A 57671-nucleotide genomic window follows, 5' to 3' on the forward strand; every position below is an offset into this window, starting at 1 on the left:
TGACGGCTTTCGGGCAGGTCTGACATGGCCGCGACCGAGCCCGAAATCTCCGCCTTCCTGACCCGTTTCGGCTGGGCCGAGGCCGCGCGCCGCCCCCTCGCCGGGGATGCTTCGGCCCGCCGGTATGAGCGGCTGCATCGCAGCGACACCACCGCCGTTCTGATGATCGCCCCGCCGGGCGAGGAAATGCGGCGGTTTCAACGCATCGACGCCTGGCTGCTGGCGCAGGGCTATTCCGCACCGCGGATTTTCGGTCTCGACACTGATACCGGGCTGATGCTGCTTGAAGATTTCGGCGACGATCAGCTTGCCCGGCTGTTGCGGCAAGATCCCCAAGCCGAGCCCGGGCACTACGCCGCGATCACCGATTTCCTGCTCGATCTGCACCGCCTGCCGCCGCCAGACTTCGTTCCCCGCCTTGATGCGACGGGTCTTGGCGCGCTCGTGTCGCTGGCCCGTGACTGGTATCCGCTTGGCGACGCCGCCGCGGCCGAGGCGATCACGCCCCTTGTCACCCGCCTGTGCGAGGACCTTGCGCCGCTGCCGCCGGTTCTGTCGCTGCGCGATTTCCACGCCGAAAACGTGATCTGGTTGCCCGAACGCCGTGGCGCCGCGCGTCTGGGCCTGCTCGACTTTCAGGATGCCGTTGCCACCCATCCGGCTTACGACCTCGTCTCCGCGCTGCAAGACGCCCGCCGCGACGTCTCGCCCGCCATCATTGCCGCCGAACTGCACCGTTACGCCGCCGGGCGCGGGCTGGATGCGGCGGACCTCGGGCAGGCCTTCGCCGTGGTCGGGGCGCAACGGGCGCTGCGCATCCTTGGCATCTTCGCGCGGCTCTGTCTCGCGGGGGGCAAGCCCGGTTACGTCGATCTGATCCCGCGGGTCTGGGGCCAGTTGCAGCGCAATCTGGCCCACGACACCCTTGCGCCGCTGCGCGCGGTGGTGACACAAGCGCTGCTGCCGCCCGATGCGGCGCTTCTGGAAAGGATGAGACGGCAATGCGGTCAACACCCGATGCGTTGATGCTTTTCGCGGCCGGTCTTGGCACGCGGATGCGCGAATTGACCCTGCACCGGCCGAAACCGCTGCTGGAGGTGGCCGGCAGGCCGCTCCTGGACCATGCGCTCGATCTGGCGCGGGCGGCGGGGGTCGGACGCATCGTTGCCAATGCGCATTACCGCGCCGATCAGATCCTTGCGCATCTGGCCGGAACCGGGGTCCGTGTTTCGGACGAAACCGATCTTCTGCTGGAAACGGGCGGCGGGCTGCGCAAGGCCCTGCCGCTTCTTGGTCCCGGGCCGGTTTTCACCCTCAACACCGATGCGGTCTGGACCGGACCGAATGTGCTCGGCGCGCTGTCCCGGGCCTGGGACGGCGATCGGATGTCCGCCCTTCTGGCGCTTGTCCCGCGCGAGGCGGCGTTGGGATACACCGGCGCCGGGGATTTCGCGCTGGCGCCCGATGGCCGGATCAGCCGCGGCACGGGCTATGTCTATACCGGGGCGCAAATCATCGATCCGGCCGGAATAGAGACGATTCCGGACCCGGTCTTTTCGCTCAATCTGCTCTGGAACCGGATCCTGTCCGAGGGGCGCGCTTATGGCGTGGTGCATCCCGGCGGCTGGTGTGACGTCGGCCGCCCCGAGTGCATTTCGCTGGCCGAGGGGCTTTTGTCAGATGCCGCTCGCTGAACCGCATGTCTTCGCCCTGCCGCCCGGCGTCGATTTCGCGCGCGACCTGGTGCGGGGCCTTGTCCATCGGATGCGGGATGAACCGCCCGAGGCGATGGCCCGGGTGCGGCTGATCCTCAACGCCGGGCGGATGAGCCGACGTGTCCGCGAGGAATTCGACAGCCTTGGCACCCGCTTTCTGCCCCGGATCGAGCTGATTTCGGATCTGGCCCGGCTGCCGATGCCCGGGCTGCCCGCGCCGGTGCCCGCGCTGCGCCGCAAGCTGGAACTGGCCTGTCTGGTGGATCGGCTCGCCCGGGGGCTGCCCGGCTTCGAGACCGGATCCGGCGTCTTCAGCCTGACCGACAGCCTGCTGGCCCTGCTGGCCGAGATGCAAAGCGAAGGCGTGCATCCCGAGGTTTTCGAACGGCTCGACATTCAGGCCTCGCATGCGGAACATTGGCGGCAAAGCCTCGCCTTCATCCGTATCGTGGCACGCTATTTCGAGACCGAACTTGACACCGAGGGGCGGCAACGGCGTGTCGTCGAGACGATGGCGCGGATCTGGGCCGAAAATCCGACCGAGGACCGCGTCATCCTGGCCGGTTCCACCGGTTCACGCGGGGCGACGCGGCTTCTGATGCAGGCGGTCGCCGCTTTGCCGCGGGGCGTTCTCGTCTTGCCCGGCTTCGATTTCGACATGCCCGAGATGGCATGGAACAGTCTCTGTTCCGGCCCAATTCCGAGCGAGGATCACCCGCAATTTCGTTTTCGCGCCTTGCTGGACGGGCTTTCGCTTGCGCCCGCTCAGGTGGCCCGCTGGACCGAAACGCCGCCGGAGGCGCCCGGGCGCAATGCGCTGGTCTCGCTGGCGCTGCGGCCCGCGCCGGTCACCGATCAATGGATGCGCGAGGGGCAGGCCTTCTCGGATCTGCCCGCCGCCTGCGCACAGATGACGCTGATCGAGGCCGCCGATCCGCGGCAGGAGTCGCTGGCGATTGCGCTGGTTCTGCGTGAGGCGGTGTTCCGGGGGAAAAAGGCGGCTCTGATCAGCCCGGACCGCATGTTGACCCGTCGCGTCGCGGCCGCATTGGACCGCTGGTCGATTGTTCCCGACGATTCCGCCGGTCAACCGCTGCAGCTGACTGCGCCCGGCCGTCTGATCCGGCATCTTGCGCGGCTGCTCGGGCGCAAGATCTCTATGGAAAGCCTGCTTGTCATCCTCAAGCATCCTTTGGTGGCGACAGGGTCGGCGCTGCGCGGGGCGCATTTGCGGCTGACGCGGGAATTCGAACTGTCTTTGCGTCGCAAGGGCCCCGCCTTTCCGGATGCCGAAGCTGTGCGGAGCTGGGGCGGAACCGCAGATCCCGAGCGCCAGCAATGGTGCCACTGGCTGGCGGCCCTGATCGACGCGGTTCCTGGCGGTGGAAATCAACCGATTTCAGCATGGTCAGAGACGCTTTTTGGCCTTCTCGACGGCTTTGCCGCGGGGCCGGGCGGCACCGTCGCGGCAAGCGAACTCTGGTTGGGCGAGGCCGGTCAGGCGGCGTTTCGAACTCTCGCGGATCTTGCCGCACAAGACGAAACCGGCCTTTGCGTGAGTTCCGCGAATTTCGCCGATCTGATCGACACGCTTTTGCAAGAGGGTCAGGTGCGCTCGACCCTTGCGGCGCATCCGCTTGTGACTTTTCTGGGCACGCTCGAGGCGCGGGCGCATGGGGCCGAGGTGGTCATTCTTGCCGGTCTGAATGAAAAAAGCTGGCCCGAGGCGCCGTCGCCCGATCCCTGGCTCAGCCGGAAAATGCGGCTTGACGCGGGTCTTTTGTTGCCGGAACGTCAGATCGGCCTGTCCGCGCATGACTTCCAGCAGGCGATTGCGGCGCCCGAAGTCGTGCTGTCGCGCGCGCGTCGTGACAGCGAGGCGGAAACCGTGCCGTCGCGCTGGTTGAACCGGTTGCTCAATCTTGCGGGGGGGCTGACCGCGGCGCAAGGCCCCGAGGCGCTGGCGCAGATGCGGGCGCGGGGGCAGCGGTTTCTTGACCTGGCCTCCCAGCTTGATCTGCCCCTGGAACGCGTGGCGCCCGCAGCCCGGCCCGCGCCCTGTCCTCCGGCCGAAGCGCGTCCGCGCAAGCTTCCCGTGACCGCGATCAAGACGCTGATCCGCGATCCCTATGCGATCTATGCCGCGCGAATCCTGCGCCTGCGCCCGCTGGATCCGTTGAAACCCGGTCCGGATCCGCGTCTGCGCGGCGAGGCCCTGCATCGTGTCGTCGAGCTGTTCGTCGAGAGGTTCGATCCGGCAATCAGTCTCGAACAAAGCCAAATACACCTCTCCGACCTTGCCGAGACGGTGTTGCAGGAGATGATCCCCTGGCCTTCGACGCAACGGCTTTGGCTGCACCGGCTGCTGAGGATCGCCCCGCAGCTGGTCGCGCAGGAAGCGCAGCGGCGCGCGGAGGCGACGCCGGCGGTGATCGAGACCTCGGCCTCGATCGAGCTTGGTCCGCCGGGGTTCACCTTGACGGCGCGGCCGGATCGCATCGATCTGCACGATGACGGCACGGCGCATGTTTACGATTACAAATCCGGCTCCCCCCCGAAAGAGGCCGAGGTCCGGCATTTCGACAAGCAGCTGTTGCTGGAAGCGGCGATGATCGAACGCGGCGCCTTTGCCCAGATCGGGCCGCGGCAGGTTGCGGGGATGAGCTATGTGCATCTGGGCGGCAGCGGCGAATGTCGCATGCTGGCCCTTGGTCGCGACGATGTCGAGCAGACCTGGACCCGGCTGCAGGGGCTCATCGCGCGCTATCTTGAACGGTCGCAGGGCTTCGCCGCCCGGCGGGCGATGCAGATGAGCCGCGACATCGGGGATTATGACCACCTGTCCCGCTTCGGCGAATGGGATATCACCGATGTGCCGGTTCCGGAGGATGTGGGATGACCCAGCGTAACCCCGCCAGCGAACGGCAGGTTCAGGCCGCCGATCCTGCGGCTTCGACCTGGCTGGCCGCCAATGCCGGATCGGGCAAGACCAAGGTGCTGACCGATCGGGTCGCAAGGCTGCTTTTGGCCGGAACAGAGCCGCAAAAAGTTCTGTGCCTGACCTATACCAAGGCCGCCGCGGCCGAGATGCAGAACCGGCTTTTGAAGCGTCTTGGCGACTGGGCGATGCTGCCCGATGCCGATCTGCGGGCGCAACTTGCGGCTTTGGGCGAGTGTGGACCGCTGGACGGGGAAAGCCTTGCCCGGGCGCGGCGGCTTTTCGCGCAGGCGATCGAAACGCCGGGCGGGTTGAAAATCCAGACCATTCACGCCTTTTGCGGCGCCTTGTTGCGGCGGTTTCCGCTTGAAGCCGGGGTCTCGCACGGCTTTGCCGAAATTGATGACCGCACCGCCGCGCGGATGCGCGAGGAGGTTCTGGAAGAGATCGCCTCTGGCCCCGACAGGCCGGTTTTCGACCGTTTCCTGCAGGCTTTCACCGGCGCCGATCTGACCGGGATGGTCGCGGAAATCAGCCATGACAGAGACGCTTTTTCGCCGCGCGTGACCGAGACGGAGCTGCGCAGGGCGCTGGGGCTGGACCCGGATCTGCGCCTCGAGACCCTGCCCGATGCGGTCTTTCTGCCCGGCACCGATCGGGTGATTGCCGCGGCGATTCCGCTGCTGAAAACGCAATCGGCGACGATGAAAACACTGGCGGCGCAGCTGTCGCAGCTTGATCTGCTGGCGCCGGGGCCGCTGGATCTGGCGCGTCTTGCCGATCTCTGTCTCGTCAAGGATGGCAGTCGCGTGTCGTCCAAGCTTCTGACCAAAGGTGCGATCGAGGCCTTCGGTCCCGATCTTGCTGAGGACTTCCTTGAGATGGCCGAGCGGGTGCGTTGGGCGAAAGAGCAGCAAAATGCCCTTGCGGCGCTTTCCCGGACGCTGGCGCTGCAGGCCTTCGCCCGGGTTCTGCTGCCCGCATTGGCGCTGAAAAAGGCGCAGGGCGGCTGGCTCGATTTCGACGACCTGATCGACCGCGCCGGGGCGCTTTTGTCCGATCCCTCCGTGGCGCAATGGGTGCTGTTCCGGCTTGATGGCGGCATCGATCACATCCTGGTGGATGAGGCGCAGGACACCTCGCCCGGGCAATGGCGGGTGATCGAGCGGCTGGCCGACGAATTCACCTCGGGCGACGGGGCGCGGGACAGCCGCCGCACGATCTTTGTGGTGGGCGACCGCAAGCAGTCGATCTATTCCTTTCAGGGCGCCGATCTGACCCATTTCGAGGCGATGAAGAGCCTGTTTTCTGCCAAATTCGCGGCGATTTCGCGCCCGCTTCAGGATGCGGCGCTGCTGCATTCCTTCCGCTCGTCGCTGGCGATCCTGCGGCTGGTCGACCTGACCTTCCGCGGCGATCCCGCGCTGGCGCTGGGGGGGGCCCCCGAGCATCTGGCTTTTCGCGACAGCCTTCCTGGCCGGGTCGATCTTTGGCCCGTGGTGCCGAAGCCCGACAAGACCGAACCGGAGGAGTGGGACGATCCCGTCGACCGGCCCGGCGCCGATACCGCGCCTGTCGTGCTGGCCCGGGCGATTGCCGCCGAGATCCGCGCGATGGTGGATGCCGGGGTGCAGCTTCCGGGGCGCGACGGTCCGCGGCCGGTCACTGCGGGGGATTTCCTGATCCTGGTGCAACGCCGGTCCGGGCTGTTTTACGAAATCATCCTCGCCTGCAAGGCGCAGGGGCTGGAGGTTGCGGGGGCGGATCGGCTCAAGCTTGGCGGAGAGCTTGCGGTCAAGGATATCGTCTCTGTTCTGGCCTTTCTGGCCACGCCCGAGGACGATCTGTCGCTGGCCGAGGCGCTGCGATCGCCGCTGTTTGGCTGGAGCGAGGACCGGCTTTTCCGCCTGGCGCAGCCGCGCAAGGGCTATCTTTGGGCGGCGCTGCGCGAGGCGGGCGACGAGGCGACGCTGACCGTTCTGCGCGATCTTCTGGATCGGGCCGATTTCCTGCGGCCCTATGATCTGATCGAGCGGCTTCTGACCCGGCACGAGGGCCGCAAGCGGCTGGTGGCGCGGCTGGGCGCCGAGGCCGAGGAGGGGATCGACGCGCTGATCGCGCAGGCTTTGGCCTATGAACAGACCGAAGTGCCCAGCCTGACCGGCTTTCTGGTCTGGCTGGGCGCCGACGAGATCGAGATCAAGCGGCAGTCCGACAGTACCGGCACCGCGCTGCGGGTGATGACGGTGCATGGCTCGAAGGGGCTCGAGGCGCCGATCGTGATCCTGCCCGACACCGCGAAGCTGCGCAATTCGCAGCGCGGCGAGCTGCTGCTGGCCGAGGGCATCCCGTTCTGGAAATCCGCCGCGGCGACGTTGCCGCCCGTGCTGGCGCAGGCGCAGGCCGAGGTTCTGGAGCGGCAAAGGCATGAACGCTTGCGGCTGCTTTACGTGGCGATGACGCGGGCGGAGAAATGGTTGATCGTCGCCACCGCGGGCGACGAGGAGGACGGCGCCGAAAGCTGGCATCAGCTGGTGTCCGAAGGCATGAGATCGGCCGGAACAGAGACGGTTTCGGCGCTCTCGGAACCCTTGCAGGCGCTGGGCCCGGTCTTGCGGTTTGCGCATGGCGACTGGCCGGAAAATGGCACGCCGGTCGGGGCCGCCGAGGTGGTGCGGATCGATCTGCCCGATTGGGCACGGGACCGCGTTTCCGCCGTGCCGAAAGCGGCCAAGGCGCTCTCGGCGTCGGATCTGGGCGGGCCGAAGGCCTTGCCCGGGGAGACGGCGGAGCTTTCGACCGAAGCGGCGATGCTGCGCGGGCGGCAGTTGCACCTGCTGTTGGAACATCTGCCGCAAGCGCCGTCGGAAACCTGGCCGGATCTGGCGCAGTCGCTGCTTGGTTTCGGCAGTGACAGAGCCTTTCCCGACGAAATCGACGCGCTTCTGACCCGGGCGCGTCAGGTGCTGACGGCGGTCGAACAGGCCGGGTTCCTTGGCCCCGACACGCTTGCCGAAGTGGAGCTGACCGCCGAGCTGCCGGAGCTGGGCGGGCAGCGGCTGCACGGGATCATCGACCGGTTGCAGATCGGGCCCGACCGCATCCGGGTGCTGGATTACAAGTCGAACGCCGTCGTGCCGAACACCGCGGCCGAGGTGCCGCTGGGGCTGACGCGGCAGATGGCGGCCTATCGCGCGGCGCTGCGGCAGATCTATCCGGGGCGGACGGTCGAATGCTTCCTGCTTTGGACCGAGACCGGCGCGGTCATGCCGTTGGGTGACACCCTGTTGGAGGAAGCCCTGCTTTCCGCCACAGCATCTTGACGCGCGGCCGGGCCAGACCTAGCTTCCCTCAACCCTCAATCTGGAGAATCCCATGGCTACCGTCGCCGTCACCGATGCCACCTTTGACGCCGAAGTGCGCCAATCCGATCTGCCCGTCGTCGTCGATTTCTGGGCGGAATGGTGTGGCCCCTGCAAGATGATCGGCCCGTCGCTGGAAGACCTGTCGACCGAGCTGGCCGGCAAGGTGAAGATCGTCAAGGTCAATGTCGACGAAAACCCCGACAGCCCGGCGGCGCTGGGCGTGCGCGGGATCCCGGCGCTGTTCCTGTTCAAGGACGGTCAGGTCGTGTCGAACAAGGTCGGCGCCGCGCCGAAAGCCGCGCTGCAGGCCTGGATCGAAGCCTCGCTCTGATCGCTGCACCATCGACTTCGGGGCGCCTTCGGGCGCCCTTTTGCATGCGCGCATTCGGTCATCTTGCAAGCCGTGCGCTCCCCGCACATATCTGCGCAAACGGAGGGCAAGATGACCGACGAGAAATTTCCCGGCTGGCACGGCACGACGATCATCGGCGTGCGCAAGGGCGGGCGTGTGGTTGTGGCGGGCGACGGCCAGGTGAGCCTGGGTCAGACGGTGATCAAGGGCACCGCCCGCAAGGTGCGACGGCTTTCCCCCGGCGGGCGCGAGGTGGTGGCGGGCTTTGCCGGATCGACGGCGGATGCCTTTACCCTGCTGGAGCGGCTGGAGAAAAAGCTGGAAGCCGCGCCGGGGCAATTGGCCCGCGCCTGTGTCGAGCTGGCGAAAGACTGGCGCATGGACAAATACCTGCGCAATCTGGAAGCGATGCTGATCGTCACTGATGGCGCCGATCTTTACGTCATCACCGGGGCGGGCGACGTGCTGGAACCCGAACATGACGTGACGGCGATCGGCTCGGGCGGGAACTATGCCTTGGCGGCCGCGCGGGCGCTGATGGACAGCGACCTTGATGCGGAAGCGATTGCCCGCAAGGCGATGGCGATTGCCGCCGACATCTGCGTTTACACCAACGGCAATCTGACCGTGGAGAGCATCTCGAAATGACCAGCCTGACCCCGCGCGAGATCGTGTCGGAACTCGACCGCTTCATCATCGGCCAGGCCGAGGCGAAACGCGCCGTCGCCGTGGCTTTGCGCAACCGCTGGCGGCGGCACCGTCTCTCGCCCGAGATGCGCGAAGAGGTTTACCCGAAGAACATCCTGATGATCGGGCCGACCGGCGTCGGCAAGACCGAGATCAGCCGACGGCTTGCCAAGCTCGCAAAAGCCCCGTTCCTCAAGGTGGAAGCGACGAAATTCACCGAAGTCGGCTATGTCGGCCGCGACGTGGAACAGATCATCCGCGATCTTGTGGACGTGGCGATGGTCGAAACCCGCGAACGCATGCGCGAGGAGGTCAAGGCCCGCGCCCACAAGGCTGCCGAAGATCGGGTGATCGAGGTTCTGGCCGGGACCGATGCGCGCGAACAGACCCGCGAGATGTTCCGCCGCAAGCTGCGCGATGGCGAGCTGGACGACAAGCAGATCGAGATCGAAGTGGCCGAGACCGCCTCGGCGCCACAGATGATGACGGGCAATCCCGGCATGGAACTGCAGATGCAAGGTCTGCAGGATCTGTTCAAGGCCTTCGGCGGCGCCCGCAAGACCCGGCGCAAGATGAGCGTCTCGGAAAGCTACGAGGTGCTGATTTCCGAGGAAGCCGACAAGCTTCTGGATGACGAGGCGGTGAAGACCGCCGCGCTTGAGGCGGTCAGCCAGTCCGGCATCGTGTTTCTGGACGAGATCGACAAGGTCGCCGCCCGGGCCGAAACCCGCGGCGCCGATGTCAGCCGCGAGGGCGTGCAGCGAGATCTGCTGCCCTTGATCGAAGGCACCACCGTTTCGACGAAATACGGCCCGGTGAAGACCGATCACATCCTGTTCATCGCCTCGGGGGCGTTTCATATCGCCAAGCCCTCGGATCTTTTGCCGGAATTGCAGGGGCGTCTGCCGATCCGGGTCGAATTGCGGCCGCTGACCGAGGAAGATTTCGTCCGCATCCTGACCGAGACCGACAATGCGCTGACGCGCCAATACACCGCGCTGATGGCGACCGAGGAAGTCACCGTGAATTTCACCCCCGACGGCATCGCGGCCTTGGCCCGGATCGCCGCCGAGGTGAACCGCTCGGTCGAAAACATCGGCGCGCGGCGGCTTTATACGGTGATGGAGCGGGTGTTCGAGGAATTGTCCTTCACCGCGCCGGATCGTTCGGGCGATCAGGTCACGGTGGATGCGGGCTTTGTCGAACGCCATCTGGGCAGTCTGGCGCAATCGGCCGATCTGAGCCGCTACGTGCTCTGACCTCTGGTGATCGGGGAGGCTTGTGCTATCCTCCCCGACATGCAGATGCGTGTTCTTGTCATTGCCGCCCTCGTCGCCCTGGTCAGCTGCGCCCCGCGCGGAGAGCTTGCCTATACGCCGGAGCCAAGCGCCGATGTCCGGCCGGTGTTCGTCGGCTCGACCCGGGGACTGGATCCCGAAACCGGGGCGGAATTCGGCATCAGCCGCAGCGAGACCCTGCAACGGGCGCGGTTCCTCGTGTCGGTGCCGCCCGACCGCCGCACCGGCCAGTTGCACTATCCGCTCGAGGGCCGCAGGATCGACCCGCAAAAGGATTTCCTTCTGGCCGGGTCGAAGAACTACCCCGATCCGGCGGCGTTTCAGGCCGAGCTGCGACAAAGCCTGAAAGCCAGCGGCGGCGAGGCGGTGGTCTTCGTGCACGGGTTCAACAACACCTTTGCCGAGGGGCTGTATCGTCTGGCGCAGATGGGCGTCGATTTCGACTTGCCAAGGACGCTCGTCTATTACGCCTGGCCCTCGCGCGGGCATGTGCTGGGTTATGCCTATGACCGCGATTCCGCGATTTTCGCCCGCGACGGTCTGCGCCAGACCCTGCGCGAGCTGGAACGGGCCGGGGCGAAGCGGATTTTGCTTGTCGGCCATTCGATGGGCTCTTCGGTGACGATGGAAACCCTGCGCGACATCGCGCTTTCAGGCGAAACAGAGACGTTTTCGCATCTGGCCGGGGTTCTGCTGATCTCGCCCGACATCGATGTCGACATGTTCCGCGAACAGGCCCGCACCATCGGGGCTTTGCCGCAGCCCTTCGTCATCTTCACCTCGCGCAAGGACAAGGCGCTGCGGCTGTCCTCGAAGATCGCGGGGGAACGTGACCGGCTGGGCACGTTGCAAGATATCAGCCGGGTGGCCGATCTGAAGGTGACGATGATCGACACCGGGGCGTTTTCGACGGCGGACGGCCATTTCAACGTGGCCAACAACCCCGCGCTGATCCGCATGCTGGGCCGCACCGGGCAGCTGGCGCAGATGCTGGAAGGCGAACAGACCGGCAAGGGCAATCTGGCAACCGGGGTGGTGCTGACGGTGCAGGAGGCGACGCGGATCGTGCTGTCACCGATCACCGCGCTGGGCGGCGGGAATTAACGCATCCGCCGCAGATAGACGTAATAGGCGCCGGAGCCGCCGTGCTTCAGATGCGCCTCGGTCACCTGCATCACCACCGCGCCGAGCGGCGGCAGGCGCAGCCATTGCGGCACCTGATGGCGCAGCACGCCCTGCCGCTGCGGGATCGGCCCGTCATCAAGGCCCCGCTTGCCCTTGCCGGTGATCACCAGCACCAGACGGCAGCCGCGGTCCTGCGCGGAGAGCAGAAAGTGGCTCAGTTCGGGATGCGCCTGCGACAGGGTCATGCCGTGCAGGTCGATCCGCGCCTCGGGCTCCAGCTTGCCGCGGCTCATTTCCCGGTGGGTCTTGCGGTCCATCACGATCGTCTGGCGCTGCAGCTGGTCCGAGATCGAGGGCGCCAGATCCAGCCGCCAGGCCAATTCCGGCGCCTGCTGACCGACGCGGAAATCCTTCATCTCGAAGCGGGGCTTCTTCGGCGGGTGGTGGGGGGCATGCGCCGGATCAGGCTCTGTCCCGGCCGAAATAGGCGCGTGACGGTGCATCGCCTGCGTCGTTGCGGCAACCTTTTCCCAAAGATCGCGATCTTCCGCCGAAAGCAGCCGCCGCCGTCGCATCCTGGCTCAGCCGCCCGTGGCGACAAGCTGCCAGTTCGGATCGGAACTGCCCATGACGCGCGCAAAGGTCCAGCTGTCGCGCTGCTTGCGCGGGGTTTTCGGATCGCCCTCGACAATCTGGCCGGTCGCATCCCGCGCCACCGAGATCAGCTCGCCGCCGAACCGCACCGTCACTTCCGCCTCGCGCGAGGTTGCGTCGAAGGTCGCTTCGGTCAGCGTCAGCTCGCGCAGGCCAAGGAAATTCGCCTCGACCGTCAAGCCCTGCCGTTGCCGATCCGCCACCGCGGTCTCGAAGGCCTCCAGCACCTCGGGCGCGAGGAACCGCCGCACCGGCGAGAGATCGCCGCGTTCAAAGGCCATCAGGATCATCTCATAGGCCATCTTGGAGCCCTGCAGGAAGGCGCCGACATTGAACGACGGCTCGACCCGCTTCATCTGCGCCAGCGCCACCGCGGCATCCGAGCCCTCGGTCACATGGTCGATGATGTCATTATCCGGACCGCCCTCGATCACTTCGAAGCGGTCGGGACCGCGCGGCCCCGGAGCTTCGACGGGCATCGGCTCATCTTCATAGCCGTCGCGGGTGCCCAGAACGCTCTTTAGCTTCAAGATCAGGAAGATCGCGATAGCGGCAAGAACGATCAACTGGAACAGTGCTGGGCTCATGGGCTTTTCCGCGGCGATGTTGACGATTGGAACGTGTGCTTCTCCCACTTATGTAAGGGAGCGCTTTGTTCAAGTCCACCGACGCCCTTGTCCCACCTTTGGAGGTAACAATGTGGTTTTTGATCCTGCTGATCGCCTGGCCGCTGATCGAAATCGGTCTTTTCGTCGAGATCGGCGGACGGCTGGGGCTGTGGCCGACGCTGGGACTGGTTCTGGGCACGGCGGCGCTGGGCATCGCCGTGCTGCGTGCGCAGGGCGACCGGGCGCAGGCCGGGCTGCGGCAGGCGATGGCAGGGATCGGCGATCCGGCCGTGCCGCTGGCCGAGGAGGCGCTGATCCTCGTGGCCGGGGGCCTGCTGATTCTGCCCGGGCTGCTGACCGATGTTTTCGGGCTGCTGCTGCTCGTGCCGCCGGTGCGCAGGCTGCTGATCGCGCGGCTGTCGAAACGCGTGGTGGTGCAGGGCTTCGGCCAGGGCTTCGGCACGATGGCGCAACCGCCCCGGCCGGGCGCCGATCCGGGGCAGGTGATCGACGGCGACTTTCAGGAAGTCGATCCGAAAAACCCGTCGATCAAGGGGAACTCGGGCTGGACACGCCATTGAGACAGCGGTCCCGCGATGCTAGAAGATTGCAGATATCCTGGAGTGACCCATGACCGAAGTCCCGAACGAGGCGGCCCAGCCGCAGATGAAAATGAGCATCCTCGCGCAATTCGTGCGGGACATGTCGTTTGAGAATGCGGTGGCGCTGAACGGGCTGCAAAGCCCGGAAGTGCAGCCGGAAATGCAGGTGCAGGTCAGCCTCGACGCCCGCAAGCGCCCGGCAGAGCATCAGTATGAGGTGATCACCAAGTTCAAGATCACCTCGACCAACAAGGCGACGAATTCGGCGCTTTACCTGCTCGAGCTCGACTACGGCGGCATCTTCCACATCGAGGGCGTGCCCGAGGATCAGATGCATCCCTTCCTGCTGATCGAATGCCCGCGCCAGCTTTTCCCCTATGTGCGGCGCATTGTCTCGGATGTGACGCGCGATGGCGGCTTCCCGCCGTTCAACCTCGATCCGGTCGATTTCGTCGCGCTCTATCGGGCCGAGCTTGCCCGCCGCGCCGAGGCGCAAAAGGCAAGTGAAGCGTTGGTGAACTGATCAACCCAAGATTGAAACCGCCAACGCGTCAACCTGCCTCAGGGACAAGGTGACCCGCTGACACCGCAGGCCATCGCATTCAAAATGCGATGGCTTTTGCTTTCGGGTCGGTCACATGAGTGAGCTTATACCCGCCTGGGTTGGTGACAGACTGACTCCGGTGGACAAGTTGGAGGTGCATTTGAAAGGGCTCCGCCACAAGGCGGTGTCCGTTTTTGTCATGGATGGCGAAAACGTGCTGATCCAGCGCCGCTCCGAGGAGAAATATCACTCGCCGGGGCTTTGGGCGAACACCTGCTGCACCCATCCGGGCTGGACGGAACGCCCCGAGGAATGCGCCGTGCGGCGTCTGCGCGAGGAGCTGGGGATCACCGGGCTTTATCCCGCCCATGCCGACCGGCTGGAATATCGCGCCGATGTCGGCGGCGGCATGATCGAACATGAGGTGGTCGACATCTATCTGGCCTATGCCAAACCGCATATGCGGATCACCCCCGATCCCCGCGAAGTGGCCGAGGTGCGCTGGATCGGCCTTTACGATCTGGCGGCCGAGGCCGGTCGTCACCCCGAGCGGTTCTCGAAATGGCTGAACATCTATCTGTCGAGCCATCTTGACCGGATTTTCGGATCGATCCTGCGCGGCTGACGGGTGCGACCGCGGAAAACGGCAAAAACCGACCGCCCGGCAAAGCTGGCTCTGGCAATCCGCGCGCAAAGCTGCATCATTCACCCCGTATTGACCGGGGGGTGGTGGTGTCAGCGCGTCTGTCCGCAAGCGTGATCGTTCTTGTTGCCGCCTGCGCCGGCATGGCGTCGGCCGAGACGGAATTCCGGCTCGAGCTCTCGGCGCCCGATTCGGCGCTGTCGAAGGCGCTGGCCCAGGTGTCGCTGTCGCGCGAGGCGGCGGGCAACAAGGAGGCCGACGCGCAGGATCTGTTCGGCGCGGCGCGGGCCGATTACGCCCGGCTGATCGGGGCGCTTTACGACGAGGGCCGCTATGGCGGCACGGTCTCGATCCTGATCGACGGGCGCGAGGCGGCGAATATCGCGCCGATGGATGCGCCCGCCCGCATCGGCAAGGTCGAAATCCGGGTCGATCCCGGCCCGGTGTTCCGGTTTTCCCGCGCCGCGATCGGCCCGCTGGCCCCGGAGACGCGGGTGCCGCCCAGCTTTCGCGTGACCGAGGTGGCGCGGTCCTCGACCATCGTTGCCGCCGCCGGAAACGGTGTTTCGGCCTGGCGCGACGCGGGCCATGCCAAGGCCGCGGTGGCGCGGCAAACGATCACCGCCGATCACCGCAATCAGGAGCTGGCCGCCGAGATCGCGCTCGATCCCGGCCCGCAGACCTGGTTCGGCACGTTGCAGATGACCGGCAACGAGCGGCTGCGCAGCGCCCGTCTTGCAAAGATCGCCGGGTTTCCCTCGGGCGAGGTCTTCTCGCCCGAAGCGCTCGAAGAGGTCCGCAACCGGTTGCGCCGCACCGGCATCTTCAGCGCGGTGACGCTGACCGAAGCCGATACCCTGCGCGACGGTCGGTTGCTGGACGGCGAGCTGACCGTGGTCGAGGCGAAGCTGCGCCGTCTCGGCTTTGGCGCCGAGGTCTCGACTTCGGATGGCGGCAAGCTCTCGGGCTATTGGCTGCACCGCAATCTGATGGGCGGCGGCGAAAAGCTGCGGCTGGAGGCCGAGGTCTCGGGCGTCGGCGTCGGCAGCGGCGGCACCGATTACAGTTTCGGCGCCCGGCTGGACCGGCCCGCCACCTTCTCGCCCGACACCGCGGCCTTTCTGAAAACCGAAATCGCCCGCGCCCATGAAGATGATTACACCCTGAGCGGCTACGGACTCAGCTTCGGGCTCAGCCATATCTTCAGCGCGAAACTCTCGGCCGAGGCCGGGATCGGCTATGAATGGGCGAAGATCGAGGATGGCGCGGGCGAGCTGATCTATCGGCAGATCACCTTTCCGATGTCGGCGATCTGGGAAAACCGCAATATGCCCGCCGATGCGACGCGCGGCAGCTATGCGAAGCTGGATCTGATGCCCTTCTATGGCCTTGGCACTACCGGATCCGGGGCGCGGTTGCAGGGCGATTTCCGCGCCTATCGCGGCTTTGGCGCCAATGACCGCTTCGTGCTGGCCGGACGGGCGCAGATCGGCGGCGTTTTCGGCTCTGATCTGGCTGAAACGCCGCGGGATTACCTGTTCTATTCCGGTGGCGGCGGCACTGTGCGCGGGCAACCCTATCAGGCGCTGGGCGTCAAGGAACTGCAGGGCGGCACGCTGCACACCGGCGGCACCCGCTTTGTCGGGCTTTCGGCCGAATTGCGCGCGGGCGTCACCGAGAAGATCGGCGTCGTCGCCTTTTATGACGCGGGCTACATCAGCGCCTCGGATTTCTTCGGCCATGACGGCGACTGGCATTCCGGCGCGGGCCTTGGGCTGCGCTACAGAACGCCGATCGGTCCGATCCGGCTGGATGTCGCCGCGCCGGTCGATGGCAGCACGGGCGACGGCCCGCAACTCTATCTTGGCATAGGGCAGGCATTCTGATGCGGTGGCTGGTTGTCTTTCTGTTTCTGCTTCCGCTTCCCGCCCTGGCGCAGGAGGCGGACCCGGCCCAAACCGAACGGGACCGGTCCTATCTGACCGGGCTGATCGAGGACAATCTGTCCGGCACCGGCCGCGAGATCCGGCTGGAAGGGTTCCGCGGGGCGCTGTCCTCGCGGGCCAGTTTCGACACGCTGACGATCGCCGATGATCAGGGGGTCTGGCTGACGCTGCGCAATGGCGCCGTGACATGGGACAGGGCGGCGCTGCTTCTGGGCAAGATCTCGGTCGAGGAACTCTCGGCCGCCGAGATCGAGCTGCCGCGTCTGCCGGTGGCACCGCCGCAGGAAACCCCGCCCGAGGCGAAGCCGTTTTCCCTGCCGAAGCTGCCGGTCGCGGTCGAAATCGGCTCTGTCAAGGCGGAAAAGCTGATTCTGGGGGCGCCCGTTCTGGGGCAGGCGGCCGAATTTCAGCTGGAAGGATCGCTGCGGCTGTCGGGCGGGGATGGCGAAACCGAGCTGGCCGCGACCCGCACCGACGGGCCGAAGGGGCGCTTTGCACTGCGGGCAAGCTATGTCGAAGACAGCCGGGCGCTGCTTCTCGACATGCTTCTGACCGAGGCGCAGGACGGCATCGCCTCGGGGCTGATCGGCCTGCCGGGGCGGCCGTCGCTGACGCTGTCGATGAGCGGGCTTGGCAGTCTGGAGGATTTCAAGGCCGATGTGCTTTTGGGCACCGCGGGCGTGTCGCGGATCACCGGCACGGTGGCGCTGAGCGGCAAGAACGACGTCCGGACGGTCGCGGCCAGCCTTGGCGGCGATGTCGCGGCGCTGCTGCCCGAGGCCTATCGCGGCTTCTTCGGGCCCGAGACGCGGCTGGATTTTCTGGGCGAACGCAGCACCACCGGGATGTTGCGGCTGCGCCAGTTGGATCTGCGCGGGCAGGCGGTCAGCCTGTCGGGCGGGCTTGATCTGCGCCCCGACGGCCTGCCCGATCGCTTCGATCTGACGGCAAAGCTGGGGCTGGAGACCGGTGAACCCGTGGTGCTGCCGCTTTCCGGCGACCCGATCAGCCTGCGCGGCGGTGAGGTGAAGCTGCGCTACGACCGTGCGACGGGCGAGGGCTGGAGCCTGGTCTCCGACCTGACCGGGCTTGCGCGCGGCGCCGACCTGCTCGACCGGCTCAGCCTGTCCGGGTCGGGCCGGATCGGGCCGCAGACGGTAGGCGGGGCCTTGACCCTGATCGCGACCGGAATCGCCCCCGCAGACAAGGCCCTGGCCGAGGCGTTGGGCCCCTTTATCTCGGGCAAGCTGCAATTCTACTGGCAAAAGGGGCACCCCTTGACCGTGCCCGGCCTGACCCTGGGCAGCCGCGATTTCACCGCCCGCGGCCGTTTCGCGCTGGGCGAGGATCTGGCGGTTTCGGGTCACCTCGAGGCGGATCACCGCAAGCTGGCAAGCCTCTCCGCGCTGGCGGGCCGCGCCCTTTCCGGCACTGTTTCGGCAGATCTTCAGGGGCGCTATGTGCTTTCCAGCGGCGCGTTCGACGCCGAAGCCGATCTTGACGCGACCGATCTGCATCTGGATCAGGCGCAGGCCGATGCGCTTTTGGCGGGAAAGGCGAAGATCCTCCTCTCGGCGGCGCGCGATGACAAGGGCCTGACCCTGCGCCAGCTTGCGGCTGATGCCGGAGGGGCGTCGCTGCAAGCTTCGGGGAGGATCAGCAGCAGCGACAGCACGCTCTCGGCCCGGCTGCAGGCGCAAAATCTCGGGCGTCTTGGCGCCGGTTACGGCGGCGCGGTGGCCTTCGACGCGAAGCTGACCGGGCCGCTCAATGCGCGGCGGATCTCGGTCAGCGGGACGGGGCGGAACATGGCCCTGCCGCAGACCGATCTGAACCGGATTCTGGCGGGACAGAGCCAGTTCGCCCTGAACCTTCTGCAGGCGGACGGCGCGTTCCATCTGGCCGATCTGAGCCTCTCGACGCCACAGCTTTCGGCCTCGGCCAAGCCGCGCAAGGATCAGCCGAAGGTCTTCGATCTGTCGACCAGACTTTCGAATGTCGCGCTGCTGGCGCCCGGCTTTCCCGGGCCGCTGGCGATTTCGGGCAGTCTGACCGATCAGGGCGCCCGCTACGGGCTGGATCTGCGCGGCACCGGGCCGGGCGGCACGCAGGCGACGGTCAAGGGCACGATCGCCGCCGATGCCTCCAGCGTCGATCTGGCGATTTCCGGCCGGGCCGAGACGGCGCTGGCGAACAGTTTCCTTGAGCCGCAATCGGTGCAGGGGCCGCTGACCTTCGATCTGGCGCTGAAGGGCAAGCCGGGGCTTGCGGCGCTGTCCGGGCAGGTCATGGGCGCGAACCTGCGCGTGGCGGCCCCGACCCTGGGGCAGGCGCTGAGCGATGTCGATCTGCAGGCGAAACTGGCCAACGGCACGGCGCAGCTCTCGGGTCAGGGCAGTTTCGCGGGGGGCGGCGGGCTCTCGCTCTCGGGGCCGGTGGGCCTGACCGGACCCTTCCCGGCGAAGCTGGCGCTGGTGCTTGACCGCGCCCGGCTGCGCGACCCCGAGCTTTACGACACCCGCGTCAGTGGCAAGCTGGCGATCAATGGCGGGTTGACCGGCGCGCTGCGGATTTCCGGCGCGCTGACGCTGGAGGAAACCGAGCTGCGGATTCCCGCGGGCGGGCTGGGCGGCGCCGGGGCGATCCCGGCGATCACGCATCGGCATGAACCCGGCGCGGTGCATCAGACGCGGCTGCGCGCGGGCCTGGTCGAGACCGCCAAAGCGGCGAAGGGTGGCGGCAGGGCGATTGCGCTTGATGTGACGATCTCGGCGCCGCAACAGATCTTCGTGCGCGGTCGCGGGCTGGATGCGGAATTGGGCGGGCAGCTGCGGGTCACCGGCACGACGGCGCAGATCGTGCCGGTCGGTCAGTTCAGCCTGATCCGCGGCAGGCTGGACGTGCTGGGCAAGCGCTTCGATCTGACCGAAGGGCAGGTGGCGCTGCAAGGGGCGCTGGTGCCCTGGGTGATGTTCCAGGCGACCACCTCGCAGGAGGATCTGGACATTGCCCTGACGCTGGAGGGCGCGGCGACCGAGCCCAGGCTGACCATCACTTCCGCGCCCGATCTGCCCGAGGAAGAGGTTCTGGCCCGGCTTTTGTTCAACAAGGGGCTGACGACGCTTTCGCCGCTGCAGGCGGCGCAGCTGGCCTCGGCGGTGGCGACGCTGGCGGGCAAGGGCGGCGACGGGATCGTGTCGAAGCTGCGGCAGGGCTTTGGCCTCGATGATCTGGACGTCGGCACCGATGACAGCGGCAATGCCACGGTGAAAGCGGGCAAGTATCTGGCAAAGAACGTCTATTCCGACGTGTCGGTGGACAGTTCCGGTCAGGCCGAGGTGACGCTCAACCTCGACATCACCAAGCAGATCACCGCCAAGGCCTCGGTCGGTTCGGCGGGGGACAGTTCGCTCGGGGTGTTTTTCGAAAAGGATTACTGAGCCGCGGCGCGGCCGATCCAGTCGCGGAACGCCACCAGCGCGGGCGAGGGCGTGACCCCCGCGGGCCAGACCAGATAATAGGCGCCAACGCCCGAGACGGCTTCGCCCGGGGTGCGGATCAGCCGTCCCTCGGCGATTTCCGGCAGGGCAAGGAATTCGGGCAGAAGCGCGATGCCGACGCCATGCGCGGCGGCCTGCATCATCGGCGCGAACTGGTCGAACATGATCCCGCGCGTCGCGGGCGCCTGCAACCCGTGATGCGCGAACCAGGCCGTCCAGGCATTCGGACGCGATTCCAGCTGCAACAGAGACTGATCGAGCAGATCTTCGGGCCGCCGCATCGGATGGCTGCGGGCGAAGTCGTCGGAACAGGCGGCAAGGATGCGTTCTTCGAACAGCAGCATCTGCTCGGCATCGGGCCAGGGCCGGGTGCCGAAATGGATCGCGGCGTCAAAGGTCTCGGTGGCGAAATCGAAGGGGCGCAGCCGCGTGCCAAGGTTCAGCGTCACGCCGGGGTTTTCCGCCAGAAAACCGGCCAGCCGCGGCGCCAGCCAGCGCGTGCCGAAAGTGGGCAGAATCGCCAGGTTCAAGACACCCCCGCCCGGATTGGCGCGCAGCCCGAGCGAGGCCCGCGCGATCAGCTCGAGCGCCTTGCGCACGTCGCGGGCATAGGCCTGCGCCGCCTCGGTCGGCATCAACCGCCGTCCCTCGCGCCGAAAGAGCTGCACGCCCAATTGCCCCTCGAGGTTCTGCACCAGACGGCTGACCGCGCCCTGCGTCAGCGACAATTCCCGCGCCGCGGCGGCGGTCGAGCCCAGCCTGCAGACCGCCTCGAAGGCGGCGAGCAGCGAGACCGAGGGAATATAGCGTCTGGGCAGGGTCATGTATGCGCTCCATGCATCGACATAAGCCGGAATAGCGGTAGATTAGCGCATTTCGCTCGCGCATAAAGCATCGAACGCATGGAGGACCAGATGGCCCTGAAACCCAAGGATGCCCCCGATCTTGCCCGGTTCGACTGGGATGACCCGCTGCGCCTGAACGGCCAGCTGAGCGAAGAGGAACGGATGCTGCGCGATGCGGCCCGGGCCTATGCGCAGGAAAAGCTGCAACCCCGGGTGATCCGCGCCTTTGCCGAGGAAGAAACCGATCCGGCGATCTTCCGCGAGATGGGCGAGATGGGGCTTTTGGGCGTGACCATCCCCGAGGAATACGGCGGGCTGGGCGCGTCCTATGTCGCCTATGGTCTGGTGGCGCGGGAAATCGAACGGGTCGACAGCGGCTATCGCTCGATGATGTCGGTGCAGTCGAGCCTTGTCATGTATCCGATCCATGCCTATGGCACCGAGGCGCAGCGGCGGAAATATCTGCCCAAGCTCGCCAGTGGCGAATGGATCGGCTGTTTTGGCCTGACCGAACCCGATGCCGGTTCGGATCCGGCCAGCCTGAAGACCGTCGCGAAGAAGACGGCGCATGGCTATGTGCTGACCGGCTCGAAGATGTGGATCTCGAACGCGCCGATCGCCGATGTCTTCGTCGTCTGGGCGAAATCCGAGGCGCATGGCGGCAAGATCAAGGGTTTTGTGCTGGAAAAGGGTCTGAAAGGGCTCTCGGCGCCGAAGATCGCGGGCAAGCTTTCCCTGCGGGCCTCGATCACCGGCGAGATCGTAATGGACGGCGTCGAGGTCGGCGAAGATGCGCTTTTGCCGGGTGTCGAGGGGCTGAAGGGGCCCTTTGGCTGTCTGAACCGGGCGCGCTATGGCATCGCCTGGGGCGTGATGGGCGCGGCCGAATTCTGCTTTCATGCGGCGCGGCAATACGGGCTGGATCGCAAGCAATTCGACAAGCCGCTGGCGCAGACGCAGCTTTACCAGCTGAAACTGGCCAATATGCTGACCGATATCACGCTGGGTCTGCAGGCGGCTCTGCAGGTCGGTCGGTTGATGGACGAGGCCAATGCCGCGCCCGAGATGATCTCGCTGATCAAGCGCAACAACTGCGGCAAGGCGCTGGAGGCGGCGCGGAATGCCCGCGACATGCATGGCGGCAACGGCATCTCGGAATCGTTCCAGGTGATCCGGCACATGGTGAACCTGGAAACGGTGAACACCTACGAGGGCACGCATGATGTGCATGCGCTGATCCTTGGGCGGGCGGTGACCGGGTTGCAGGCGTTTTATTGACGCTGCCGGTCGGCCAGTTCGGCGTTCAGGGCCGCGCCGAACAGGACCGAAAAGGCGCCAAGATAGAGCCACATCAGCAGCGCGATGACGGCCCCCAGCGAGCCATAGACCTTGTTGTAGGTGCCGAAATTCGCCAGATAGGCGGTGAGGCCGATCGAGGCCCCGCCCCAGACCAGTGTCGCCACCACCGCGCCGAGCGAAAACATCGGATCGCGGCGGCGCGGGCGATAGGGCGCGAAGCGGTAAAGCACGCCCAGTACCGTCAGCATCAGCGCCACCATCGCGATCCAGGGCAGGCCCGAAAGCAGCACGGTGGTGACGGCATGAAAGGGCAGAAAATTCGCCACGATCGGGATCGCGACGATCGTGGCCATCGCCATCAGCATCACGCCGACCAATGCCACCGTCATCAGATAGCCGAAAATGAAGCCGAAGATGGTGTCGCGCGACTCTGACCCGTGAATCACGTTCAGACCCTGCACCAGCGCATCGACCCCCGCCCGCGCCGAAAACAGCGCGAAGACGACGGACACCAGCGTCCCCCAGCCGATCACCCCGCGCGGACCCGCCAGCAGCATGCTGACCTGCGCATCGAGGATCGCATAGGCCTCGGGCGGGATGAAATTCTGCGCCACCTCCAGATAGGTGCGGATGACGACCGGATCGGCCACCGTGCTCCAGATCGAGATCGTCGCGGTCAGGCCCGGAAAGACCGCCAGCATGGCGTAAAACGCCACCCCGGCCGAGATCAGGAAGATGTTGGTCTGGGACAACCGGTCCCGCAGTCGGAAAAGAAAATGCATGCCGCCCTCGCTGCGGCCAGCATCGCCGATTGCACGCCGGGGCACAACTTGCGTGACGGCGCGGCCTGTGGTCTTCTGACGCAGTCTGGAGGACATGATGACCTATACCCCCGCCGAAAACCGCTATTCCCGAATGATTTACCGCAAATGCGGGGCCTCGGGGCTGAAACTGCCCGCGATCTCGCTGGGCCTTTGGCACAACTTCGGCCATGACACGCCCCATGCGGTGAAACGGGCGATCTGCCGGACCGCCTTTGATCTGGGGATCACCCATTTCGATCTGGCGAACAACTACGGACCGCCGCCCGGCTCGGCCGAGGAAGCTTTCGGCGAGATCCTGAAGACCGATTTCGCGGGGCTGCGGGACGAGCTGATCATTTCCTCGAAGGCCGGCTATGACATGTGGCCCGGGCCCTATGGCGAATGGGGCAGCCGGAAATATCTGATCGCGTCTTGTGACCAGTCGTTGAAGCGGATGGGGCTTGAGTATGTCGACATCTTCTATTCGCATCGCTTCGACCCGGAAACGCCGCTCGAGGAAACCATGGGCGCGCTGGAGCAGATCTGGCGCTCGGGCAAGGCGCTTTACATCGGGATTTCGTCTTACAATTCCGAGCGCACGCGGGAAGCCGCGGCGATCCTGCGCGGCCTTGGCGTGCCGTTGCTGATCCATCAGCCGAGCTACAACATGCTCAACCGCTGGATCGAGCGTGACGGGCTGGTGGACACGCTGGCGGGTCTTGGCGTCGGCTCGATCGCCTTCACGCCGCTGGCGCAGGGTCTGCTGAGTGCGAAATACCTGAACGGCATTCCTTCGGGGGCACGGGCGGGGCAGGGCAAGTCGCTCGATCCCGGCACGCTGACGCCGCAGGCCCTCGAGAAAATCCGCGCGCTGAACGCGGTTGCGGAGCGGCGCGGGCAGACGCTGGCACAGATGGCGCTGGCCTGGGTGCTGCGGGGCGGCATCACCTCGGCGCTGATCGGGGCCTCGAAGCCCGAACAGGTGGTGGATTGCGTCGGCGCCCTGGGCAATCTGTCTTTCACCGCCGCAGAGCTGGCCGAAATCGACACCCACGCACAGGATGAGGCGATCAACCTATGGGCACGTTCGTCGGAAAACCGCTGAAACAGGCTCTGGTCTGGCTGCTTTCGGGGGGGACGGCGCTGGCCGCCGACCTTCCCGCGCCGATTACGGATGCCGATTTCGGCGCCTTGAGCATGGCCGAAGTGCGGCTGGGGCGGGATCTGTTCTATGATCCGATCCTGTCGGGCAATCGCAACATCTCTTGCGCCACCTGCCACCATCCGCGTTTCGGCACCGGCGACGGGTTGAGCCTGGGTCTGGGGGAAGGCGCGGTGGGGCTGGGCCCGGACCGGCATGTGACAGAGACAAACCTGCCCGAACAACGCATTCCCCGCAACGCCCCGGCGCTGTTCAATCTGGGGGCGACGTCGTTCAAGGTGCTGTTCCACGACGGCCGGATCGAGGTCGATCCGACCCGGCCCTCGGGTCTGCGCACGCCGATGGAAGAGGACATGGTGACCGGTTTCGCCTCGATCCTCTCGGCGCAGACGATGTTTCCGGTGCTTTCGCCCGACGAAATGGCCGGGCATTACAATGAAAACGAGATTTCCAAGGCCGTGCGCGAAGGCTTCATCACCGGCCCCGATGGCGCCTGGGCGCTGATCTCGGCGCGGGTGGCGGGGATTCCGGCCTATCAGGCGGCCTTCGAGCAAGCCTATCCCGAGATCGCCGCCGGGCGGCCCATTGCCTTCACCGACATCTCGAACGCGATCGCGCAATTCGTGGCTTTCGAATGGCGGTCCGATGACAGCGCCTTTGATGCCGTCTTACGAAAACAGGCTCTGTTTCAGCCCGAAGCGGCCAAGGGCGCGGATCTGTTTTATGGCGTGGCGGGCTGTGCCACCTGTCATTCCGGCCCGTTCCTGACCGATCATTCTTTCCATGCGATGGGCGAACCGCAGCTTGGCCCCGGCAAGGCGGAACGGTTCGAGCGTCATTCCCGCGACGAGGGCCGCTATCGGGTGACGAACACCCCCGCCGACATCTTCGCCTTCCGCACGCCCAGCCTGCGCAATGTCGCGCAGACCGGGCCCTGGGGGCATGCGGGCAGCCACAAGGATCTGGCCGCTTTCGTCGCCGATCACGCCCGCAGCGGCGCGCAACTGGCCGATTACGACCGGACGCAGGCCGTGCTGCCCGCCTTGCCGCAGACGAAGCCGGATTGGACCCTGCTCGACACGCCCGCGGAAGTGGCCGCGATCAGGGCAGCCGCGGTGGCCCCGGGGACGCTGACGCCGGATCAGGTGGCGCAGATCGTGGCTTTCCTGCAGACGCTCTCCGATCCGGTCGCGCTGAAGGGGCGGTTCGGTTTGCCCGACACCGTGCCCAGTGGCCTGGCCGTCGATCGTTAACGGCGAACCTCGGTCCGCCCGTTCAGCGTGACCGGCTGCCAATCGCCCACCCTGCCGTCGGGCCAGACCACCCGAGCCTCTGCCGAGGTCTCGGCCCCAAGCCCGAAATGCAGCGGACCGGCCTTGCCCCCGGCATGCCCGCCGCCCACGGTGATTTCCTGCGATTTGACGCCGGACGCGGTTTTCACCTCGACCCAGGCGCCGACAGAATGCTGGTTCGGCGCGGGCTGAATAGGCTCTATTTCTGCCCAATTCCCGGTCTGCGCCGTCGCATTGCGCCAAAGCTCCATCGGCGCGCGGCGGTTCATCACCACCAGATCCAGCAGCCCGTCGCCGTTCAGATCCGCCAGGGCAGCCCCGCGCGCGCGGTCCCGCGTCGCCATCCCGGCCTTGTCCGCCATCTCGTGGAACGTGCCATCCGGCCCCTGCATCAGCAGGTTGTTCGGATCATGCGCGGCATTCGAGGGCATCTGATCGACATTGCCCTTGGAGAGGAACAGATCATCGCGGCCATCGTTGTCGATATCGCCAAATTCCGGGTGCCAGCCGGTCGAGGGGCGGCCGTCATCGCCGATGAAAGGCCGTTGCGCGAAAGTGCCGATGGCATAGGGCGCATCCTCGAAATGGTCGCCCCTGTTGATCTGCAACAGCTGATCGCCCATCGAGGTCATCATCACCTCGGGCAATCCGTCGCCCGTGATGTCGCGGCTGGCGATCCCCATGCCCCAAAGCGAGACATGCTCCCAATCCATCCGCTCTTTCAGCGGATTCAAGCGGAACATCTGTTCATAGCCGCCGCGGACATAATAGTGCCGGTCGTTCGACAACCGCAACTCGGGCGTGCCCTTGCGTTGCCAGTCGGAGATCAGCGCGGACAGCGTGCAATAGCCGGGCGAAATCGTCTCTGTTTCGGCATAAACCCGGCCCTTTGGGCGAAAGAGCGCACTGTCATCGCAGGCCATGAACGGGCCATCGGGGTTCGTTCGGTCGACGTAATTGCCAAAGAACAGCGTGGGAAACTCCTGCCCCTGTTCCCAGGTCGCGGTGAAGGCGGTGGTCCAATCCTCGCGCGTGGGCAGGGCCCATGCCTTGGTTGCATCCTCGAACCGGCAATTGCCGAGGCCCCGCAACAGCAGGTTCGGCCCGGCCCGCAGCACCGCCAGATCCATCTGCCCATCCGAATCGATGTCGAGCGGATAGGCCCCCGTCACATGGCGCAGCTCGGTCAGAGCGCCTTCAGAAAAGCGCAAAGGCCCGCCCTGCTCCGAAGCATTGACGAAGAGCGCCGCCGGATTTTCCCCGCCCGCGGCGAACAGATCCGGCCGCCGGTCGCCGTTGCAATCAAAGACCGCAACCCCGCCGCCGACGAAATGCTCCCAGCCGCCCGCATAGATCTGGCGGTGCGGCAGGCCCGCGGCGTCATCGATAAAAAGCGGCTCTGCACTGGCTGGAAAGGCGATCAGGCACAGCAGGACCCGTTTCATTGCGCCGCCATCTCCCGGCTGGTGCCCAGCAGTTGCTCGGTCAATTCGTGCAGCGCCAGGGCCGCCGCGCCATGCGCCCAAAGCAGATCGCCCCAGGCGTGGGTCTCGATCCGCGGCCCGTCGCGGCCGGTGTCCAGCATCAATTCCCGCATCTCCGCCAGGGTCTCGCTGGCGTAAAGATAGTCGTAGCGCATCCGCTCGCCCGAGAGGATGATCAGCGCCGGATCGAAGAGATTGACGATATTCGACAGCCCCACCGCCAGATACCGCCCCGCCCGGCGAAAGATCGACCGCGCGGCGGCATTGCCCGCCTTGGCGTGATCGAACAGGCTTTCCAGCATCACGCCGACCGGCTGGGTTTCGCCAAGCGGCAGGTTCAGCGCCGTGCGGGCCTCGCGCACCAGCGCATAGTCCGCCACATAGGCCTCAAGGCAGCCGCGCTGGCCGCAGCGGCACAGCGCACCATCCAGTTGCACCTTGGTATGGCCCAGTTCCATCCCCATGCCGCGGGCGCCGCGATAGATGCGGTGGTTGATGACAAAGCCCATGCCCAGACCGTGTTCGATCGTCACCACGGCGAAATCCGAAAGTTTGCGACCGGCGCCGAACCACAATTCCGCCAGTGTCACCAGATTGGCGTCGTTGTCGATGAAGACGGTCAGGCCCAGCCGTTCCCGCAAGGCCGCCTGCAGCCCGACGTGACGCTCGGAGAGGACGGGGGACCAGTGCACCACGCCCGCTTCGGAATCGACGAAGCCCGGAACCCCCAGCCCGAGCGCCAGAATCGCCTCGCGGTCGACCCCGCCCTTGGCGCAGACGCGGTGCAAAAGCCGATCGGCCGCTTCCAGGATGCCGTCGATCCCCATCGCCCCGGGACTGCGCGGGATCGCCTCGCCCGCGATCATGTTACCGGCGAAATCGACCAGAACCGCGGTATGTTCGCGGTCCGACAGCTTGATGCCGACCACATGCCGGGTGTTCGGGCGGACCCGCAGCGCGACGGCCGGGCGACCGCGGCTGCCTTCGCCCTCGCGCAGGGTCTGCACCTCCTCCAGCAAGCCGGTCTCGATCAGCTCCGAGGTGATCGTGGTGACCGAGGCCGGGCTGATGCACAGCTCTTTTGCCAGTTGCACCCGGGCCATCTGCCCGGCGGCGCGCACGCGCTCGAAGATCTGCTGGCGCAGCGGGCGGGCGGTTTCCGACAGCGGCTGAATCAGCGGGCCGCAGCCGAGAGAGGCCTTTCCGATCTGGGAGATCTTCTTCATCACGGCATCTTTCATTCAATGGATTAACAAAACGGCGGTGCATCAACGCGCTGCAGCGATCATTCTTGCCGCGTTGCAGCTATTTTCCGCCGTTTCGTTGGTCAGTTTCATTCTTGCGCCCCATTTTTATTTTGACAACTAAAATTATTCGACTCATCCTCTTGCCATCCCGGCGAATCTGTCGGGCGGTCCGTCGGGCCACATCTCGGGAGGAGAACATGTATAAAACCCTTTTCGCCGCCGTCGCGCTGACGGCCGGCCTTGCCACCACGGCTTTTGCCGACATGACCGTGGGCGTGTCCTGGTCGAACTTCCAGGAGGAGCGCTGGAAGACCGATGAGGCCGCGATCAAGGCGGCGCTGGAAGCCGCCGGTGCGAAATATGTCTCGGCCGATGCGCAATCGTCCTCGGCCAAGCAGCTCTCGGACATCGAATCGCTGATGGCGCAGGGGGTGAATGCGCTGATCGTGCTGGCGCAGGACACCGAGGCGATCGGCCCCGCCGTGCAGGCCGCGGCCGACGAGGGCATTCCGGTCATCGCCTATGACCGTCTGATCGAGGATCCGCGGGCCTTTTACCTGACCTTCGATAATGCCGAAGTGGGCCGGATGCAGGCGCGGGCGGTTCTGGCCGCGGCGCCCAAGGGCAATTACGTGATGATCAAGGGCTCGCCCACCGATCCGAACGCCGATTTCCTGCGCGGCGGTCAGCAAGAGGTGCTGCAGGCCGCGATCGACGCGGGCGATGTGAAGATCGTCGGCGAGGCCTATACCGACGGCTGGCTGCCCGCGAATGCGCAGCGCAACATGGAACAGATCCTGACCGCGAATGACAACAAGGTCGATGCGGTCGTGGCCTCGAACGACGGCACCGCCGGGGGCGCCGTGGCCGCGCTGTCGGCGCAGGGGCTTGTGGTGCCGGTCTCGGGTCAGGATGGCGATCATGCCGCGCTGAACCGTGTCGCGCTGGGCACGCAGACGGTATCGGTCTGGAAAGACGCGCGCGAGCTGGGCAAGAACGCGGCTGAAATCGCCGTGGCCCTGGCTGGCGGCGCCGACATGAAGTCGGTCGCGGGGGCCACCGAATGGACCTCGCCCGCGGGAACCAAGATGACCGCCAAATTCCTGACGCCGATGCCGATCACCAAGGACAATCTGGCGACCGTCGTCGATGCGGGCTGGATCACCAAGGACGCGCTGTGTCAGGGCGTGAGCGCCGGTCCGGCGCCGTGCAACTGATCTGAGCTGATCTGAACCGGGGCGGCTCGCAGGCCGCCCCCCTTCCAAAGAGCGCCGCGGCGCCCTTTTTCGATCGGATACCCCATGAACACCCCGACCCCGCAGGACGGCGGGCAGAAGCGGACGCTGTTGCAGTCGCTCGAGCTGGACACCCGGCTTCTGGGCATGATCGGCGCCTTCGTCTTGATCTGCCTTGTCTTCAACGTGATCACCGACGGCCGTTTTCTGACGCCCCGCAACATCTTCAACCTGTCGATCCAGACCGTTTCCGTGGCGATCATGGCCACCGGCATGGTCTTCGTGATTGTCACCCGGCATATCGACCTCTCGGTCGGCGCGGTGCTGGCCATCTGCTCCTCGGTGATGGGGGTGATGCAGGTGCAACTGCTGCCGCAATTCTTCGGCATCGGCCATCCGCTGGTGATGCCGCTGACGGTGATCGCGGGCCTTTTGACCGGCGCCGCGATCGGCGCGCTCAACGGCTGGCTGATCGGGTATCAGCGCATTCCGGCCTTCATCGTGACGCTGGGCGGTCTGCTGATCTGGCGCAACGTCGGCTGGTATCTGACCGATGGGCAGACGGTCGGGCCGCTGGATCAGACCTTCATGCTGTTTGGCGGCGTCGAGGGCACGGTGGGCGCGGCGCTGTCCTGGGCTCTGGCGGTTTTCTTCTCTGTTCTGGCTGTCTTGGGGCTCTGGCGGGCGCGTCAGGCGAAGATCCGGCATGAATTCCCGGTGAAACCGCTCTGGGCCGAGGGCGCGCTGATGGCCACTGCCGTCGCGGCGATCCTTGGCTTCGTCGCGATCCTGAACAGCTATGCGATCCCGGTCGGCCGTCTGAAGCGCGAATTTGACGCCCGCGGCGAGGTGATGCCCGAAGGCTACATCGATTATTTCGGCCTGCCGATTTCGGTGCTGATGCTGGTCGTGATCGTCGTGGTGATGACGCTGATCGCCCGCAAGACCCGGCTTGGCCGCTACATCTTTGCCGCTGGCGGCAACCCGGATGCGGCGGAACTGTCGGGCATCAACACCCGGATGCTGACGGTGAAGATCTTCACCCTGATGGGGGTTCTCTGCGCGATTTCGGCGATGGTGGCGCAGGCGCGTCTGGCCAACCACACCAATGACATCGGCTCGCTGGATGAATTGCGCGTCATCGCCGCGGCCGTGATCGGCGGCACGGCCTTGGCCGGGGGGATCGGCACGATCTATGGCGCCGTTCTGGGTGCGGTGATCATGCAATCGCTGCAATCGGGCATGGCGATGGTCGGCGTCGATGCGCCGTTCCAGAACATCGTCGTCGGCGGCGTGCTGGTTCTGGCCGTCTGGATCGACATCCAATACCGCAAGCGCACGGGGGAAAAGGTATGAGCACCCGCGGAACCCCTCTGGTCGAGATGCGCGACATTTCGATCGCCTTTGGCGGCATCAAGGCGGTGGATCATGTCACCATCGACCTGTATCCGGGTGAGGTCGTCGGCCTGCTGGGCCATAATGGCGCCGGGAAATCGACCCTGATCAAGTGCCTTTCGGGCGCCTATCAGATGGACAGCGGTGCCATCTACATCAACGGCGAAAAGGCCGAGATCCGCAATCCGCGTGATGCCCGCGCCTATAACATCGAGACGATCTATCAGACCCTGGCGCTGGCGGATAACCTTGATGCGGCTTCGAACCTGTTTCTGGGCCGGGAACTGGTGACGCCTTTCGGCTTCGTCGATGATGCGCAGATGGAGGCCGAGACCCGCAAGATCATGGGGCGGCTCAATCCGAACTTCCGCAAGTTCAAGGAGCCGGTGAAGGCGCTTTCGGGCGGGCAGCGGCAATCGGTGGCGATCGCGCGGGCGGTCTATTTCAACGCGCGTATCCTGATCATGGACGAGCCCACCGCCGCCCTTGGTCCGCATGAAACCCAGATGGTGGCGGAACTGATCGAGGAGCTGAAGGCGCAGGGTCTGGGCATCTTCCTGATCGAGCATGACATTCACAACGTCATGCGGCTGTGCGATCGCGCCTCGGTGATGAAGAACGGCCAGCTTGTCGGCACGGTGAACGTGAACGAGGTCACCGACGAGGACATCCTTGGCATGATCATCCTTGGCAAGAAGCCCGAGGGGGGGACCGTCTGATGTATCTGGGACTGGATCTGGGCACCTCGGGGCTCAAGGGCATCCTGATCGACGCGGATCAGCAGGTCCTGGCCGAGGCGACGGCGCCCCTGACGGTGTCGCGCCCGCAGGAGGGCTGGTCGGAACAGGCGCCCGCCGACTGGATCGGCGCGGCGGAACAGGTTCTGGCGGAGCTGGCGGGTTTCGGTCTGGGTCAGCTGCGCGGCATCGGGCTTTCGGGGCAGATGCACGGGGCGACGCTGCTCGATGCCTCCGATGACGTGCTGCGGCCCTGCATCCTGTGGAACGACACCCGCAGCCATGTGGAAGCCGCCGAACTGGATGCCAATCCGATTTTTCGGGCGCTTTCGGGCAATATCGTCTTTCCGGGCTTCACCGCGCCGAAACTGTGCTGGGTCGCCCGGCACGAGCCCGAGATCTTCGCCCGTGTGGCAAAGGTGCTGTTGCCGAAAGATTATCTGCGGCTCTGGCTGACCGGCGAGCATGTGGCGGAAATGTCCGATGCCGCGGGCACGGCTTGGCTCGATGTCGGCCGCCGCGACTGGTCCGAGGAATTGCTGAAAGCCTCGCGCATGCGGCGCGAGCAGATGCCGCGTCTGGTCGAAGGATCCGAGGTTTCGGGCCATATCAGAGCCGAATTGGCCGAACGCTTCGGGATGCCCGCGGGTGTCGTCGTGGCCGGGGGCGGGGGCGACAATGCCGCCTCTGGGATCGGCGTCGGCGTGGTGAAGGCCGGGCAGGCCTTTGTCTCGCTTGGCACATCCGGGGTGCTCTTTGCGGCGAATGACGGCTATCAGCCCGATGCCGCGACGGCCGTGCACACCTTTTGCCATGCGCTGCCCGGCACCTGGCATCAGATGGGGGTGATCCTGGCCGCCACCGATGCGCTGAACTGGTTTTCGCGCCTTGCCGGGGCCGCGCCCAAGGATCTGACCGCGGCTTTGGGTGCGTTGCAACCGCCCGGAAAGACCCGATTCCTGCCTTATCTGGGCGGCGAACGCACGCCCTTGAACGATGCCGCGATCCGTGGCGCCTTCATTGGCCTCGAACATGCCACCGACCGCGAGGCCGCGACGCGCGCGGTGCTGGAGGGCGTGACTTTTGCCATCCGCGATTGCCGCGATGCCCTGGCGGCGACCGGCACCTGCATCGACAGCCTGCTGGCCGTCGGCGGCGGCTCGAAATCCACCTATTGGTGCCAGGCGATCGCGACGGCGCTGGGCACCCCTGTTTCCCTGCCGGTGGCGGGGGATTTCGGCGGGGCCTTTGGCGCCGCGCGACTGGCCTTGATGGCCGCAACCGGGGCGGGGGCCGAAGTGGCCGCGCAACCGGTGATTTCCGCCGTGATAGAGCCTGTTTCGGCGCTGTCATCGGCATTCGACGAAGGCCATGCCCGCTACCGCGCGGCGCAGGCCGCAATCCGGGGACTGACATGACCGACTTCTTCAAGGGTATTCCGCAAATCCGCTACGAGGGCCCGACTTCGACGAACGAATTCGCCTTCCGGCACTACAACCCCACGGAAGTGGTGATGGGCAAGACGATGGCCGAGCATCTGCGCTTTGCCATCGCCTGGTGGCACAGTTTCGCCTGGCCGGGCGGTGACCCCTTCGGCGGTCAGACCTTCGAGCGGCCGTGGTTTGGCGACACGCTCGATCTGGCGAAGCTGAAAGCCGATGTGGCCTTCGAGATGTTCGACATCCTGGGCGCGCCGTTCTTCTGCTTCCACGATGCCGACATCCGCCCCGAAGGCAAGGATTTCGCCGAGAACACCCGCAATCTGGAAGAAATCGTCGATTACATCGGCGAGAAGATGGCGGGATCGCAAACGAAACTTCTGTGGGGCACGGCGAACCTGTTCAGCCACCGCCGCTTCATGTCGGGCGCGGCGACGAACCCGGACCCGGAGGTCTTTGCCTGGTCCGCCGCGACGGTGAAGACCTGCATGGATGCCACGCACCGGCTCGGCGGGCAGAACTATGTGCTGTGGGGCGGTCGCGAGGGCTATGAGACGCTTTTGAACACCGACCTGACCCGCGAGGCGGAACAGGCCGGGCGCTTCCTGCAGATGGTGGTCGACTACAAGCACAAGATCGGCTTCAAGGGCACGATCCTGATCGAGCCGAAGCCGCAGGAGCCGTCGAAGCATCAGTATGATTACGACGTGGCCACCGTTTATGGCTTCCTCAAGCGCTTCGGCCTTGAGAATGAGGTCAAGGTGAACATCGAACAGGGTCACGCGATCCTGGCCGGGCACAGCTTCGAGCATGAGCTGGCGCTGGCGGCTTCGCTTGGCATCCTTGGCTCGATCGACATGAACCGCAACGACTACCAGTCCGGCTGGGACACCGACCAGTTCCCGGATTCGGTTCCCGAGATGGCGCGAGCCTATTACGAGGTGCTGAAAGCGGGCGGCTTCACCACCGGCGGCACCAATTTCGACGCCAAGATCCGCCGTCAGTCGATCGACCCCGAGGATCTGATCCTTGGCCATGTCGGCGCGATGGATGTCTGCGCCCGGGCGCTGAAAGCGGCGGCGGCGCTGCTGGAGGACGGCGGGCTCGAGGCGCATCGCCGCGCGCGTTACGCGGGTTGGGACACCGCCGAGGCGCAGGCGATGCTGGGCTCTGATCTGGCCTCGATCGAGGCGCTGGTGCGGGCGAAAGGCATCAACCCGCAGCCGAAATCGGGGCGGCAGGAGCGGCTGGAAAATCTGTGGAACCGGTTCGTCTGAACCCCAAAAGGGCCGCTTCAGCGGCCCTTTTCAATCCGGCGTCCGGCGGAACCGGCTGAGCGCCAGAAGTGAGAAGAACACGTCTTCAAGGCTGGTTTCGGCCTCGATCATGCGGGCTCCGGTGGCGGTGGCAATCTCGGCGGTAGAGGGCCAAGGACGCGATCCTGCGTCGCGTCCTTGGTGGTCAAAGCCCGGAAATCAGTCAGTTGACCAGGAATTCGGCGTGCAGGGCCCCGGCGGCATTGATGCTTTTCAGGATGTCGATCATGTCGCGCGGGCTGACCCCCAGCGCATTCAGCCCGGCGACGACATCGGAGAGCGAGCTGGTTTCGCCGACCTCGGCCATCTTGAGACCCGCGCCCTCCTCGATCGAGGCTTCGGTCCGCGGCACCACGACGGTCTCGCCGCGGGCGAAGGGGTTCGGTTGCACGGCGATCGGCGCTTCCTGCACGCGCAGCGTCAGGTTGCCCTGACTGACCGCGACGCGCGAAATCCGCACATCCTCGCCCATCACGATGGTGCCGGAGCGCTGATCCACCACGACGCGGGCGCGCTGCTCGGGCTCGACCGTCAGGTTTTCGAGCCGTTCCAGCACATGCGCGGCCGAGCGCATCTTGGCATTGGCGATGCTGACCGACACGGTGCCCGAATCTTCCATCGCGGCGATGCGCGCGCCGAATTCGCGATTGATCGCCTTTTCGATTCGCGCCGCGGTGGTGAAATCGGGCGTGCGCAGCGCCAGCCGCACATCCGAGAGGCTGTCGAGATCGAAGCCGATCTCGCGCTCGACATGGGCGCCCGAAGGGATCGTGCCCGAGGTCGGAACCCCCTGCACGACCGAGGCGGCCTGCCCCTGCGCCGAAACGCCCCCGGCGATCACCGCGCCCTGCGCCACCGCATAGATCTCGCCATCCGCCGCGTTCAGGGGCGTCATGATCAGCGTGCCGCCGAGCAGGCTCTTGGCATCGCCGATCGCCGAGACCGTGACATCGATCTTCGACCCCGCCCGGGCAAAGGGCGGCAGCGCGGCCGTCACCATGACCGCAGCGACGTTCTTCGGCCGGAATTGTTCGCCGGTAACGTTAACGCCGAGCCGTTCCAGGATATTGGCCATGATTTCTTCGGTGAAGGGCGCATTGCGGATCCCGTCGCCGGTTCCGTTCAGACCGACCACGAGCCCGTAGCCGACAAGGTCGTTGCCCCGCACGCCATCGAATTCGACCAGATCCTTGATCCGGATCGGGGCGGCAACGCTCAGGGACGGCAGCAGCAGCAGCAGCACAAGGGCCAGGAGTTTCATCGCAGGTAATCCGTCAGAGAGAGTTGCGTCAGCCGCGAGGTCAGCGTGTAAAGCGTTTCCAGCTGCGATTGCGTGGCTTCCAGCGCCGTTGCCGTCTCGTATTCGTCAACGCCGATCAGTTCCTTGCGCGCGATTTCGAGCGCGGTCACCTGCGTCGCATTGCGGGTCTGCGCATCGGAAATGATCGCCTCGACCGTGCCGAGATCGGCCCGAAGCGTGGTCATCCCGCCCTCGGCCGAGGTGATGCGTTCCCCCGCCGCGCGGATCAGCAACGACCGCGTTTCAAGGTCGTCGGGCACCAGATCGCGGGCGATCAACGTGCCGAGGGCAAAGCCCTTGAGCATGTCGCGGATCGTGGAATCCGCCGCCGTGATGGTCAATTGTGCGGTGTCGGTTTCCGACAGCCGCACCTGCGACAGGCTGGTTGCGCTGCCAAGATAGGCCTGATCGAGGAACCCGCCGCCGCCGGCGGCGGCATCGAACCAGTCATCGACGGCGGCGATGATATCGGCCGCGACCGTCATGCCGTTCACGACCGCCTCGATGCCGGTGATGATCGTATCCGCCGAAGCCACCGGTTTCGTGTCGGTGGTCGTGCCCGAAAAGGCGTAACGCCCGGCGACATTGACGTTCAGCGCATCGACAACGGCTTCGAACCGTTCCTCGGCATTGCGCGCCCCGGACTCGATCATGTTGTAGGAGGAGGCGAAGGATGCCGACAAGAGGGTCGAGCCGATCGCCTGGGCATGGCCCTGGATGGTCTCGAGCGCATCCTGCTGCGTCCCGGCAAGAAGATCGGTCTCCGCCGCCACCTGCTTGTAGGCCTCGCCGCGGGTCATCGAGCGGTTGATCGCGGCCAGGGCGGTGAAATCGCCACCGACCTTGGTGCCCAGATCCTGGCTGACGCCGGTGACGACCTCTTCCGAGAGCCGCGACATCGTCGTCTTCAGCTGCACATTGTGACGGCGCATCAGATAGGTCTGCGACATGTCACCGACGGAGATGTATTTCATGTCAGATATCCAGAAGTTCTTGCAGCATGGCATCGATGGTCTGAACGACCTTCGCATTGGCGGCATAGGCCTTTTCGATCACGAGAAGGCTCTGCATCTCGTAATCGGTGTCCACGCCGTCGGCGAGTGACATCTCGGTCAGGGCTTCCTGACGTGCGGTGGCATAGCCCTGGGTCATCTCGGCCGATTGCCGTCCCGAAGCGGCAAAAGACAGCAAGTCCGCGGCCAGACCCGAGGCACTGCGCAGGGCGGAGCCGTAATTCCCCGAAGCCGGTGCGGATTCGCGGGTCAGCGCCGCGGAGAGCGCATTCAGGATCGTCCCGTCGCTGATCGCCCCGGGCGCGGCGGCCATCAGCCCGTCCCGCAGATGCCAGGAGGATCCGCCCTGTTCGGGATCGACGATCGCGTTCAGCTGCAGCCGTCCGGCCAGCCCGACTTCGGTGCTGGCGTCGAAAGCGGCGCCCGCATCGGTGAAAAGACCGGGATCGCCCGCCGACAGGGTGGTGTCGACGCTCGGATCCTCGAACCGGGTCATCAGATCGCGGGCAAAGGCGTCCAGCTGGCTCTGCGCCTCGGGCGCAAGCTCGTCGCGCACGGCGAAAGCGGCGCCGAGCGTGCCGCCGCCCAGCGGGCCGTCATCCAGGGTCGAGGTCGGATAGCCATTGATCGTGAGCCCGGACAATGCCCCCGAATCCAGCGTCAGATGGGCGGCCATCGCCCCCGCGCCATCAAACCCGATGGTGGCGGCGGTGCCATCAAGCAAGATCGCCCCGCCGGTGGTGAAAAGCGCGATCTGGTTGTTGTCGCGCTGCACGACCCGAAGCGGCACGATCTCGGCGATCTGGTTCACCAGCGATTGCCGTTCGTCCATCAGACCGGCCGCATCATTGCCGATCGAGATCTGCGTGGTGATCGTCCGGTTCATCTCCTGCAGCTGCACCAGCGTTTCGTTCAGTGTCCGGACCTGCTTGGCGATCGACTTGTCGGCCGTCAGACGCGCGGCCTGAAGATCCTCGGAGACGCTGTTCAGCTTGTCTGCCACGGTCGAAGCGGCGCGGACCGCCGCCGTCAGCCGCGCCGTGCTGTCGGGCATGCTGGCAGCCGTCAGCAGGGCGCTTTCGAAATCCGACATCGTGGCAGAGAGTGACCCGGCCTTCTCGGGGTCACCGATCCGGGATTCGAGACGGTTGTAGAAATCCGCCTTGGCGGTGGTGTTCGCCGCGGCCGAATCCGCCAGCAGCAGATCTTGCTGCACCACCTGGTTCACGATCCTGTTGACGCCGAGGATGCGAACCCCGCCGCCGGTCCCGCCAAGCGTCTGCGACGCGATGGAGAGTTCCCGACGGGCGTAGCCCTCCGTCATCGCATTGGCGATGTTGGAAGAGACGACCTCGGCTTTCCGGGACGATGCCGTCAGCCCCGAAAGGGCGAAGTTGAAGGCATTTGCGATGCTCATGGGTCATCTCCTCCTGAAGGGGTCATCAAGCTCAGCGCTTGATGTTCGTCGTCTCCTGCAGCATCTCGTCGACGGTCTGGATCACCTTCGCGTTCGACGAATATGCCCGTTGGGTCTGGATCAGGTTGGTCAGTTCCTGCGCCACATCGACCGCCGAGCCTTCGCGGGCATAGCCCTCGACCGCGCCGGTCGGACCGTCACCGGCGTCCCAGAGATAGAACGACCCCGAGGTGGACGAGACCTGGAAGGTCTGGTTGTCGAGTGCCGTCAGGCCGTTGATGTTCGACACGTCGACCAGCGGCACCTGATAGACGGTGCGGATGAAGCCGGTGTCGTAAGTCGCCTTGATGAAGCCGTTCTCGTCGATCTCGACCGAGGTCAGGTTCCCCACCGGCGAGCCGTCCTTGTTGATCGAGGTCGGCGCGAAATCGCTGGCAAGCTGGGTCAGACCGTTGGTGTCACCCTGTTTGCCGATGGTGATGGTGATGTCCTGCAGCCCGTCGGCCAGCGCGAAGCCCGAGGCATCGGTGAAATTCAGCGTGCCCTCGGTCGAATCCCAGGCCGGGCCCTGGATCGTGGTGACGTTGCTCAGCGTGCCGCCATTCGTGCCGGTGTTGTCGAAGTCGAGCGTGTATTGCCCGACGACGCCGACCCCGAGGCCATAGGGATCGGTGGTGGTCGCCGAATCGGTGATCATCATCGTCCACTGGTTCGAGTCCGGATCGCCCGCCGCCGGGATTGTCGGCGTGAAGGAGACCTGCAGCGTGTTCGAATTGCCGAGGTTGCCGAAATATTCGATCGAAGAGGTCAGCGTCTCGCCGCCTGCGGTGTCCGCGGTTTCGCTGGCGGGCAGGTTGATGCCCCAGTTCATCATCGTCGTCGGGTCGCCCGCGGTCTGGTTGGCATTGATCACGACCGGTTGCAGGCCGGTGACGGTGTCGCGGGCGTTGACCGGGATCGTGCCATCGGCCAGCGCCGCCCAGCCGAGCAGGACCAGACCCGAGTCGGTGCGCAGCACGCCGTCCTTGTCGGTGTGGAACGACCCGGTCGAGGTCATCGTCAGCGGTTGGTTGCCCAGCCCGTTCGCCAGGGCGGAGGTATTGGCGACAGGCAGGAAGCCGCGGCCCGAAATCGCGATGTCCATCGCATTCGACGTGCCGATCAGAGAGCCGCGCTGGTCGATCAGGCGCCCCGAGGAGGCGCGCACGCCCCCAGCCGAATAGGTTCCGGAGCTGCGCGCCTGGGTCAGCACCATGCTTTCGAAATCTGCCGTCGCCCGCTTGTAGCCGTAGGTGCCCGAGTTGGCGATGTTGTCGGAAATCGTTGCCAAGCGCGTCGCATTGGCTGCAAGGCCTGCCACACCCGCGTTGAGCGAAGAAGAAATGGACATGTAAGCGCCTTTCTGCTGCTGCGTCCCTTGATCGAAGCCACCTTGCCGCAATCGCCGTTAAGATCGGACTAACGCTTAAAATGCGTCCGATTTCTTCTTCGCCCGGGTCAGCGCCCGTTGCGCAGCAAGATCAGCTCAAGCCGGTTGTTGCGCACCGACATCCGCGTTTCGACGGCCGGCTTGCGATCGGCAAAGCCCGAAACCCGTTGCAGCCGCGTGGCATCGAATCCCGCGGTTTCCATCAGGATTCGCATCCTTTGCGCGCGTTCCGAGGACAGATCCCAGACCGGATTCGTGCGCAGCATCGAAGGATAGGAGCGCGTGTGGCCGTTGATCGCGACATTGTTCTTCGTCAGGCCGAAGACCCGCGTCAGCATGCCCGCAATCTCGCCCAGAATCGGTTCCGGCTCGGCGGTATCGGGGGCAAAAAGCGGCTCGTTCTCCAGATCGAAGAACTCGACGATCAATCCCTCGTCCGTCACCTTGGTGACGATGTGACGGGCCAGCTGTTCGCTGACCATCGATTCGCCGGAAGTTGCCGACAGCGCCTTTTCGATTTCCTTGGCCAGGCGGTCGAACGCGGCCTGATCCTGCTTCTGTTCCTGCTTGGCGGCGCCGCTGTCGCCGCGAGCCTGCCGTTCCTCGGTCGGAGATTGCCCCGAAGCCCCGGTGCCATTTTGCGCGATCTGATCTTCGGAGAAGACGGAATCGCCGCCAAAGGCGCCTTCGCCGCCGCCCGAGATCCGGTTGATCGGAATCGTCGGGTTGAAGTAATCCGCGATTCCCTTGCGTTGCTTTTCCGTTGTCGCGTTCAGCAGCCACATCAGCAGAAAGAAGGCCATCATGGCTGTGACGAAGTCGGCATAGGCAACTTTCCACGCCCCACCGTGGTGCCCGCCGCCGCCGACGACCTTCTTGCGCTTGATGATGACTGGTGCGACACCATCGTGTGCGCCCATATCCCACCACCTCTATTTCACCCGGAACCAGAGATAGCAGGCGCCGCTTAAAGCCGGCTTAACGGATAAAATCGCAAGCAATCCTTGGGGGTTTCGGGTCAATCCCGCGTGGCGAAACCGCCAAAGGCGCCGCCGAAGAAGCACAGCGGCTGGCCGTCGCGCCGCAGATCGAAGCGGGTAACGCGGCCAAGGATGATGGTGTGATCGCCGCCTGCATGCGTCGCCTCGGTGACGCAGTCGAATCGGGACAGCGCCTCGGGCAGGACCGGCACGCCCTCGCCGTTGCGGGCCAGCGTCAGCCCCGCGAAACCGGGCCCCGAGCGCGAGAATCGCGCGGTCAGATCGCGCTGCGCCTCGGTCAGCACATGAATGGCAAAGGCGGGCGCCGCGGTGAAATGCCGATGCCGCATCGAGCTGCAGGCCACCGACCAGAGCACCAGCGGCGGGTCGAGCGAGACCGAGGCGAAGGAATTCACCACAATCGCGATCGGGCTGCCGTCATCGGCGTCGCAGGCGGTGACCAGCGCCACCCCGGTGGCAAAACGGCCGAGCGCATCGCGCAGCAGCCGCGGCTCCGCGGGGTCGGGCAGATGGCCGCCGACCCCGCCGGGGGCCATGTCGATCCGGTCGCTCTCGGTCATGATCGTCCCCTTTCGTCGCGGCCCGCAGGGGCCTCAGAAATCGAGATTTTCCACGCTCAGCGCGTTTTGCTGGATGAATTCGCGCCGCGGCTCCACCACATCGCCCATCAGTTTCGAGAAGATGTCCTCGGCCTCGGCCACGTCATCGACCCGGACCTGCAACAGCGTCCGCGCCGAAGGATCGAGCGTGGTTTCCCACAGCTGTTCCGGGTTCATCTCGCCCAGCCCCTTGTAGCGCTGCAGCGTCAGGCCCTTTTCGCCCTCCTGCAGAATCGCCGCCAAAAGTTCGAGCGGACCATGGATGAACTGTTCGCGGTCCTTGCGGATCAGCCGGGCCGGGGCGTGGTAGCTTTCCTGCAGGCTGGTGGTGAATTGCGACAGCCGCCGCGCCTCGCCCGAGCGTAGCACCGGGCCATCGAGCGTGCGGACCTCCTCGACCCCGCGCAGGATGCGCGACATCCGCAGCCCGTGGTCCTGCGTCGGCCGCCCCATCCAGCCGCGTTCATATTCGAGCGCGATAAGGTCGAGCCGCGCCGAAAGCTCATCGGCCACGCCCTGCGCATCGGCATCGATCCGGCCGGGCAGCAGCGCCCCGGCGATCGCCGCCTGTTCGAGGATGCGCTGCGGGTAATGCGTCGGGAAGGCCTGCAGGATGCGGCGCACCTGCCGCGCTTCCTCGACCAGCCGCGTCAGATCGGCGCCGATGATGTCGGTGCCGTCGTGCAGCCGCAGGATCGCCCCTTCAACCCCTTGATGCACAAGGTAATCTTCAAGCGCGGCCTGATCCTTCAGATAAACCTCGGACTTGCCGCGGGCGACTTTGTAAAGCGGCGGCTGCGCGATATAGAGATAGCCGTGCTCGATCAGCTCCGGCATCTGCCGGAAGAAGAAGGTGAGCAGCAGCGTGCGGATATGCGCCCCGTCGACGTCGGCATCGGTCATGATGACGATCTTGTGGTAGCGCAGCTTGGCGATGTTGAATTCGTCGCGACCGATCCCGGTGCCAAGCGCGGTGATCAGCGTGCCGATCTGGTCCGAGGACAGCATCCGGTCGAACCGCGCCCGTTCCACGTTCAGGATCTTGCCCCGCAGCGGCAGCACGGCCTGGTTCTTCCGCTCGCGTCCCTGCTTGGCCGAGCCACCGGCCGAATCCCCTTCGACCAGGAAGACTTCGCTCAGCGCGGGGTCCTTTTCCTGACAATCGGCCAGCTTGCCGGGAAGCGACGCCACATCCATCGCGGTCTTGCGCCGGGTCAGTTCGCGGGCCTTGCGCGCGGCTTCGCGGGCCAGCGCGGCTTCGATGATCTTGCCGACGATGCCCTTGGCTTCGGTCGGATGCTCCTCGAACCATTCCGCAAGCTTTTCGTTCACCAGATTCTCGACCGCCGGACGGACCTCGGAGGAGACAAGCTTGTCCTTGGTCTGGCTGGAGAATTTCGGATCGGGGACCTTGACCGACAGAACGCAGGTCAGGCCTTCGCGGGCATCATCGCCGGTGAAATCGATCTTTTCCCGTTTCGCGATGCCGCTGTCTTGCGCGTATTTGGTGATCGTGCGGGTCAGCGCGCCGCGGAACCCGGCAAGGTGGGTGCCGCCATCGCGCTGCGGGATGTTGTTGGTGAAGGGCAGGACGGTCTCGTGATAGCTGTCATTCCACCACATCGCCACTTCGACGCCGATGCCGCGGACCTCGCCGACCATGTAGATCGGATCGGGCATTACCGCGGTTTTCGAGCGGTCGAGGTATTTGACGAATTCCCGCACGCCACCGTCGTAATGCAGCTCGCTGCGCAGGGGTTCGGCGGGGCGCTCGTCTTCCAGAATGATCCGCACGCCGGAATTGAGGAAGGCCAGTTCCCGCAGCCGGGTCTCCAGCGTCTTGAAGACGTAATCGAGATTGGAAAACGTCCCCTCCGGGTCATTGGTTTTCGACGAGGCCATGAACCGCACCTCGGTGCCCTTTTCGCCCGGGGCCTCGCCGATCTCGTGGACATGGACCACGCAATCGCCCTTTTCGAACCGGGCGAAATAGACCTTGTCGTTGCGCCAGACCTTCAGTTCCAGCCAGTCGGACAGCGCGTTGACTACCGAGACGCCGACGCCGTGCAAGCCGCCCGAAACCTTGTAGGCGTTGCCGCCCTCGTCGGTGTTGTTGAATTTGCCGCCCGCATGCAGCTGGGTCATGATGACCTCGGCCGCCGAGACGCCCTCTTCGGGGTGGATGTCGACCGGAATGCCACGGCCGTTGTCGCGCACCGAAACCGAGCTGTCGGCGTGGATCTTCACCGCCACATAATTCGCATGGCCCGCCAGGGCCTCGTCGATGCCGTTGTCGACGACTTCATAGACCATGTGATGCAGGCCCGAGCCGTCGTCGGTGTCGCCGATATACATGCCGGGGCGTTTGCGCACCGCCTCGAGGCCCTTCAGGACCTTGATCGACTCCGCGCCATATTCGGCTTTGTTCTTCGGGGTTTCGGTCATCCGCGCCTATCCTGCTGATCGTTGCGGACTTATAGAGTTTCGGCTGGGCAATGTCACGCCTTGGCCACAATATTCAGCGGTTCAGGGACGGCTTTCCACCAGTTCCGAGGTTCCCGCGACCTCGGTCACCTGCCAATAGCGCCCCCGGTCGCCAAGCGTGTCGAAAAGCTCGGCCCCGGTGCCGGTCATCAGCACCTGCGCGGGCAGGGCGCAGATTTCATCATAAAGCGCCGCCCGCCGCCCGGCATCCAGATGCGCGGCGACTTCATCGAGCAGCAGCACGGTGTTTTCCCCGGCAAGCGCCCGGGCATTGGCGAGCAGCAGCGAAATCAGAAGCGCCTTTTGCTCGCCGGTCGAGCATTGATCGGCCGGGATCGCCTTTTCCGCATAAACAGCCGTCAGATCGACCCGATGCGGGCCCTCAAGCGTCCGCCCGGCCGCCATGTCGCGCCGCCGTCCCTCGGCCAGCGCCGCGGCCAGATCCTCGGGCCCCTCCTGGGTCAGCCCCAGATCCGCCGCTGGAAAGGCCGTCGCCGCGCCTCTCTGCGCCGAAGCCAGTTGCGCCAAAGCCTGCCGCCGATGCCCGGTCATCAACGCCCCGGCCTCGGCCATCCGGGCCTCAAGCGCCGCATACCAGGCCGCATCGCGGATCTCGTCCTTCAAAAGCCGGTTGCGTTCGCGCATCGCCTTTTCATAGGCCAGCACCGCTTCCGCATGGGTCGGAAAGAACGACAGCGTCATCCGGTCCAGAAACCGCCGCCGCCCCTCGGCCGCCTCGATCCAGAGCCGGTCCATCGCGGGCACCAGCCACAGAACCCGCAAGAGCCGCCCCAAAGCCACCTGCGCCGCCGCCTTGCCGTCGATCAGCACCTCGCGCGACGACCCGGGCAGGGCCGAGGTCTCGATCTCATCCGCCGACAGCGTCGCGCGGATCTTCCAGCCGACCTGTTCCTGCCGCCGGATCAGCTCCTCGGCCGAGGCGCGGCGCAACCCCCGCCCGGGGGACAAAAGCGACACCGCCTCCAGCACCGAGGTCTTGCCCGCCCCGTTCGGCCCGTAAAGCGCCACCGGCCGCGCATCGACCGCCAGCACGGCACGCCGATGCGAGCGGAACTGCAAAAGCGTCAGATCCCGCAGCATCGCGGCCCTGCTTTTTCTTGGTCCAAATACGCCCTTGCCGCCTGCGTCACACGCGCATCGGCATCACGACATAGACCGCCGAGGTGTCATTGCCCTCGCGCATCAGCGTCGGATCGCCCGAGGAGTTGAACAGGAAGACCGCATTCTCCCGATCGACCTGCGAAGCGATCTCCAGCAGATATTTCGCGTTGAAGCCGATCTCCAGCCGTTCATCGGCATAGGCCACGGCCAGTTCTTCCTCGGCGGCGCCCGCATCGGGGGCGTTGACCGAGAGCACCAGCCGGTCTTCATCCAGGCTCAGCTTCACCGCGCGCGAGCGTTCCGAAGACACCGTGGCCACCCGGTCCACCGCCTTGGCGAATTCCTGCGCATCCACTTCCAGACGGCGGGAATTCCCCATCGGAATGACGCGGGTATAATCGGGGAAGGTGCCGTCGATCACCTTCGAGGTCAGGGTGATTTCCGGCGTCGCAAAGCGCACCTTGGTTTCCGAAACCGAAACCGCGATCTGCGCCTCGTCATCATCCAGAAGCTTGCGCAGCTCGTTCACCGTCTTGCGCGGCACGATCACGCCCGGCATTCCGGCGGCGCCTTCGGGCAGCGCCGCGTCGATCCGCGCCAGCCGGTGCCCGTCGGTTGCGACGCAGCGCAGCGCCGGGCCGTCTTCGCCGGTCGCCACATGCATGTAGACGCCGTTCAGGTAATAGCGCGTCTCCTCGGTCGAGATCGCGAATTTCGATTTGTCGAAGAGCCGCTTCAGCACCCCCGCCTTGGCGGCGAAATTCGCGGTATATTCCGACGAGGCCATCACCGGGAAATCCTCGCGCGGCAAGGTCGCCAGGTTGAAGCTCGAGCGCCCGGCCATCACCGAAAGCCGCCCCGCCGCCGCATCATCCGACAGCTGCACCAGCGAGCCATCGGGCAGCTTGCGCACGATCTCGTGCAGCATCACCGCCGAAACGGTGGTCGCGCCCGCGCGTTCGACCTGCGCCGGGGCCTTGTCCACCACCTCGATATCCAGATCGGTGGCGCGGAAGGACACGGTCGAGCCTTCCGCCTCGATCAGCACGTTCGCCAGGATCGGAATGGTGTTGCGCCGCTCGACAACGGACTGGGCCTGAGACACCGCCTTGAGCAGGGCGGCGCGTTCGATGCTGATCTTCATATCCATTCCTCGCCGGTTCCCGGGGGCGGCAAGGTAACATGCCGCCGCGCCGGAACAAGATTTTTCCGGACATTCCGCCGCTTTGCGCGGGGCGTCAAGGGCTTCAGGATTCCATCAACCGCTTCAAGAGCCCGATATCCTCGGCCAGTTGCCGATCGGTCGCCATCAGCTCGTCGATCTTGCGGATGCCATGCATGATCGTGGTGTGATCGCGGCCGCCGAAGCGCCGCCCGATTTCGGGCAGCGAACGCGTCGTCAGATGCTTCGACAGATACATCGCCACCTGCCGCGGCCGGGCGATGGTGCGCAGCCGCTTCGGCCCGATCATGTCCGACAGACGAACGTTGTAATGCTCGGCCACCTTGCGCTGGATTTCCTCGATCGTCACGCGACGGTCCGAGGCGCGCAGGATATCGGCCAGACATTCCTGTGCCAGATCAAGGGTGATCTCCCGCCCGACCAGCGAGGCAAAGGCGAACAGCCGCGTCAGCGCGCCTTCCAGCACGCGCACGTTCGTGGTGATCCGATGCGCGAGGAATTCCAGCACGCCCGAGGCCACGATGAGCCCCGGATTGCGGGCGGCGTGGATCTCGGTCTTCGTCTGCAGGATGCCCAGACGCAGTTCGTAATCGGTCGGATGCAGATCGACGACCAGACCGCATTGCAACCGGCTCTTGATCCGGTCCTCGAGGTCCTTGATTTCCCCCGGCGCGCGGTCGGCGGAAATCACGATCTGCTTGCCCTGATCGACCAGGGCATTGAAGGTGTGGAAGAATTCTTCCTGCGTGCTGTCCTTGCCGGCGATGAACTGCACGTCATCGACCATCAGCACGTCGACCGAGCGGAACAGCTCCTTGAAATCCATGATCTGCCGGTCGCGCAAAGCCTGCACGAAGCGGTACATGAACTGTTCGGCCGAGAGGTAAAGCACCCGCAGCTCGCCGTGCTGGGTTTGCAGCTCATGCGCGATCGCATGCATCAGGTGGGTCTTGCCCAGCCCGACGCCGCCATACAGAAACAGCGGGTTGAAGGTCACCGGACCGCCCTCGGCGACGCGGCGGGCGGCGGCATGGGCCAGCTCGTTCGGCTTGCCGACGACGAAGCTGTCAAAGGTGAAGCGGGCATCCAGCGGCGCCCCGGGAAGGTCCTGATCGTCGCTGACCCGCGCGGTCTTGCGCGCCGGGGCAGGGGCCTTTTCCGGCACCGGACGGGCTTCGGGCGCGGGCATCGGACGGCCCTCGGGCACGCGGATCGCCACCCGTTCGACCGCCAGACCGGAGTTGCGCAGCTCGCGCAGAATCGGTTCACCATAATTGCGCGAGACCCAGTCGCACATGAATTTCGTCGGCGCCTCGAAGGAAACGATGCCGTCCGACAGCTCGATCAGCTGCAGGGGCGCAATCCAGGTGTTGAAATTGGTCCGGCCGACGGTCCTTTGAAGTTCATTGCACACCTGCCCCCAGAGTTCGTTCGTCATGTCTTTTTCCATCAGCGTTTCGTACCGACACTTGCCACACAGCACTTAACCCCCGGCCTTGCGGCGGGGTCGGGAATGAAGACATGCCGAACACCCGGCTGAACCGGTGTCGGCATAACCTGCCAAACCGGAGCATCTGCTCCCATTTGAAACGGATCACATCCTGAGCTCGAAGCTTACGGCTTCTTATCGTACGGCAGCACAGGGCCCCGCTTCGACCGTCGGATGCGTCTTGTCCCCCAAGACGACGTGAATCGCCCCGTGACGCTAGCAAGGCGGCGAGGGCTTCTGCAACCGAACTTCGCGCTTGACGCCCACTTTCCCCAAATCGAATCTGTCGCCCCCTTCGCGGGGGGTAATACTATTGCCAAGGCATTGAAATGAAAGAAATAAAACGGCGCCCCGAAGATGGGGCGCCGTTCATGAAGATTAATTTCCGAGATCGGAAAATCAGTTCGACAGGGCCTTCACGCGCGACGAGAGACGCGACATTTTGCGGGCCACGGTGTTCTTGTGCAGCACGCCTTTGGTGATGCCACGCGCCAGTTCGGGTTGCGCGGCTTCAAGGGCGGCCTTGGCCACACCGGCGTCGCCCGAGGCGATCGCTTCTTCGACCTTGCGCAGGAAGGTGCGAATGCGCGAACGGCGGGCTTTGTTGATGTCGTTGCGACGCTCGTTCTGACGAGCGCGTTTTTTGGACTGGGGCGTGTTGGCCATGTTTCCCTATTCCCGGGCTGAAGCGAATATATATAGCGCAAAGCCCGGTCGTCCCAGCGAACCGGATGATTCTAGCCTGAGCGGGCTTCACGCGCATGTAACGGCGGTCCTTAGGCCAAAAGGGGCGTGAAGGAAAGCCCCTTTCGGCCTTATTTGTCGGTGAATTGCGCCGGGCGCTTTTCGGCAAAGGCGGCCATGCCTTCCTTTTGGTCTTCGGTGGCGAAAAGCGCATGGAAGACCCGGCGTTCATAAAGCACGCCTTCGCGCAGGGTGGTTTCATAGGCGCGGTTGACGCAATCCTTGGCCACCATCGTGGCGATCGCCGATTTCGCCGCGATCTTGCGGGCGGTGGCCAGCGCCTCGGGCACAAGCTCGGCCAGCGGCAGCACCCGGCTGACAAGGCCCGACCGTTCCGCCTCGGCGGCGTCCATGAACCGGCCGGTCAGATGCATTTCCATCGATTTCGACTTGCCGACGAAACGGGTCAGCCGTTGCGTGCCGCCGATGCCCGCGACGACGCCCAGATTGATCTCGGGCTGACCGAATTTCGCGTTCTCGGCGCACAGGATGAAATCGCACATCATCGCCAGTTCGCAGCCGCCGCCGAGCGCATAGCCCGCCACCGCCGCGATGATCGGCTTGCGGGTGCGCAGGATCGCATCGCCTTCGGTGCCGAAGAAATCCAGCTTGAACATGTCGACAAAGCTCTTGTCGGCCATTTCCTTGATGTCGGCGCCCGCGGCAAAGGCCTTGTCCGAGCCCGTCAGCACGAAGCAGCGCACCGCCGGATCGGCGTCCAGCAGCTTCAGCGCCTCGGCCAGTTCCCCCAGCAGCTGCGAATTGAGCGCATTCAGCGCCTCGGGCCGGTTGAGCCGTATCAGCGCCACGCCGTCTGCGATCTCCACGATCAGGGTCTGGTATGACATGGGATTCCCTTTGCTGATGATGGATCAGAGGTATCAGTCAGGGGGCGAAACTCAACCGGGCGCCGCGCAATTGCCGCTGCGTCACTTCTGGCAGGCGGGGCAGAAATAGCTGGAGCGCCCCGATTGCACGATGCGCTTGATCGGCGTGGCGCAGGCGGGGCAGGGGTCGTCCTCGCGGTCATAGACGCGGAAGCTGTGCTGGAAATAGCCAAGCTCCCCATCCGCCTGCCGATGATCGCGCAAGCTCGATCCGCCCGCCTCGATCGCCTCGGCCAGCACCTCGCGAATGAGCGGCACGAGCCCCGCCAGCCGCGCCGCCGCAATCCGGTTCGCCGCCCGGCGCGGGTCGATGCCCGCGCGAAAGAGCACCTCCGACACATAGATATTGCCCAGCCCGGCCACGACATGCTGATCCAGCAGCGCGGTCTTGATCGGGCTTTTGCGCGATTTCAGCGCCTCGACCAGATAGGCCTCGTGGAAGTCATTGCCGAAGGGTTCCGGGCCCAGCCCGGACAGAAGCCAATGCGCGGCCTCGCGGTCGGTGCGCACCAGATCCATCGCCCCGAACCGCCGCGCGTCGTTGAAGGTCACCCGGGCGCCGCCCTCCATGTGCAGCACCACATGGTCATGCTTTTGCGCCGCCGGATGATCGAGGTGAAAATCGCCCAGCATCACGCCGGAGACCAGCATCCGCCCCGACATGCCCAGATGGATTAGCAGGCTCTCCCCGGTCGAAAGATCGGCGAGGATGTATTTCGAGCGCCGCCGCAGCAGCGTCACCCGGGCCCCGGTCAGCCGCTCGGCCATGGCCTCGGGCAGGGGCCAGCGCAGGTCGGGGCGGTTCACCTCGGCCCGGTCGATCACCCGCCCCTCCATCGCGGGGGCAAGGCCGCGTCGGACCGTCTCGACCTCGGGCAGTTCGGGCATTTTCGCTCCTGTCGCATTGTCATGGCTGAAACCGACCCTATAAGGAGGGGGACAGTTCAGGATCGGCAAGGGCAGATGAGCACGGATCAGACCAAGACGACTCATTTCGGGTTCCAGACGGTGAACGAAGAGGCCAAGGCCGGCATGGTCCATGGCGTCTTTTCGCGCGTGGCCTCGAAATACGACATCATGAACGATCTGATGAGCATGGGCATCCATCGGATCTGGAAGAATGCGATGATGGACTGGCTGGCGCCGCGCCCCGAGCAGAAGCTGCTCGATGTGGCGGGCGGCACCGGCGACATCGCATTCCGGTTCCTCAAACGCGCCAAGGGCTCGACCGCGACCGTCTGCGACATGACGGAATCGATGCTGATCGAGGGCCAGAAACGCGCCGATGCCGAGAACATGGCCGCGCGGCTGAATTGGGTCGTCGGCGATGCGATGGATCTGCCCTTTGAATCCAATACCTTCGACGTTTACACGATCTCGTTCGGGATCCGCAACGTCACCCGCATTCCCGATGCGCTGGCGGAAGCCTACCGGGTGCTGAAACCGGGTGGGCGGCTGATGGTGCTGGAATTCAGCCAGATCCCGAACGATCTGATGCAGGCGGTTTATGACGCCTATTCCTTCAACGTGATCCCGGTGATGGGGCAGGTCGTGGCGAATGACCGCGACAGCTACCAATATCTGGTCGAGTCGATCCGCAAGTTCCCGAACCAGGAGCTTTTTGCCTCGATGATCCGCGAGGCTGGCTTTAGTCAGGTGAAATATCGCAATCTTTCCATGGGTATCGCGGCGCTGCACTCGGGCTGGAAGGTGTAATATGCGCGGCCCGCACAATCTGTGGCGGCTGATCCGCACGGGGGCGACCTTCGAGCGGACCGGCGCCATGCGCGTGGCGCTGGAAGCGATGGAGGCGCCGCCGCGGCTGCGCCTTGTCGCGCGCATCATGGGCTGGCCGTTCAAATGGCTGGGCTATGCGGGCGATCCCGCGCTGCCGCCGGTGACGCGGGCGATCACCGCGCTTGGCCCCGCCTATATCAAGCTCGGTCAGGTGCTCTCGACCCGTCCCGACGTGGTGGGCGAGGAGCTGGCCGATCAGCTGCGCGTGCTGCAGGACCGTCTGCCGCCGTTTGACATTGCGCTGGCCAAGGCGACGCTGGTCGAGGAATTCGGCCGTCCCTTCGACGAGCTCTTCTCCGAGTTTTCCGAGCCCGTCGCGGCGGCTTCGATCGCGCAGGTGCATTCGGCGCGGCTGCTCGAGACCGGCGAGAAGGTGGCGGTCAAGGTGCTGCGCCCGGGCATCGAAAAGGCCTTCAAGCGCGACATCGACGCCTTCCATTTCGCCGCGAACATGATCGAGCGGCTGTCTCCGGCCTCGCGGCGGCTGCGGCCTTCGGATGTGATCAAGCATTTCGAAGACCTTGTGGCCGGGGAACTGGATCTGCGGCTGGAAGCGGCGGCGGCGTCGCAATTCGCCGCCAATACGGAAAAGGATGCGGGCTTCCGCGTGCCGCTGCCGGTCTGGTCGCTGTCAAGCCGCCGGGTGATGGTGATCGACTGGGCCGAGGGCCTGCCGATGGGCGACCCGGACCGGCTGAAGGCGGCGGGCCATGACGTCACCGCGATCGGCACCCGGGTGTTGCAGCTGTTCCTGTCCCATGCGCTGCGCGACGGCTATTTCCACGGCGACATGCATCAGGGCAACCTGAAGGTGGCGGAAAACGGCGACATCATCGCCTTCGATTTCGGCATCATGGGCCAGATCGACCAATACACGCGGCATGTCTATGCGGAAATCCTGATGGGCTTCATCCATCGCGATTACCGCCGGGTGGCCGAGGTGCATTTCGAAGCGGGCTATATCCCCCCCGATCAGGACGTGGTGCAATTCGCCCTCGCCCTGCGGGCGGTGGGCGAGCCGATCTTCGGAATGAATGCGAAGCAGATCTCGATGGCGCGGCTTCTGGCCTATCTTTTCGAGGTGACCGAGCGTTTCGGCATGGCGACGCGGACCGAGCTGATTCTGCTGCAGCGCACGATGGTGGTGGTCGAAGGGGTGGCGCGCTCGCTCAACCCCGGGATCAACATGTGGGAAACCGCGAAGCCGGTCGTGGAAAGCTACATCCGCGAGAATGTCGGGCCGCGCGGCATCCTGCGCGATCTGACCCGCACGGCGCGGGTTCTGGGCCGGTTCGGGCCGCAACTGCCCGAGCTGATGCAAAAGGCGCTGGAACGTCAGGTGCAGCCCGAAGCAAAGCCCGAGCCGAAAGCGGCTCAGGCGCTGGGCGCGGTCAGTGCGGTGCTGATTCTGGCGGCGGGCGTTGCGCTCGGCCTGCTGATCTGATCAGTCGGGCTCGCGCAGCGCCGAGATCGACCCGGTCGAGATCGTGGCGCCCCCGGCCAGAACCAGAACCGCGCCATCGCTGGTGCCCTGGGCTTCGATGACCCGGTTGTACGTCTCGATCGGGTCGGTCGACACCAGCTTGCCGTTGTCATAGCTTTCCAGCTCGAACGTGTAGCTGCCGGCCGGAAGCGCGTTGCCCTCGGCATCGGTCCCGTTCCATTCGAGCGAATCGCTCGACACCGGAATCGTGTAACGCGACACCTCGTTGCCCGCGGCATCGCTGACCACCACCGTGGTGGCATCGGCGCCCTTGACCGGGTTCGGCGAGATCGTCACCGGATGGGTGCCGTCGAAATAGCCCGGCGATTCCGAACGGGCCTCCATGCCCACCCAATTGGCATATTCGCTCATCCCCATCACGCCCATCTGCGTGGCGAGGCTGGTCAAGAGGGTGTTCGTCTTCACCTGCTGTTCCACCTGCGAGAAGGTGGCCAGCTGCACCGCGTAATCGGCGCTGTCCATCGGGCTGGTCGGATCCTGGTTCGTCATCTGCGTCGTCAGCAGCTTCAGGAACATCTGATAATCCGAATTGACGCTCGTCGCGGTCGAGGAGGAGGTGCGCGAGCTGCTCGTGCTGCTCGTGTTTGACGACGTATTGGTGTTGGAAACGGTGGTCATGGGGCTCTCTTTCAGATTCGCAGGTCAAGTCCGCCCGAAGCGGTGCCGGGCGCGGATTGCGGCGGAGTGGGGAAGGTCTCGAAACGGGTCAGGCCGTCACGCTCCGGCGCGGCCGGTTGCAACGCCGATTCGGCGGCGCGTTCCTGGGCCGAGGGGCGCTGATCGGTCTGCTGGCCGAAATCGAAGCCGATGTTCGAATAGCCCATGTCCCGGAAATCGCGGGCCAGGCTGTCGATGTTGCGGCGCATCAGGTCCAGGGTTTCGGGACGCTCGGCCTGCACGGTGACGGTGATCGCGCCATCGTTGCTGGTCAGGGTCATCCGCACCTTGCCGAGTTCCTCGGGGGAGAGCGTCAGCTCGACGGTGCGGTTTCCGGCATCGGCCAGCGCCTGCGACATCTGATGGGCGATCGCATGCGGGCTGGCGGCCCGCTGTGCCGCCGCCGCCTCGCTGCCGCCCGTCAGATGCCCCGCCCGCTCCGCTCCCAAGGGGGTGGAGAAGGACATCGGCGCGCTGGCGGAGGTCGTCGGGGCGGCGCCCTCCGACGGGGGCGTTGCCGGGGCCGCAGCGGTCTCTGTCGCCTTGACGGCCATTTCCGCGACCGAGGCTTGCGCCGCGGAGGGCGCGCGGTCACGAATCGGCGCGGCCTCCGGGGTCTGGCGCAGGCGCGCCACGCGCGGCGGAGTTTCCTCGACCGGGCCAGGAGTCGGCTGAGATGCCGCGAGCGCTGCGGTGGCCACGCCCGGCGCCACGGCGCCCGCCTTGTCCGCGACGGGCATCGCTGCGCTTGCCGCGACCGGCTCCGGGCTGGCCTCGGTCTCGGTCGGCGGGGCCGCCAGCGCCGCGTTGATCCGCGATTCGGCAAGCGACACTGTCTTCGCCGGGAGGGCGGTCGTTGCGGCGGCCGTTGCGGCGGCTGTCTCGGCTGCGGGACGCGCGGCGGCAGGCACCGGCCCTTCCGCGGCGGCGACGGTCTGAACCGTGACGGTGGCGGTGCCGAGCGGCAGCTTCGGCTCGGTCGCCTTCACCGGTTGCGTCGTCACCTTGGCCTGTTCGGTTCCGGGCGCAGAGCTGTCGGCGACAGGGATTGTCTTGCGCGGACCGGCTTGCCCGGCCTCGGCCTTGTGCCGCGGCGCGAGCGCTGCAGCGGCCGACTGTTGCGGCTGTTGCGCCCCGGCAATGCCGGTCACGTCCGAAGCCTGCGCGGCCCGGGCGCTGGTCGCGCCCGGCAGTTGAGGTGCCGTCACCGTGGCAACGAACGGGGCGGGCGCCGGTTCCGCGTTGTGACCGGCTTTCACCGGCCTGTCAGAAGTCGCAGTGGCGGCCGCCGAGTCCTGCCGGGTTGCATCCGCTTCGCCGGTTCCGCTCTCGGTCGGGCGCGTCTCTGTCGCGGAGGGGCGCGGCGCCTCGGTTCGGGGATCGGTGGCGCTCTCGGCTGCTGCCGTCTTCGGGGTTGCCACGGGCGGATCTTCGGCGCGCGCCCGAAGCGTCGGTTGCGGCCCGTCGCTCCCGGCCGTGTCGGCGGTCGGGACCGGTTGCTGCGTCTGGGTGCTTTCGACCGTCTCGGCGGGCGGCGTGGCCGCGGCCGGCTGGTGTGCCTGGGCGATCCTGGCCGGGCCGGTGCCCTGCACGGTTTCGGACCGGATCCCCTGCGTCGGAACGGCGGACGCCGTCGCGGCGCCGATCGAGGCCATGGTGGCGAAAGCCTGCGCGGCTTTCGTGCGCGCTTCGGCCTCGGCGGAGAGTTTGACCGTTGACGTCTCGCCGATCGGCACAGGTGTCGCAGCGGTATCCGCGCCATCCCCTGCCGGACGGGGCTCGTCCACCGGCGCGGAGGTGTCGACGGCGCTTGCCGCTTTCGCCGGGCCGTCCGACGCGTCTTTCCCGGCCGCGACCGCCGCCGGTTCCGTCTGATCGGTTGTGGCCCGCTTGTCGGCTGCGGAAAGTTTCTGCCGATGCGGCAGCTCCGGGGCGCCGGTCGGTCCGGCCTCGGCCTTGTCTGCCAAAATGGCGCGGGACAGGCCCGGATCGACTTGCGACGTGGCGGCTTGCGATGCGGCGGCCGGATCGGCCGTGATCGGCAAGGCGCCTTGCAGGTTGGCGACGACGGCCGCCTCGGCTGTCGGGCGGGCCAGATCCTGCATGCCCGCGGCGGCGTCCAAGCCCGGCGCGGGAACCGGCCGGGGCGTCGACGGCTCGGCCGCCGGATCGGCAAGATCCTCCGAAAGTGGGGGCGATTCGGCCAGGATCGTCTCGAAGGCCTCTTGGCCCTCGGGCAGGATTCGGGCTTCGGCGGCCCGCGCAGGGCCACCCCCCTCTGCTGACGACATCGGGGAAAGGAACGGGATCTGGTCCGAGAGAGCGAGTGTTTTCATGACCTCACGACTTCTGCCTGTGACCCGGGCAGAATGGCAGCAGGAGGTTACTGCTTCTTTACCTCGTTGTGGGAGAACAAAACGAAATCGGTTCAATTGGAGCGATTCCCATGGATACCCGGCCTCTGATGGCCTCCCCCCCGCAAGCCTCGCCGGATCGCAAGGCCCCAGATGAAAAGACCCTGCGTCTGAAGGCGCAGGAACTCGAGGCCAGTTTTCTGGCCGAAATGTTGAAGCACAGCGGCCTTGGCAAGACGCAGGAAAGTTTCAACGGCGGCGTCGGAGAAGAGCAGTTCGCCTCGTTTCTCGTCGATGAATACGCCAGCATGATGGTCAAGTCCGGTGGTATCGGTCTTGCCGAGAGCATTTTCCAGTCGCTGCAGAAAGGAGCGGAGCATGCAGAATGAAACCGAGGACCGGATCGCCCGGCTGATCGACCTGTTGCGCCTCGAGAAGGACGTGATCCGCAATGCCGAATTCGCGGCCTTGCCGGATCTGGTTTCCCGCAAGGAGGTGTTGATGGAGGAGTTGAAGGGCACGCCGGCGCGTTTGCTGCTGGCGGCGCAGGAAATGGCGATCGAGAACCAGCGTCTGCTCGATGCGGCGATCAAGGGCGTGCGGTCGGTGCAGGCGCGTCTGGCCGAGATCCGCGAGGCCTCGAAAAGCTATACCAGCTATGACCAGCACGGAAAGGCCCGCAAGATCAGCCCCGAAGGCGGCTCTGTCGAACGCCGTGCGTAAACCATTCTTCGAAAATCCGAACTATCCAGGGCCGTCCGAAAGGGCGGCCTTAGCACTTCGTTAGGTCTTCGCGTGCCAAGGTTCCCCTGCATCCCGAGGGGTGGCGCGGTTCCGCAGCGATGCGGCCGCACGGGTCAGAAAGCCGTAGGCGCCGTTTTACCGACGGCAAGTGAAACCCGGCGCAAAGCGCCAAAGACGAAGGACCTGACATGTCCAGCATCAACACCAACACCAGCGCGATGGTCGCGCTGCAGACCCTCAAGGGCATCAACTCGAACCTTGCCAAGACCCAGTCGGAAATCTCGACCGGCAAGACCGTGGCTTCGGCCAAGGACAACTCGGCTGTCTGGGCCATCTCGAAAGTGATGGAATCGGACGTCAGCGGCTTCGAGTCGGTCTCGACCAGCCTCGCCACCGGTCAATCGATGGTGTCGGTGGCCCGGACCGCGGTGGAATCGATCACCGATGACCTGAAGACGATCAAGGAAAAGATCGTCGCCGCGCAGGACCCGTCGGCCGATACCGGCAAGCTTGATGACGAGATCAGCGAACTTGTCAGCATGATCGAATCGAAGATCAGCGGCGCGCAGTTCAACGGCGTCAACCTGATCAGCTCGTCGGGCAGCGAGACGATCCTTGGCTCGCTCGACCGTTCGGGCAACACCGTCTCGACCAACACGATCAACATCGCCCGTCAGGACATGAGCACCACCGCGACCACGGTTGCGACCGGTGCGGTTGCCGCCGGCGCGAACGCGACGAACTTCGTCGCGGCGGGCACGAACAAGGGCGCTTCGGCCATTGCCGCGGGCGCTGCGGAAGGGTTTGCGCTCTCCGGCATGGCCGCGGGTGAAACCGTCACTCTGGCGATCGGCGACCGCAGCTTCAGCTACACCGTCTCGCAGGCCGATGTGGACTCGGGCTCGGACGTGAACGAAGTCGCGACCGCGAACCTGTTCAGCCAGGTGATGGGCGCCGGGATGAGCGGGATCACCGCGACCTATGATCCGGCCGCCAACGCTGCCGACCTGACGATCAACGTCGATGCCGCCAACACGCTCGGTGTCAACATGAGCGTCGCGATCAACGCGGCGGGGTCCGGTCCGCTGGCGGGGCTGAACGGCTTCACCTCGTCCAACACCGTGGCCGAGATCGAGTCGATGATCAACGGCGCCATCGATGCCGCTGCGGCCTTCGGTGCCGTCGAATCGCGGATCGAAAGCCAGGCGACCTTCGTCAGCGATCTGAGCGATGCGCTGAAGACCGGGATCGGCGCCCTTGTCGACGCCGACATGGAAGAGGCTTCGGCGCGTCTGCAAGCGCTGCAAACGCAGCAGCAGCTGGGCATCCAGTCGCTGTCGATCGCCAACCAGCAACCGCAATCGATCCTGTCGCTCTTCAAGTAATGACTTTCGGGGGCGCCTCGATGGCGCCCCCTCTTCCCGCGGCAAAGCCGCGATCTGACCCCTCTCGCCACTGGAAGGTATTCCTGTGAACGCCACGATTCTGGCCAAAACGGCCTATGCAAACCCCGGTCAGCCCACCCGTACCCTGCGCGGCACCGAATATGAAATCTTCGCGCGTGTGACGCACCGTCTGAAACAGGCGGCAGGTCTGGAGAAATCGAACTTCCCCGCAGTTGTGCGGGCCCTTTATGACAACCGTCGTCTGTGGACGACGCTTGCCGTCGATGTCGCCCTGCCCGACAACGAACTTCCCGATACGCTGCGTGCGCGC

49 protein-coding genes (2 of these 49 cut by a window edge) are annotated in these 57671 nt (G+C 65.5%); 28 read left to right on the forward strand and 21 right to left on the reverse strand.

Annotated elements, in window-relative coordinates; translation table 11 throughout:
- The 9 genes from tsaE to LY44_RS08780 form a co-directional block, all read left to right on the forward strand.
- Positions 1-23, forward strand: partial view of a tRNA (adenosine(37)-N6)-threonylcarbamoyltransferase complex ATPase subunit type 1 TsaE gene (tsaE, locus tag LY44_RS08740; RefSeq protein WP_081024454.1) — the 3' portion only. The gene continues 454 nt to the left of window position 1, outside the view; 23 of the gene's 477 nt are visible here — the last part of the coding sequence; its start codon lies beyond the left edge, outside the window; it ends in the stop codon at positions 21-23.
- 1 nt (position 24) lies between these two features.
- Complete coding sequence (locus LY44_RS08745) at positions 25-1026, forward strand: aminoglycoside phosphotransferase family protein (RefSeq protein WP_055210353.1); 1002 nt, start codon at positions 25-27, stop codon at positions 1024-1026.
- The gene (locus tag LY44_RS08750; RefSeq protein ID WP_055210351.1) at positions 1002-1694 is read left to right on the forward strand and encodes a nucleotidyltransferase family protein; all 693 of its coding nucleotides are present in this window, start codon (positions 1002-1004) and stop codon (positions 1692-1694) included. Before LY44_RS08745 ends, LY44_RS08750 begins: the two co-directional genes overlap by 25 nt.
- Positions 1681-4614: a double-strand break repair protein AddB gene (addB, locus tag LY44_RS08755; RefSeq protein ID WP_055210349.1), complete on the forward strand. Its 2934-nt coding sequence runs from the start codon at positions 1681-1683 to the stop codon at positions 4612-4614. Before LY44_RS08750 ends, addB begins: the two co-directional genes overlap by 14 nt.
- Positions 4611-7976 (forward strand): double-strand break repair helicase AddA, encoded by a 3366-nt coding sequence (addA, locus tag LY44_RS08760; protein ID WP_055210347.1) that lies wholly within the window; start codon positions 4611-4613, stop codon positions 7974-7976. The genes addB and addA overlap by 4 nt, the downstream gene beginning before the upstream one ends.
- Before the next feature lie 52 nt (positions 7977-8028).
- Positions 8029-8349 (forward strand): thioredoxin, encoded by a 321-nt coding sequence (gene trxA / locus LY44_RS08765; protein WP_013065783.1) that lies wholly within the window; start codon positions 8029-8031, stop codon positions 8347-8349.
- Positions 8350-8460: 111 nt separating this feature from the next.
- Positions 8461-9018 (forward strand): ATP-dependent protease subunit HslV, encoded by a 558-nt coding sequence (hslV, locus tag LY44_RS08770; protein ID WP_055210345.1) that lies wholly within the window; start codon positions 8461-8463, stop codon positions 9016-9018.
- Entirely contained in the window at positions 9015-10316 is a 1302-nt protein-coding gene (gene hslU / locus LY44_RS08775; RefSeq protein WP_055210343.1) for an ATP-dependent protease ATPase subunit HslU, read from the forward strand. Before hslV ends, hslU begins: the two co-directional genes overlap by 4 nt.
- A 45-nt stretch (positions 10317-10361) precedes the next feature.
- Positions 10362-11459 (forward strand): alpha/beta hydrolase, encoded by a 1098-nt coding sequence (locus LY44_RS08780; RefSeq protein WP_160320036.1) that lies wholly within the window; start codon positions 10362-10364, stop codon positions 11457-11459.
- On the opposite strand, the gene LY44_RS08785 is transcribed toward LY44_RS08780, so the two are convergent.
- Together LY44_RS08785 and LY44_RS08790 are read right to left on the reverse strand one after the other, a co-directional pair.
- Positions 11456-12055 carry a Smr/MutS family protein gene (locus tag LY44_RS08785; RefSeq protein WP_055210339.1) on the reverse strand — a complete coding sequence of 200 codons (600 nt, stop codon included), beginning with the start codon at positions 12053-12055 and terminating at the stop codon, positions 11456-11458. The genes LY44_RS08780 and LY44_RS08785 overlap by 4 nt on opposite strands.
- A gap of 6 nt (positions 12056-12061) precedes the next feature.
- Positions 12062-12721 (reverse strand): Tim44/TimA family putative adaptor protein, encoded by a 660-nt coding sequence (locus LY44_RS08790; protein WP_055210338.1) that lies wholly within the window; start codon positions 12719-12721, stop codon positions 12062-12064.
- 110 nt (positions 12722-12831) lie between these two features.
- On the opposite strand from LY44_RS08790, the gene LY44_RS08795 reads away from it, so the two are divergent.
- The 5 genes from LY44_RS08795 (at position 12832) to LY44_RS08815 (ending at position 19917) form a co-directional block, all read left to right on the forward strand.
- Positions 12832-13323 carry an FxsA family protein gene (locus LY44_RS08795; protein ID WP_055210336.1) on the forward strand — a complete coding sequence of 164 codons (492 nt, stop codon included), beginning with the start codon at positions 12832-12834 and terminating at the stop codon, positions 13321-13323.
- A gap of 49 nt (positions 13324-13372) precedes the next feature.
- Positions 13373-13867: a protein-export chaperone SecB gene (secB, locus tag LY44_RS08800; protein WP_055210334.1), complete on the forward strand. Its 495-nt coding sequence runs from the start codon at positions 13373-13375 to the stop codon at positions 13865-13867.
- Between the two features lie 115 nt (positions 13868-13982).
- Positions 13983-14513: an isopentenyl-diphosphate Delta-isomerase gene (locus tag LY44_RS08805; RefSeq protein ID WP_055210332.1), complete on the forward strand. Its 531-nt coding sequence runs from the start codon at positions 13983-13985 to the stop codon at positions 14511-14513.
- A gap of 107 nt (positions 14514-14620) precedes the next feature.
- On the forward strand, positions 14621-16417 hold the full coding sequence (locus LY44_RS08810) for an autotransporter assembly complex protein TamA (RefSeq protein WP_223230711.1): 1797 nt from the start codon (positions 14621-14623) through the stop codon (positions 16415-16417).
- Positions 16417-19917 carry a translocation/assembly module TamB domain-containing protein gene (locus LY44_RS08815; RefSeq protein ID WP_055210328.1) on the forward strand — a complete coding sequence of 1167 codons (3501 nt, stop codon included), beginning with the start codon at positions 16417-16419 and terminating at the stop codon, positions 19915-19917. The genes LY44_RS08810 and LY44_RS08815 overlap by 1 nt, the downstream gene beginning before the upstream one ends.
- Here LY44_RS08815 and LY44_RS08820 read toward each other — a convergent pair.
- A complete protein-coding gene (locus tag LY44_RS08820; protein ID WP_055210326.1) occupies positions 19911-20801 on the reverse strand; it encodes a LysR family transcriptional regulator in 891 nt (296 codons plus the stop codon). The genes LY44_RS08815 and LY44_RS08820 overlap by 7 nt on opposite strands.
- 78 nt (positions 20802-20879) lie before the next feature.
- On the opposite strand from LY44_RS08820, the gene LY44_RS08825 reads away from it, so the two are divergent.
- Positions 20880-22100 (forward strand): acyl-CoA dehydrogenase, encoded by a 1221-nt coding sequence (locus LY44_RS08825; protein ID WP_055210323.1) that lies wholly within the window; start codon positions 20880-20882, stop codon positions 22098-22100.
- Here LY44_RS08825 and LY44_RS08830 read toward each other — a convergent pair.
- A complete protein-coding gene (locus tag LY44_RS08830; RefSeq protein ID WP_055256429.1) occupies positions 22094-22903 on the reverse strand; it encodes a YihY/virulence factor BrkB family protein in 810 nt (269 codons plus the stop codon). The two genes, LY44_RS08825 and LY44_RS08830, sit on opposite strands and share 7 nt — an antisense overlap.
- Before the next feature lie 97 nt (positions 22904-23000).
- Here LY44_RS08830 and mgrA point away from each other — a divergent pair, with 97 nt between their 5' ends.
- Entirely contained in the window at positions 23001-24029 is a 1029-nt protein-coding gene (mgrA, locus tag LY44_RS08835; protein ID WP_055210560.1) for an L-glyceraldehyde 3-phosphate reductase, read from the forward strand.
- Positions 24002-25339 carry a cytochrome-c peroxidase gene (locus LY44_RS08840; RefSeq protein WP_055210319.1) on the forward strand — a complete coding sequence of 446 codons (1338 nt, stop codon included), beginning with the start codon at positions 24002-24004 and terminating at the stop codon, positions 25337-25339. Before mgrA ends, LY44_RS08840 begins: the two co-directional genes overlap by 28 nt.
- Here the strand turns inward: LY44_RS08840 and LY44_RS08845 are convergent.
- Together LY44_RS08845 and LY44_RS08850 are read right to left on the reverse strand one after the other, a co-directional pair.
- Positions 25336-26823: a CRTAC1 family protein gene (locus tag LY44_RS08845; protein ID WP_055210317.1), complete on the reverse strand. Its 1488-nt coding sequence runs from the start codon at positions 26821-26823 to the stop codon at positions 25336-25338. The two genes, LY44_RS08840 and LY44_RS08845, sit on opposite strands and share 4 nt — an antisense overlap.
- On the reverse strand, positions 26820-28088 hold the full coding sequence (locus LY44_RS08850; protein WP_111396005.1) for an ROK family transcriptional regulator: 1269 nt from the start codon (positions 28086-28088) through the stop codon (positions 26820-26822). The genes LY44_RS08845 and LY44_RS08850 overlap by 4 nt, the downstream gene beginning before the upstream one ends.
- Positions 28089-28306: 218 nt before the next feature.
- Here LY44_RS08850 and xylF point away from each other — a divergent pair, with 218 nt between their 5' ends.
- From xylF to xylA, 5 genes are all read left to right on the forward strand, one after another.
- On the forward strand, positions 28307-29326 hold the full coding sequence (gene xylF, locus LY44_RS08855; protein ID WP_055210314.1) for a D-xylose ABC transporter substrate-binding protein: 1020 nt from the start codon (positions 28307-28309) through the stop codon (positions 29324-29326).
- Between the two features lie 84 nt (positions 29327-29410).
- Complete coding sequence (locus LY44_RS08860) at positions 29411-30700, forward strand: sugar ABC transporter permease (RefSeq protein WP_055210312.1); 1290 nt, start codon at positions 29411-29413, stop codon at positions 30698-30700.
- Positions 30697-31458, forward strand: coding sequence for an ATP-binding cassette domain-containing protein (locus LY44_RS08865; protein WP_055210310.1), 762 nt, complete (start codon positions 30697-30699; stop codon positions 31456-31458). The genes LY44_RS08860 and LY44_RS08865 overlap by 4 nt, the downstream gene beginning before the upstream one ends.
- The gene (xylB, locus tag LY44_RS08870; protein WP_055210308.1) at positions 31458-32894 is read left to right on the forward strand and encodes a xylulokinase; all 1437 of its coding nucleotides are present in this window, start codon (positions 31458-31460) and stop codon (positions 32892-32894) included. The genes LY44_RS08865 and xylB overlap by 1 nt, the downstream gene beginning before the upstream one ends.
- Positions 32891-34192 (forward strand): xylose isomerase, encoded by a 1302-nt coding sequence (gene xylA, locus LY44_RS08875; RefSeq protein WP_055210306.1) that lies wholly within the window; start codon positions 32891-32893, stop codon positions 34190-34192. The genes xylB and xylA overlap by 4 nt, the downstream gene beginning before the upstream one ends.
- Positions 34193-34394: 202 nt before the next feature.
- Here the strand turns inward: xylA and LY44_RS08880 are convergent, their stop codons facing one another.
- The 13 genes from LY44_RS08880 to mutM all read right to left on the reverse strand — a co-directional run bounded on the left by LY44_RS08880 (position 34395) and on the right by mutM (position 49787).
- On the reverse strand, positions 34395-35492 hold the full coding sequence (locus tag LY44_RS08880; protein ID WP_055210304.1) for a flagellar basal body P-ring protein FlgI: 1098 nt from the start codon (positions 35490-35492) through the stop codon (positions 34395-34397).
- The gene (locus LY44_RS08885; protein ID WP_055210302.1) at positions 35489-36505 is read right to left on the reverse strand and encodes a flagellin; all 1017 of its coding nucleotides are present in this window, start codon (positions 36503-36505) and stop codon (positions 35489-35491) included. Before LY44_RS08885 ends, LY44_RS08880 begins: the two co-directional genes overlap by 4 nt.
- Before the next feature lies 1 nt (position 36506).
- Positions 36507-37961, reverse strand: a complete 1455-nt coding sequence (gene flgK, locus LY44_RS08890; protein ID WP_055210300.1) for a flagellar hook-associated protein FlgK — start codon at positions 37959-37961, stop codon at positions 36507-36509.
- 31 nt (positions 37962-37992) lie between these two features.
- The gene (locus LY44_RS08895; protein WP_055210558.1) at positions 37993-39351 is read right to left on the reverse strand and encodes a flagellar hook protein FlgE; all 1359 of its coding nucleotides are present in this window, start codon (positions 39349-39351) and stop codon (positions 37993-37995) included.
- Between the two features lie 107 nt (positions 39352-39458).
- Positions 39459-40310 (reverse strand): flagellar motor protein MotB, encoded by an 852-nt coding sequence (locus LY44_RS08900; protein ID WP_055210297.1) that lies wholly within the window; start codon positions 40308-40310, stop codon positions 39459-39461.
- 98 nt (positions 40311-40408) lie between these two features.
- Positions 40409-40951, reverse strand: coding sequence for a flavin reductase family protein (locus tag LY44_RS08905; protein ID WP_055210296.1), 543 nt, complete (start codon positions 40949-40951; stop codon positions 40409-40411).
- A gap of 33 nt (positions 40952-40984) precedes the next feature.
- Positions 40985-43435, reverse strand: a complete 2451-nt coding sequence (gene gyrB / locus LY44_RS08910) for a DNA topoisomerase (ATP-hydrolyzing) subunit B (protein ID WP_055210295.1) — start codon at positions 43433-43435, stop codon at positions 40985-40987.
- A gap of 81 nt (positions 43436-43516) precedes the next feature.
- Positions 43517-44575 carry a DNA replication/repair protein RecF gene (gene recF, locus LY44_RS08915; protein ID WP_055210294.1) on the reverse strand — a complete coding sequence of 353 codons (1059 nt, stop codon included), beginning with the start codon at positions 44573-44575 and terminating at the stop codon, positions 43517-43519.
- A 46-nt stretch (positions 44576-44621) separates the two neighbouring features.
- Positions 44622-45740, reverse strand: coding sequence for a DNA polymerase III subunit beta (dnaN, locus tag LY44_RS08920; RefSeq protein WP_055210556.1), 1119 nt, complete (start codon positions 45738-45740; stop codon positions 44622-44624).
- Between the two features lie 103 nt (positions 45741-45843).
- Entirely contained in the window at positions 45844-47217 is a 1374-nt protein-coding gene (gene dnaA / locus LY44_RS08925; RefSeq protein WP_055210554.1) for a chromosomal replication initiator protein DnaA, read from the reverse strand.
- Between the two features lie 450 nt (positions 47218-47667).
- A complete protein-coding gene (gene rpsT / locus LY44_RS08930; RefSeq protein ID WP_013069230.1) occupies positions 47668-47934 on the reverse strand; it encodes a 30S ribosomal protein S20 in 267 nt (88 codons plus the stop codon).
- A 149-nt stretch (positions 47935-48083) separates the two neighbouring features.
- Entirely contained in the window at positions 48084-48860 is a 777-nt protein-coding gene (locus LY44_RS08935) for an enoyl-CoA hydratase (RefSeq protein WP_055210293.1), read from the reverse strand.
- Between the two features lie 81 nt (positions 48861-48941).
- Positions 48942-49787 carry a bifunctional DNA-formamidopyrimidine glycosylase/DNA-(apurinic or apyrimidinic site) lyase gene (gene mutM, locus LY44_RS08940; RefSeq protein ID WP_055210292.1) on the reverse strand — a complete coding sequence of 282 codons (846 nt, stop codon included), beginning with the start codon at positions 49785-49787 and terminating at the stop codon, positions 48942-48944.
- Positions 49788-49862: 75 nt separating this feature from the next.
- Here mutM and ubiE point away from each other — a divergent pair, with 75 nt between their 5' ends.
- Together ubiE and ubiB are read left to right on the forward strand one after the other, a co-directional pair.
- Positions 49863-50615, forward strand: coding sequence for a bifunctional demethylmenaquinone methyltransferase/2-methoxy-6-polyprenyl-1,4-benzoquinol methylase UbiE (gene ubiE, locus LY44_RS08945; RefSeq protein WP_055210291.1), 753 nt, complete (start codon positions 49863-49865; stop codon positions 50613-50615).
- Between the two features lies 1 nt (position 50616).
- Complete coding sequence (ubiB, locus tag LY44_RS08950) at positions 50617-52140, forward strand: 2-polyprenylphenol 6-hydroxylase (RefSeq protein ID WP_055210290.1); 1524 nt, start codon at positions 50617-50619, stop codon at positions 52138-52140.
- On the opposite strand, the gene LY44_RS08955 is transcribed toward ubiB, so the two are convergent.
- Both LY44_RS08955 and LY44_RS08960 read right to left on the reverse strand, forming a co-directional pair.
- Entirely contained in the window at positions 52141-52818 is a 678-nt protein-coding gene (locus LY44_RS08955) for a flagellar hook capping FlgD N-terminal domain-containing protein (RefSeq protein WP_055210289.1), read from the reverse strand. It abuts the gene before it with no gap.
- An 11-nt stretch (positions 52819-52829) separates the two neighbouring features.
- Positions 52830-55193 carry a flagellar hook-length control protein FliK gene (locus LY44_RS08960; protein ID WP_111395999.1) on the reverse strand — a complete coding sequence of 788 codons (2364 nt, stop codon included), beginning with the start codon at positions 55191-55193 and terminating at the stop codon, positions 52830-52832.
- Between the two features lie 110 nt (positions 55194-55303).
- Here LY44_RS08960 and LY44_RS08965 point away from each other — a divergent pair, with 110 nt between their 5' ends.
- From LY44_RS08965 to flaF, 4 genes are all read left to right on the forward strand, one after another.
- Positions 55304-55600, forward strand: a complete 297-nt coding sequence (locus tag LY44_RS08965; protein WP_055210286.1) for a rod-binding protein — start codon at positions 55304-55306, stop codon at positions 55598-55600.
- On the forward strand, positions 55590-55934 hold the full coding sequence (locus LY44_RS08970; RefSeq protein ID WP_055210285.1) for a hypothetical protein: 345 nt from the start codon (positions 55590-55592) through the stop codon (positions 55932-55934). Before LY44_RS08965 ends, LY44_RS08970 begins: the two co-directional genes overlap by 11 nt.
- Positions 55935-56143: 209 nt before the next feature.
- Positions 56144-57340, forward strand: coding sequence for a flagellin (locus LY44_RS18435; protein ID WP_055210284.1), 1197 nt, complete (start codon positions 56144-56146; stop codon positions 57338-57340).
- Between the two features lie 85 nt (positions 57341-57425).
- Positions 57426-57671, forward strand: partial view of a flagellar biosynthesis regulator FlaF gene (gene flaF / locus LY44_RS08980; RefSeq protein WP_055210283.1) — the 5' portion only. The gene runs 132 nt beyond the window's last position; the window shows 246 of its 378 coding nt (coding positions 1-246); the start codon lies at positions 57426-57428; its stop codon lies off the right edge, out of view.

The sequence above is a fragment of the Rhodobacter capsulatus genome, from assembly GCF_003254295.1.
In the GTDB taxonomy this organism is placed as follows: domain Bacteria; phylum Pseudomonadota; class Alphaproteobacteria; order Rhodobacterales; family Rhodobacteraceae; genus Rhodobacter; species Rhodobacter capsulatus.

Coding starts and splice junctions, on each gene's coding strand:
- flgK (WP_055210300.1), bottom strand. CDS start 37,961: ATGAGCATCGCAAATGCCTTCAACTTCGCCCTTTCGGGGCTGACGGCA.
- LY44_RS08825 (WP_055210323.1), top strand. CDS start 20,880: ATGGAGGACCAGATGGCCCTGAAACCCAAGGATGCCCCCGATCTTGCC.
- dnaN (WP_055210556.1), bottom strand. CDS start 45,740: ATGAAGATCAGCATCGAACGCGCCGCCCTGCTCAAGGCGGTGTCTCAG.
- LY44_RS08815 (WP_055210328.1), top strand. CDS start 16,417: ATGCGGTGGCTGGTTGTCTTTCTGTTTCTGCTTCCGCTTCCCGCCCTG.
- hslV (WP_055210345.1), top strand. CDS start 8,461: ATGACCGACGAGAAATTTCCCGGCTGGCACGGCACGACGATCATCGGC.
- dnaA (WP_055210554.1), bottom strand. CDS start 47,217: ATGACGAACGAACTCTGGGGGCAGGTGTGCAATGAACTTCAAAGGACC.
- secB (WP_055210334.1), top strand. CDS start 13,373: ATGACCGAAGTCCCGAACGAGGCGGCCCAGCCGCAGATGAAAATGAGC.
- LY44_RS08790 (WP_055210338.1), bottom strand. CDS start 12,721: ATGAGCCCAGCACTGTTCCAGTTGATCGTTCTTGCCGCTATCGCGATC.
- mutM (WP_055210292.1), bottom strand. CDS start 49,787: ATGCCCGAACTGCCCGAGGTCGAGACGGTCCGACGCGGCCTTGCCCCC.
- xylF (WP_055210314.1), top strand. CDS start 28,307: ATGTATAAAACCCTTTTCGCCGCCGTCGCGCTGACGGCCGGCCTTGCC.
- LY44_RS08805 (WP_055210332.1), top strand. CDS start 13,983: ATGAGTGAGCTTATACCCGCCTGGGTTGGTGACAGACTGACTCCGGTG.
- LY44_RS08840 (WP_055210319.1), top strand. CDS start 24,002: ATGGGCACGTTCGTCGGAAAACCGCTGAAACAGGCTCTGGTCTGGCTG.
- LY44_RS08785 (WP_055210339.1), bottom strand. CDS start 12,055: ATGCGACGGCGGCGGCTGCTTTCGGCGGAAGATCGCGATCTTTGGGAA.
- LY44_RS08850 (WP_111396005.1), bottom strand. CDS start 28,088: ATGAAGAAGATCTCCCAGATCGGAAAGGCCTCTCTCGGCTGCGGCCCG.
- LY44_RS08745 (WP_055210353.1), top strand. CDS start 25: ATGGCCGCGACCGAGCCCGAAATCTCCGCCTTCCTGACCCGTTTCGGC.
- ubiB (WP_055210290.1), top strand. CDS start 50,617: ATGCGCGGCCCGCACAATCTGTGGCGGCTGATCCGCACGGGGGCGACC.
- rpsT (WP_013069230.1), bottom strand. CDS start 47,934: ATGGCCAACACGCCCCAGTCCAAAAAACGCGCTCGTCAGAACGAGCGT.
- LY44_RS08905 (WP_055210296.1), bottom strand. CDS start 40,951: ATGACCGAGAGCGACCGGATCGACATGGCCCCCGGCGGGGTCGGCGGC.
- mgrA (WP_055210560.1), top strand. CDS start 23,001: ATGACCTATACCCCCGCCGAAAACCGCTATTCCCGAATGATTTACCGC.
- hslU (WP_055210343.1), top strand. CDS start 9,015: ATGACCAGCCTGACCCCGCGCGAGATCGTGTCGGAACTCGACCGCTTC.
- LY44_RS08960 (WP_111395999.1), bottom strand. CDS start 55,193: ATGAAAACACTCGCTCTCTCGGACCAGATCCCGTTCCTTTCCCCGATG.
- LY44_RS18435 (WP_055210284.1), top strand. CDS start 56,144: ATGTCCAGCATCAACACCAACACCAGCGCGATGGTCGCGCTGCAGACC.
- LY44_RS08845 (WP_055210317.1), bottom strand. CDS start 26,823: ATGAAACGGGTCCTGCTGTGCCTGATCGCCTTTCCAGCCAGTGCAGAG.
- LY44_RS08780 (WP_160320036.1), top strand. CDS start 10,362: ATGCGTGTTCTTGTCATTGCCGCCCTCGTCGCCCTGGTCAGCTGCGCC.
- LY44_RS08880 (WP_055210304.1), bottom strand. CDS start 35,492: ATGAAACTCCTGGCCCTTGTGCTGCTGCTGCTGCTGCCGTCCCTGAGC.
- LY44_RS08895 (WP_055210558.1), bottom strand. CDS start 39,351: ATGTCCATTTCTTCTTCGCTCAACGCGGGTGTGGCAGGCCTTGCAGCC.
- LY44_RS08860 (WP_055210312.1), top strand. CDS start 29,411: ATGAACACCCCGACCCCGCAGGACGGCGGGCAGAAGCGGACGCTGTTG.
- LY44_RS08965 (WP_055210286.1), top strand. CDS start 55,304: ATGGATACCCGGCCTCTGATGGCCTCCCCCCCGCAAGCCTCGCCGGAT.
- trxA (WP_013065783.1), top strand. CDS start 8,029: ATGGCTACCGTCGCCGTCACCGATGCCACCTTTGACGCCGAAGTGCGC.
- addB (WP_055210349.1), top strand. CDS start 1,681: ATGCCGCTCGCTGAACCGCATGTCTTCGCCCTGCCGCCCGGCGTCGAT.
- LY44_RS08900 (WP_055210297.1), bottom strand. CDS start 40,310: ATGGGCGCACACGATGGTGTCGCACCAGTCATCATCAAGCGCAAGAAG.
- LY44_RS08955 (WP_055210289.1), bottom strand. CDS start 52,818: ATGACCACCGTTTCCAACACCAATACGTCGTCAAACACGAGCAGCACG.
- xylB (WP_055210308.1), top strand. CDS start 31,458: ATGTATCTGGGACTGGATCTGGGCACCTCGGGGCTCAAGGGCATCCTG.
- gyrB (WP_055210295.1), bottom strand. CDS start 43,435: ATGACCGAAACCCCGAAGAACAAAGCCGAATATGGCGCGGAGTCGATC.
- LY44_RS08970 (WP_055210285.1), top strand. CDS start 55,590: ATGCAGAATGAAACCGAGGACCGGATCGCCCGGCTGATCGACCTGTTG.
- recF (WP_055210294.1), bottom strand. CDS start 44,575: ATGCTGCGGGATCTGACGCTTTTGCAGTTCCGCTCGCATCGGCGTGCC.
- LY44_RS08935 (WP_055210293.1), bottom strand. CDS start 48,860: ATGTCATACCAGACCCTGATCGTGGAGATCGCAGACGGCGTGGCGCTG.
- ubiE (WP_055210291.1), top strand. CDS start 49,863: ATGAGCACGGATCAGACCAAGACGACTCATTTCGGGTTCCAGACGGTG.
- xylA (WP_055210306.1), top strand. CDS start 32,891: ATGACCGACTTCTTCAAGGGTATTCCGCAAATCCGCTACGAGGGCCCG.
- LY44_RS08820 (WP_055210326.1), bottom strand. CDS start 20,801: ATGACCCTGCCCAGACGCTATATTCCCTCGGTCTCGCTGCTCGCCGCC.
- addA (WP_055210347.1), top strand. CDS start 4,611: ATGACCCAGCGTAACCCCGCCAGCGAACGGCAGGTTCAGGCCGCCGAT.
- LY44_RS08830 (WP_055256429.1), bottom strand. CDS start 22,903: ATGCATTTTCTTTTCCGACTGCGGGACCGGTTGTCCCAGACCAACATC.
- LY44_RS08750 (WP_055210351.1), top strand. CDS start 1,002: ATGCGGTCAACACCCGATGCGTTGATGCTTTTCGCGGCCGGTCTTGGC.
- LY44_RS08885 (WP_055210302.1), bottom strand. CDS start 36,505: ATGAAATACATCTCCGTCGGTGACATGTCGCAGACCTATCTGATGCGC.
- LY44_RS08865 (WP_055210310.1), top strand. CDS start 30,697: ATGAGCACCCGCGGAACCCCTCTGGTCGAGATGCGCGACATTTCGATC.
- LY44_RS08795 (WP_055210336.1), top strand. CDS start 12,832: ATGTGGTTTTTGATCCTGCTGATCGCCTGGCCGCTGATCGAAATCGGT.